Origin of the sequence: Streptacidiphilus anmyonensis, assembly GCF_000787855.1 — a bacterium.
GTDB lineage: Bacteria > Actinomycetota > Actinomycetes > Streptomycetales > Streptomycetaceae > Streptacidiphilus > Streptacidiphilus anmyonensis.
Genome location: NZ_BBPQ01000016.1, coordinates 56,973 through 113,616 on the forward strand (window position 1 = coordinate 56,973; position 56,644 = coordinate 113,616).

At 73.2% G+C, this 56,644-nt stretch carries 53 protein-coding genes and 1 riboswitch; of the genes, 13 read left to right on the forward strand and 40 right to left on the reverse strand.

What is annotated here, in order from left to right:
- Positions 1-86 precede the first annotated feature (86 nt).
- The 5 genes from TR50_RS17180 to TR50_RS17200 form a co-directional block, all read right to left on the reverse strand.
- Positions 87-425: a hypothetical protein gene (locus TR50_RS17180; RefSeq protein WP_042421711.1), complete on the reverse strand. Its 339-nt coding sequence runs from the start codon at positions 423-425 to the stop codon at positions 87-89.
- Positions 422-1,195, reverse strand: coding sequence for an SDR family NAD(P)-dependent oxidoreductase (locus TR50_RS17185; RefSeq protein ID WP_042421713.1), 774 nt, complete (start codon positions 1,193-1,195; stop codon positions 422-424). The genes TR50_RS17180 and TR50_RS17185 overlap by 4 nt, the downstream gene beginning before the upstream one ends.
- Positions 1,196-1,282: 87 nt before the next feature.
- Positions 1,283-1,711 (reverse strand): type II toxin-antitoxin system Rv0910 family toxin, encoded by a 429-nt coding sequence (locus tag TR50_RS17190; protein WP_042421715.1) that lies wholly within the window; start codon positions 1,709-1,711, stop codon positions 1,283-1,285.
- Between the two features lie 160 nt (positions 1,712-1,871).
- Complete coding sequence (locus TR50_RS17195; RefSeq protein WP_042421836.1) at positions 1,872-2,579, reverse strand: hypothetical protein; 708 nt, start codon at positions 2,577-2,579, stop codon at positions 1,872-1,874.
- Between the two features lie 81 nt (positions 2,580-2,660).
- Positions 2,661-2,975: a DMT family transporter gene (locus TR50_RS17200; RefSeq protein ID WP_042421717.1), complete on the reverse strand. Its 315-nt coding sequence runs from the start codon at positions 2,973-2,975 to the stop codon at positions 2,661-2,663.
- 52 nt (positions 2,976-3,027) lie between these two features.
- A riboswitch (guanidine-III (ykkC-III) riboswitch) is annotated at positions 3,028-3,094 on the reverse strand.
- 51 nt (positions 3,095-3,145) lie between these two features.
- On the opposite strand from TR50_RS17200, the gene TR50_RS17205 reads away from it, so the two are divergent.
- Positions 3,146-4,312, forward strand: coding sequence for a winged helix DNA-binding domain-containing protein (locus tag TR50_RS17205; protein ID WP_042421837.1), 1,167 nt, complete (start codon positions 3,146-3,148; stop codon positions 4,310-4,312).
- A gap of 319 nt (positions 4,313-4,631) precedes the next feature.
- On the opposite strand, the gene TR50_RS46735 is transcribed toward TR50_RS17205, so the two are convergent.
- A complete protein-coding gene (locus tag TR50_RS46735; RefSeq protein WP_052441053.1) occupies positions 4,632-5,174 on the reverse strand; it encodes an SRPBCC family protein in 543 nt (180 codons plus the stop codon).
- Positions 5,175-5,263: 89 nt separating this feature from the next.
- Positions 5,264-8,395 (reverse strand): AAA family ATPase, encoded by a 3,132-nt coding sequence (locus tag TR50_RS17215; protein WP_042421720.1) that lies wholly within the window; start codon positions 8,393-8,395, stop codon positions 5,264-5,266.
- 157 nt (positions 8,396-8,552) lie between these two features.
- Here TR50_RS17215 and TR50_RS17220 point away from each other — a divergent pair, with 157 nt between their 5' ends.
- Both TR50_RS17220 and TR50_RS17225 read left to right on the forward strand, forming a co-directional pair.
- Complete coding sequence (locus tag TR50_RS17220; protein ID WP_042421721.1) at positions 8,553-8,930, forward strand: nuclear transport factor 2 family protein; 378 nt, start codon at positions 8,553-8,555, stop codon at positions 8,928-8,930.
- Between the two features lie 141 nt (positions 8,931-9,071).
- The gene (locus TR50_RS17225; RefSeq protein WP_084700471.1) at positions 9,072-10,529 is read left to right on the forward strand and encodes an MFS transporter; all 1,458 of its coding nucleotides are present in this window, start codon (positions 9,072-9,074) and stop codon (positions 10,527-10,529) included.
- A gap of 76 nt (positions 10,530-10,605) precedes the next feature.
- Here the strand turns inward: TR50_RS17225 and TR50_RS17230 are convergent, their stop codons facing one another.
- The gene (locus TR50_RS17230; RefSeq protein WP_042421722.1) at positions 10,606-11,523 is read right to left on the reverse strand and encodes a LysR family transcriptional regulator ArgP; all 918 of its coding nucleotides are present in this window, start codon (positions 11,521-11,523) and stop codon (positions 10,606-10,608) included.
- 66 nt (positions 11,524-11,589) lie between these two features.
- Between TR50_RS17230 and TR50_RS17235 the strand changes: the two genes are divergently transcribed.
- Both TR50_RS17235 and TR50_RS17240 read left to right on the forward strand, forming a co-directional pair.
- Positions 11,590-12,201 (forward strand): LysE/ArgO family amino acid transporter, encoded by a 612-nt coding sequence (locus tag TR50_RS17235; RefSeq protein ID WP_042421725.1) that lies wholly within the window; start codon positions 11,590-11,592, stop codon positions 12,199-12,201.
- A 60-nt stretch (positions 12,202-12,261) separates the two neighbouring features.
- On the forward strand, positions 12,262-12,663 hold the full coding sequence (locus TR50_RS17240; RefSeq protein WP_042421728.1) for a hypothetical protein: 402 nt from the start codon (positions 12,262-12,264) through the stop codon (positions 12,661-12,663).
- On the opposite strand, the gene TR50_RS17245 is transcribed toward TR50_RS17240, so the two are convergent.
- Entirely contained in the window at positions 12,664-13,314 is a 651-nt protein-coding gene (locus TR50_RS17245) for a GntR family transcriptional regulator (RefSeq protein ID WP_042421844.1), read from the reverse strand.
- Positions 13,315-13,453: 139 nt separating this feature from the next.
- Here TR50_RS17245 and TR50_RS17250 point away from each other — a divergent pair, with 139 nt between their 5' ends.
- Both TR50_RS17250 and TR50_RS17255 read left to right on the forward strand, forming a co-directional pair.
- Positions 13,454-14,785: an alpha/beta fold hydrolase gene (locus tag TR50_RS17250; RefSeq protein ID WP_084700472.1), complete on the forward strand. Its 1,332-nt coding sequence runs from the start codon at positions 13,454-13,456 to the stop codon at positions 14,783-14,785.
- A 160-nt stretch (positions 14,786-14,945) separates the two neighbouring features.
- Positions 14,946-16,061: a sugar ABC transporter substrate-binding protein gene (locus TR50_RS17255; protein ID WP_042421731.1), complete on the forward strand. Its 1,116-nt coding sequence runs from the start codon at positions 14,946-14,948 to the stop codon at positions 16,059-16,061.
- A gap of 25 nt (positions 16,062-16,086) precedes the next feature.
- Here TR50_RS17255 and TR50_RS17260 read toward each other — a convergent pair whose 3' ends face one another.
- The 21 genes from TR50_RS17260 to TR50_RS17360 form a co-directional block, all read right to left on the reverse strand.
- Positions 16,087-17,094, reverse strand: a complete 1,008-nt coding sequence (locus tag TR50_RS17260) for a proline racemase family protein (RefSeq protein ID WP_042421734.1) — start codon at positions 17,092-17,094, stop codon at positions 16,087-16,089.
- Positions 17,095-17,320: 226 nt separating this feature from the next.
- Entirely contained in the window at positions 17,321-18,223 is a 903-nt protein-coding gene (locus TR50_RS17265) for a dihydrodipicolinate synthase family protein (RefSeq protein ID WP_042421736.1), read from the reverse strand.
- The gene (locus tag TR50_RS17270) at positions 18,220-19,695 is read right to left on the reverse strand and encodes an NAD(P)/FAD-dependent oxidoreductase (protein WP_042421738.1); all 1,476 of its coding nucleotides are present in this window, start codon (positions 19,693-19,695) and stop codon (positions 18,220-18,222) included. The genes TR50_RS17265 and TR50_RS17270 overlap by 4 nt, the downstream gene beginning before the upstream one ends.
- Complete coding sequence (locus TR50_RS17275; protein WP_042421740.1) at positions 19,679-19,990, reverse strand: (2Fe-2S)-binding protein; 312 nt, start codon at positions 19,988-19,990, stop codon at positions 19,679-19,681. Before TR50_RS17275 ends, TR50_RS17270 begins: the two co-directional genes overlap by 17 nt.
- On the reverse strand, positions 19,987-21,138 hold the full coding sequence (locus TR50_RS17280; protein ID WP_269084801.1) for an NAD(P)/FAD-dependent oxidoreductase: 1,152 nt from the start codon (positions 21,136-21,138) through the stop codon (positions 19,987-19,989). The genes TR50_RS17275 and TR50_RS17280 overlap by 4 nt, the downstream gene beginning before the upstream one ends.
- A gap of 74 nt (positions 21,139-21,212) precedes the next feature.
- Positions 21,213-22,253, reverse strand: coding sequence for a glutathione S-transferase family protein (locus TR50_RS17285; RefSeq protein ID WP_042421741.1), 1,041 nt, complete (start codon positions 22,251-22,253; stop codon positions 21,213-21,215).
- A gap of 92 nt (positions 22,254-22,345) precedes the next feature.
- Positions 22,346-23,206 (reverse strand): DUF8829 domain-containing protein, encoded by an 861-nt coding sequence (locus tag TR50_RS17290; RefSeq protein WP_042421743.1) that lies wholly within the window; start codon positions 23,204-23,206, stop codon positions 22,346-22,348.
- A 234-nt stretch (positions 23,207-23,440) separates the two neighbouring features.
- On the reverse strand, positions 23,441-23,881 hold the full coding sequence (nusB, locus tag TR50_RS17295; protein ID WP_042421745.1) for a transcription antitermination factor NusB: 441 nt from the start codon (positions 23,879-23,881) through the stop codon (positions 23,441-23,443).
- Between the two features lie 2 nt (positions 23,882-23,883).
- Complete coding sequence (efp, locus tag TR50_RS17300) at positions 23,884-24,450, reverse strand: elongation factor P (protein WP_042421747.1); 567 nt, start codon at positions 24,448-24,450, stop codon at positions 23,884-23,886.
- Positions 24,451-24,547: 97 nt separating this feature from the next.
- Positions 24,548-25,633 (reverse strand): M24 family metallopeptidase, encoded by a 1,086-nt coding sequence (locus TR50_RS17305; protein WP_042421750.1) that lies wholly within the window; start codon positions 25,631-25,633, stop codon positions 24,548-24,550.
- 202 nt (positions 25,634-25,835) lie between these two features.
- Complete coding sequence (locus tag TR50_RS17310; protein WP_042421752.1) at positions 25,836-26,534, reverse strand: AAA family ATPase; 699 nt, start codon at positions 26,532-26,534, stop codon at positions 25,836-25,838.
- A 47-nt stretch (positions 26,535-26,581) separates the two neighbouring features.
- Complete coding sequence (gene aroQ / locus TR50_RS17315) at positions 26,582-27,013, reverse strand: type II 3-dehydroquinate dehydratase (RefSeq protein WP_042421759.1); 432 nt, start codon at positions 27,011-27,013, stop codon at positions 26,582-26,584.
- Positions 27,013-28,104, reverse strand: coding sequence for a 3-dehydroquinate synthase (gene aroB / locus TR50_RS17320; RefSeq protein ID WP_042421761.1), 1,092 nt, complete (start codon positions 28,102-28,104; stop codon positions 27,013-27,015). The genes aroQ and aroB overlap by 1 nt, the downstream gene beginning before the upstream one ends.
- Complete coding sequence (locus TR50_RS17325) at positions 28,101-28,616, reverse strand: shikimate kinase (RefSeq protein ID WP_042421763.1); 516 nt, start codon at positions 28,614-28,616, stop codon at positions 28,101-28,103. The genes aroB and TR50_RS17325 overlap by 4 nt, the downstream gene beginning before the upstream one ends.
- On the reverse strand, positions 28,616-29,800 hold the full coding sequence (gene aroC / locus TR50_RS17330) for a chorismate synthase (protein WP_152648447.1): 1,185 nt from the start codon (positions 29,798-29,800) through the stop codon (positions 28,616-28,618). Before aroC ends, TR50_RS17325 begins: the two co-directional genes overlap by 1 nt.
- Positions 29,801-30,106: 306 nt before the next feature.
- A complete protein-coding gene (locus TR50_RS17335; protein WP_236654455.1) occupies positions 30,107-30,931 on the reverse strand; it encodes a shikimate dehydrogenase in 825 nt (274 codons plus the stop codon).
- Positions 30,928-32,610 (reverse strand): endolytic transglycosylase MltG, encoded by a 1,683-nt coding sequence (gene mltG, locus TR50_RS42595; protein ID WP_052441054.1) that lies wholly within the window; start codon positions 32,608-32,610, stop codon positions 30,928-30,930. Before mltG ends, TR50_RS17335 begins: the two co-directional genes overlap by 4 nt.
- 212 nt (positions 32,611-32,822) lie before the next feature.
- Positions 32,823-33,290, reverse strand: coding sequence for a Holliday junction resolvase RuvX (ruvX, locus tag TR50_RS17345; RefSeq protein WP_042421767.1), 468 nt, complete (start codon positions 33,288-33,290; stop codon positions 32,823-32,825).
- A gap of 20 nt (positions 33,291-33,310) precedes the next feature.
- Entirely contained in the window at positions 33,311-35,983 is a 2,673-nt protein-coding gene (gene alaS, locus TR50_RS17350) for an alanine--tRNA ligase (protein WP_042421769.1), read from the reverse strand.
- Positions 35,983-36,381 carry a DUF6167 family protein gene (locus TR50_RS42600; protein WP_052441055.1) on the reverse strand — a complete coding sequence of 133 codons (399 nt, stop codon included), beginning with the start codon at positions 36,379-36,381 and terminating at the stop codon, positions 35,983-35,985. The genes alaS and TR50_RS42600 overlap by 1 nt, the downstream gene beginning before the upstream one ends.
- A 4-nt stretch (positions 36,382-36,385) precedes the next feature.
- Positions 36,386-36,871 (reverse strand): DUF948 domain-containing protein, encoded by a 486-nt coding sequence (locus TR50_RS17360; RefSeq protein ID WP_042421770.1) that lies wholly within the window; start codon positions 36,869-36,871, stop codon positions 36,386-36,388.
- 261 nt (positions 36,872-37,132) lie between these two features.
- Here TR50_RS17360 and TR50_RS17365 point away from each other — a divergent pair, with 261 nt between their 5' ends.
- Positions 37,133-39,298, forward strand: coding sequence for an ATP-binding protein (locus TR50_RS17365; RefSeq protein WP_052441056.1), 2,166 nt, complete (start codon positions 37,133-37,135; stop codon positions 39,296-39,298).
- Here TR50_RS17365 and rpsD read toward each other — a convergent pair.
- A complete protein-coding gene (gene rpsD, locus TR50_RS17370) occupies positions 39,286-39,900 on the reverse strand; it encodes a 30S ribosomal protein S4 (protein ID WP_042421774.1) in 615 nt (204 codons plus the stop codon). The genes TR50_RS17365 and rpsD overlap by 13 nt on opposite strands.
- A 400-nt stretch (positions 39,901-40,300) precedes the next feature.
- Here rpsD and TR50_RS17375 point away from each other — a divergent pair, with 400 nt between their 5' ends.
- Positions 40,301-41,755, forward strand: a complete 1,455-nt coding sequence (locus TR50_RS17375; protein WP_042421776.1) for an amidase — start codon at positions 40,301-40,303, stop codon at positions 41,753-41,755.
- Here TR50_RS17375 and TR50_RS17380 read toward each other — a convergent pair.
- From TR50_RS17380 to TR50_RS17400, 5 genes are all read right to left on the reverse strand, one after another.
- Positions 41,720-43,105: a replication-associated recombination protein A gene (locus TR50_RS17380; protein ID WP_042421778.1), complete on the reverse strand. Its 1,386-nt coding sequence runs from the start codon at positions 43,103-43,105 to the stop codon at positions 41,720-41,722. The genes TR50_RS17375 and TR50_RS17380 overlap by 36 nt on opposite strands.
- A 43-nt stretch (positions 43,106-43,148) precedes the next feature.
- Positions 43,149-43,538 carry a type II toxin-antitoxin system death-on-curing family toxin gene (locus TR50_RS17385; protein WP_236654456.1) on the reverse strand — a complete coding sequence of 130 codons (390 nt, stop codon included), beginning with the start codon at positions 43,536-43,538 and terminating at the stop codon, positions 43,149-43,151.
- Positions 43,535-43,966, reverse strand: a complete 432-nt coding sequence (locus TR50_RS17390; protein WP_042421780.1) for a hypothetical protein — start codon at positions 43,964-43,966, stop codon at positions 43,535-43,537. The genes TR50_RS17385 and TR50_RS17390 overlap by 4 nt, the downstream gene beginning before the upstream one ends.
- A gap of 124 nt (positions 43,967-44,090) precedes the next feature.
- Positions 44,091-44,780, reverse strand: a complete 690-nt coding sequence (locus TR50_RS17395; RefSeq protein ID WP_042421781.1) for a response regulator — start codon at positions 44,778-44,780, stop codon at positions 44,091-44,093.
- Positions 44,777-46,441: an ATP-binding protein gene (locus TR50_RS17400; protein ID WP_042421783.1), complete on the reverse strand. Its 1,665-nt coding sequence runs from the start codon at positions 46,439-46,441 to the stop codon at positions 44,777-44,779. Before TR50_RS17400 ends, TR50_RS17395 begins: the two co-directional genes overlap by 4 nt.
- A gap of 161 nt (positions 46,442-46,602) precedes the next feature.
- Here TR50_RS17400 and TR50_RS17405 point away from each other — a divergent pair, with 161 nt between their 5' ends.
- On the forward strand, positions 46,603-47,937 hold the full coding sequence (locus tag TR50_RS17405) for a cation:dicarboxylate symporter family transporter (protein ID WP_042421785.1): 1,335 nt from the start codon (positions 46,603-46,605) through the stop codon (positions 47,935-47,937).
- Positions 47,938-47,940: 3 nt separating this feature from the next.
- On the opposite strand, the gene TR50_RS17410 is transcribed toward TR50_RS17405, so the two are convergent.
- The gene (locus TR50_RS17410; RefSeq protein ID WP_042421787.1) at positions 47,941-49,419 is read right to left on the reverse strand and encodes an MFS transporter; all 1,479 of its coding nucleotides are present in this window, start codon (positions 49,417-49,419) and stop codon (positions 47,941-47,943) included.
- A 154-nt stretch (positions 49,420-49,573) separates the two neighbouring features.
- Here TR50_RS17410 and TR50_RS17415 point away from each other — a divergent pair, with 154 nt between their 5' ends.
- On the forward strand, positions 49,574-50,221 hold the full coding sequence (locus tag TR50_RS17415; protein ID WP_042421789.1) for a TetR/AcrR family transcriptional regulator: 648 nt from the start codon (positions 49,574-49,576) through the stop codon (positions 50,219-50,221).
- 55 nt (positions 50,222-50,276) lie between these two features.
- Here the strand turns inward: TR50_RS17415 and aspS are convergent, their stop codons facing one another.
- Genes aspS through TR50_RS17430 form a run of 3 tightly spaced genes read right to left on the reverse strand, consistent with a single transcriptional unit; the run spans position 50,277 to position 54,068 of the window.
- On the reverse strand, positions 50,277-52,061 hold the full coding sequence (aspS, locus tag TR50_RS17420; protein WP_042421791.1) for an aspartate--tRNA ligase: 1,785 nt from the start codon (positions 52,059-52,061) through the stop codon (positions 50,277-50,279).
- Positions 52,058-53,338 carry a histidine--tRNA ligase gene (gene hisS, locus TR50_RS17425; RefSeq protein WP_042421794.1) on the reverse strand — a complete coding sequence of 427 codons (1,281 nt, stop codon included), beginning with the start codon at positions 53,336-53,338 and terminating at the stop codon, positions 52,058-52,060. The genes aspS and hisS overlap by 4 nt, the downstream gene beginning before the upstream one ends.
- Positions 53,339-53,360: 22 nt before the next feature.
- Complete coding sequence (locus TR50_RS17430) at positions 53,361-54,068, reverse strand: MBL fold metallo-hydrolase (RefSeq protein ID WP_042421796.1); 708 nt, start codon at positions 54,066-54,068, stop codon at positions 53,361-53,363.
- A gap of 347 nt (positions 54,069-54,415) precedes the next feature.
- On the opposite strand from TR50_RS17430, the gene TR50_RS17435 reads away from it, so the two are divergent.
- Both TR50_RS17435 and TR50_RS17440 read left to right on the forward strand, forming a co-directional pair.
- Positions 54,416-55,189, forward strand: a complete 774-nt coding sequence (locus TR50_RS17435) for a peptidylprolyl isomerase (RefSeq protein WP_042421865.1) — start codon at positions 54,416-54,418, stop codon at positions 55,187-55,189.
- A 207-nt stretch (positions 55,190-55,396) separates the two neighbouring features.
- Positions 55,397-56,626, forward strand: coding sequence for a DUF349 domain-containing protein (locus tag TR50_RS17440; RefSeq protein ID WP_042421798.1), 1,230 nt, complete (start codon positions 55,397-55,399; stop codon positions 56,624-56,626).
- Positions 56,627-56,644: the final 18 nt, after the last annotated feature.

A 56,644-nucleotide genomic window follows, 5' to 3' on the forward strand; every position in this document is an offset into this window, starting at 1 on the left:
GGCGGCCCCCCCCCGGGGGGGGCCCGCCGTTCCCATTCCTGCCTCTCCCCGCTTCCTTCCCCTGCTTCGCACGCGCCTTCGAGCGTTCACTCCACGGGATGCCCCGAGCCCTGCGCCGTCAGCTCCGCGTAGCCGCCACGCCGCCACGCGCGGGCCCGCAGGGCCGCCCCGGCCAGCAGTATCGCCCCGACCGCGAAGGCCGTCACCCCGAGCCACCCGAGCCAGCCGTAGCCGCCGTGCGGGACATAGTCCGGTCCGGGCACGAGGACCTGCGTGCAGTTGTCGCCGACGCCGACGGCCGCGCAGTCACGCGGGACGATCCGCGCCTCGGACCAGTGGCCGGCGTCCACGGCGAGGACGTACGCGACGGTCCCCGCCGCCGAGAGCGTCACACCTGCGGCGCCGGCGCGGGGGCGCTCGCTCACTTCTCCGTGGGCCTGCGGCCGAAGCCGCTGGACATGCCGCCGAGGAGCGCGAGCGGGGCCTTGCGGGAGAGCGCGACCAGCGCCTGGTAGCGGCGCGAGGGCACGCAGATGGACTTGCCGCGGACGAGGTCGCGCAGCGACTGGTCCACGACGTAGTCCGCGTCGAGCCACATCCACTCGCCGACGCCGGACATGTCCATCTCGGCGCGCTGGTGGAACTCGGTGTGGGTGAACCCCGGGCACAGCGCCTGAAGGGTGACGCCGCTGCCCACGAGATCGCGGTTCACGCCCGCGGTGAACTGCACCACCCAGGACTTGCTCGCGCCGTACGAACCACGCGGCACGAACGCGGCCACCGAGGCGACGTTGACGACGTACCCCTTGCCGCGCTCGCGCATGCCGGGGACCGCGGCGCGGGTGAGCCGCAGCACCGCCTCGATGTGGACCTTCACCATCGTCAGCTCGTCCTCGACCGGAACATCGAGGAATCCCTTGCGGAAGCCGAAGCCGGCGTTGTTGACCAGCAGGTCCACCGGGCGCTCGGCGTCCGTCAGCCGCGCCTCGACCGCCGCGATCCCCGCGTCGGTGGCGAGGTCGGCGGGGAGCACCTCGACCGGAACGCCGTGCTCCTTGGCGAGTTCGTCGGCGAAGGCGGCCAGTCGGCCCTCGTCGCGGGCGACGAGGACCAGCGCGTGGCCGTCCTTCCCGAGCCGGCGCGCGAACGCCGCGCCGATTCCGGCGCTGGCGCCGGTGATGAGTGCAGTCCGCATGACGCCACGCTATCGGCTGAAGGCACCGTCGCACCGTCAGGGGGCCGCGTCGGCCCGGGAGATCAGCGCGTCGAGGGCGGGCGCTTCTCAGGCCACCAACCCGGCGAGCTTCTCCAGGGACTCGTTCAGGGCCTTGGTCGTGGCCTCCTTGACGCGGGCGGCCAGCATGTTGACCGCGGCGCCCTTGAACTCGCTGTCCACGGTGACCTTGGTGCCGTCGCCGTCCGCGGTGAGGCGGTACTGCTGGCGCAGGGTGATCCCCATCGGGCCCTTGCCGTCCATGGCGAGGGTGGCGGGGGCGGCGACCTCGCTGACGGTCCAGCTGACCTCGGCGGGCATGCCCATCAGGGTCATCTTCTCGCCGTAGACCGCGCCGACGGCGAGCTCGGCCGGGCCGCCGTTGGGGAAGGCGGTGTGGATGGTGTTCCACTCGCCGAAGCGTTCGAAGTCGGTGATGAGCGCCCAGATCTTGTCCGCCGGGGCGGCGAGGGTGGTGCTGACGGATACCTCGGGCATGGCCGGTTCCTCCTCGGGCTGTCGATCCGAGCACGCCGGGTGGGGGCTCTCAGCGGAGGCTAGCCTCAATCTGACGGACCATCAATATTCGGGTCGGGAGAATCTGACGCTACGTCATCTATGCTGCGGAGACTGCCGGAGCAGGGCTGCGCCGCCCGGATCAGCCTGAGGCCAGCCACACCCGCAGCGCGCCCAGGCGCGCGAAGCCGACGCTCGCGGCCGCGTCGAGATCCGGCCCGTGCTCGTAGCCGACGACCGGCAGGCCGGGGCAGTAGACCGCGGCGGCGGTCAGGCAGTCCCGCCAGGCGCGGTCGGGATCGCGGTCGCCGCAGAACAGGTTCGACACCCCGACGACACCCGCGCCCAGGCTCAGCACCGCGCCCGCCGCGAACTGCGGTGCGGCGAGCACCAGCACCGACGGATCGTCCAGCAGCGACGGCACGAACAGCCCGCGCGCTCCCCCGTTCCACGCCTGTTCCCACTGCTCCAACCCGGCAGCGTCCCTGACCCGCCGCCAGTCGGCCGACGGGCCGGCGGGCCGGCCGACGGGCTGGGGATCGCGGGCGATCCACTCGGCGTCGAACAGCGGCTCGAAGCCGTGGGGCCGCAGGTCCAGCCGCGCGAAGCTGTCCTTGACCGAAGCGCCCGGACTGCGGCGGTCGACGCGGCCGAGGACCTCGGCCGCGTCGGCGTGCTCGGAGAGGGTGACCGCGTCCGGGTAGTAGGGCGGAGTGCGCACCGGACTGGTCCAGGCGTCGGAGCGGAACTCGCCGCGCAGTCCGTGGGCGCGGCACATCGCCTCGCACCAGTCCGCGTTGTTGCGCGTGGCCGCGCGCAGGAGCGCGGGCGTCAGTATGTGATCCACCATCGGCTTGATCTTCACTGACGGGGGACGGAGGATGCCATCGAATTTGCCGTGGCATCCTCGAGCCGCCCTCGGTCCGAGGGCTCAGTGCGCGAGCTTGAGCCCGACGACGCCGCCGACGATCATCGCGAGGAAGAGCGCGCGGGCGACCGTGACGGGCTCCCCCAGGGCGAACATCCCGTACAGGGCGGTGCCGAGCGTGCCGACGGCGACCCAGACCGCGTAGCCGGTGCCGAGCGGGACGCTGCGCAGCGCGTAGGAGAGACCGCCCATGCTGAGGACGACGGTGACGAAGAAGACGACCGTCGGCAACGGACGGGACAGGCCCTTGGAAGCCTGAAGGGCGACCGCCCAGACGGTCTCGAGCATGCCGGAGAGAAGGAGCACGACCCAGGCCATGACGGCGGACCTCTCGCAGTAGGGGACGGAAGCCGCTGGGGCCACCGCTCTTGCTGCGCCGTCTTGTCCGACCGGGTACGACGCGCTCGTCCGGGACACCGGGTACTCCACCCGGCCTCGTCTTCGACGTTAGCACGCAGGCGGGTGAAGGGGCGGTTAGGGTGCTGGTCATGGCGCTCCCAAGCATCGACACCGCCGAACGCCGGGCGCGGGTCACCGCGCGTCTGCTGGTGCGGCGGGCCGAGCCGCTGGCTGTCGCGGACGACCTGGTCGCCCTGCACGCCACCGACGCGGCGACCGTCTATCTCTCCCTCGCCGCCCGGCTGACCGACCCCGGCGTGGACGCGGTGGAGCGCGCGCTGTACGACGAGGTGTCGCTGGTGCGGCTGCTGGCCATGCGCCGGACGCTCTTCGTCGTCCCGGTCGATCTCGCCCCCGTCGTCGACACCGCCGCGGCGCGGACCATCGCTGCCAAGGAGCGCGAGAAGCTGCTCGCCTTCCTCGACGAGGGCGGTGGCTGGGACGCCGCGTGGCTCGCGGCGGCCGAGCGGCGGACGCTGGCCGCGCTCAAGCGGCTCGGCCCCTCCAGCGGACAGGAGTTGGGCGCGGCCGTGCCCGCCCTCCAGGAGCGCGTCACGGTCGCGGCCGGCAAGCCCTACGAGGCCGTGCAGACCGTCGCCTCCCGCGTGCTGCGCGTGCTGGCCGCGGAGAACCGGATCCGCCGGGACCGCCCGCGCGGCAGCTGGACCTCCAGCGCCTACCGGTGGGTCGAGAGCGCGCCCTGGCCGGACCTGCCGGTCGACGAGGCGCGCGCCGAGCTGGTCCGCCGCTGGCTCGCGAGCTACGGGCCCGGCACCGAGGACGACCTGAAGTGGTGGACGGGGTGGCCGCTCGGCGCGGTCCGCAAGGCGCTGGCCGCGGTCGGCGCGGAGCACGTCGGCCTGCCGCAGGGGGAGCCGGCCGGGCGCGAGGGGTACGTCCTGCCCGGCGACACGGCGCCGACCGGCTCTACCGAGCCCCGCGCCGCCCTGTTGCCCGCCCTCGACCCGACCGCCATGGGCTGGCGCGAACGTTCCTGGTACACCGACGCCGCCCATGCGGACCTGCTCTTCGACCGCACCGGCAACATCGGCCCCACCGTGTGGTGGGACGGCCGGGTCGTGGGCGGCTGGGCCCAGGCGGCCGACGGTTCCGTCGTCTGGCGGCTGCTGGAGGACGTCGGCGCGGACGCGCTCGCGGCCGTCGGCGAGGAAGCCGCGCGCCTCACGGCGTTCCTGGGCGACGCGCGCGTCACCCCGCGCTTCCGCACCCCGCTGGAGCGCGAGCTCAGCGCCTGACCGACGACGAAGACGGTCCGACGCGAGAGGTCGGGCGCGGGAGGCCCCGCGCGGCGGGTCCGGCGCGGGCGGCCCGGTGCGGAGGACGGGCGCGGGAGCCCGGGCACGCGGGCGGCCCCGCGCGGGGCCGGGCGAGAGGTCGGGCGCTCAAGGCCCAGCGCGACGGGTCGAGCCCGGGAGGACAGGCGCGAGCGGTCCAGCACGACGGGTCGAGCCCGGGAGGACGGGCGCGGGCGGCCCAGCGCGGGCGGCCCGGTGCGGGCGGCCCGGCGCGGGAGGGCGGGTTCCAGCCGCCAGACGGGCGGCAGTCGCGGGACCGTCAGGCGCGGGCGGCGTAGGCGTCGTGGAGAGGTTGCCAGTCTCGGGCCAGGTCCCAGCTCGGCCAGTCGACCTCGGCACCGTCCAACGCCTGTCCCAGGTAGTCCAGATGAAGGTGCCAGCCGGCCAGCAGCAGGGCTGGTCGGTCGATCGGCGCGGGCAGGGCGGCGCTGAAGGCGAGGGTGGAGCCGGGGCCGTCGTCGGCGAGCTCGAAGCGCACCCGGCCGTGCGGGTCGAGGTCCAACTGGAGCACCGTCGGCGGATCGTAGACGGTGACCGTGCCGGTGGCGACGACCGTGCGGCCCTCGGTGTCGGTGTTGAGCCACCGCAGCACCACTCCCCCGCCCTCGGCCGGGTCCAGGCGGTCCGCGGCGGCCAGCCAGCGGCGCAGCAGGGCCGGGCGGGAGAGGTACGGCCAGACGCGGGCGACGGGGTGAGGAAGCCGCCGGTAGAACACGACCGCCTGATGCGCGGCGTCCACGGAGACGACGCTCCCGTCCAGGATCGGCTGCGTTCGCTGGTCCGCCCTCTGCTGCTCGTCCACCCTCCGATCATCACCCGGCGGCGACGGGCTCGCCTCCGCGCCGGGGGCCGCACACCGCCGCACAGCCTGCGGCCTGCGACGCGAGCGGATCAGACCAGGGCCGCGAGCTCCCCCCGGGAGGCGACGCCCAGCTTCGGGTACGCCTTGTAGAGGTGGTAGCCGACCGTTCGCGCGCTCAGGAACAGCTGGGCGGCGATGTCCCGGTTGGAGAGCCCCTGCGCGGCCAGCCGCACGATCTGGTTCTCCTGCGGGGTCAGACCCGCGAGCGGGCCCGCCGTGCGCGGCTCGGACGGGGCCGCGCCGGAGGCGTCGAGCTCGGCGCGGGCGCGCGCCGCCCAGGGCGCGGCGTCGAGCAGGTCGAAGGCGCGCGCGGCCGCGCGCAGCGGGGCCCTGGCTTCGGACTTGCGGCGGGCCCGGCGCAGCCACTCGCCGTACAGGAGCGCCGTTCGGGCCTCCTCCCACGGACGGCCGGCACCGGCGTGCAGGGCGAGGGCCTCGCGGTAGAACTGCTCGGCCAGCTCCTCCGGAGCGAGCAGCGCGTGGCAGCGCAGCACCAGTGCGCGGGCCCAGCCGCGCTCGGAGCGCGCCGCCCAGCGCTCGAACCGGGCGAGCGGCTCGGCCAGCGCCTCGCCGCGGCGGATCCGCACGGCCGCCTCCAGGGCGTCCGGCACCGCCCGCAGCGCGGAGACCTGACCCAGGTCGGGTGCGCGCAGCAGCGCGTCGAGCGCGGTGACAGCCTCCTCGGCGCGGCCGTGGCCGAGGTCGAGCAACCCCGCGGCCCACGACCGCCACGGCGCGCCCGACAGCGCGGGCGTGCCGCCCTGCGCCTGCGTCCCGGCCGTCCGCAGGGCCTCCTGGCAGGCGTCCTCGTCGCCCCGCTGGGCGGCGAGGTAGGCGAGCAGGCTGTGCACCGGCGCGGACCACTGCACCTGCTGCACGTCCTCGGCCAGCGCGAGCGCCTCCTCGGCATGCGCCCGCGCCTGTCCCGCCCGCCCGTGGAACAGCTCGGCCTCCGCCAGCGTGACCAGCAGCGGCGGCAGCGCCGCGAGCACGCCCGAGGCCCGCGCCTCGCCCACGACCTCCGCCGTGACGACCAGCGCCTCCTCGTCCCGCCCGGCCCACAGCGCGGCCGCACACGCCTGCCCGAGATCCACCGGCACCACGGCCCCACCGGCCCGCGCGGCGGCAAGCACCTCAGCCAATCCCGTCCCGGCCCCGGCCCCCTCGGGACCGGCCCACCCGGCCTGCCCGGCCTGCCCGACGCGCTCGCCCGGCTCCGCCGGCCCGGCAGCCCCGGCCTGCCTGACGGGCTGGCGGAGCCGGGCGTGGCCGGCAGGACCAGCAGGCTTGCCCTGCTCGCTCAGCTCCGCCGCCCAGGACGGCTCGCCCTGCCCCACCGAAGGGGCCCGCCCGGTCGGCCCGCGCAGCTCAGCCCGACCCGCCTGCCCCGCCTCGCTGGCCTCAACCTGCCCTGCGGAGCGGATCGGTCGCCCTTGCCCGGCGCGCCCGACCTGCCCCGGCTGCCCGCCCGGCGCCGCACGCTCGATCTGCTCGGCCGTCCCGGCCGAGTCGGCGTCCTCGGTCGGACCGGCCGAGGCGGCCCGCCCGACGGGGTCGATCCGGCTCTCCGTCGCGGCCAGCAGGTAGGAGACGACCGGGGCCAGACCGTCCTGCGGGGGGAGCTTGAGGTCGGCGAGGCGGCGCAGGGTGCGGGTGACGGCGGGCTCGTCGAGGGTGCGGGCGACGTCGAGGGCGTGCAGGAGGACCCGGGCCGTCGGGACGGGGTGGGCGTCGGCGACGAGGTCCGCCGTCTCCAGCATCAGGCGGTGCGCGCCGTCCGGCGCGCCGCGCCAGAACTGGGCGACGCCGCGGATGAACATCACGTGGGCCAGCATCACCGGGTCGGCGGGGCGGCGGGCGTGCGCGCGCCCGGCGAGGGACTCCGCGCGGACGACCTCGCCCGCCTCGGCCGCGGCCTCGGCGGCCAGGACCAGGCGGCGGGTGACGTCCTCGGGGGCGGGGCTGAGGAGCGCGGCGCGCTCGTACGCGGCCGCCGCGCCGGAGGGCCCGCCACGGGCGGCCGCGGTCTCGGCGACGCCCTCCAGCGTGGCGGCGACGGACTCGTCCGGACCGGGGGCCGCCTGCACCAGGTGCCAGGCGCGGCGCACGGCCGCGTCGCCGCCGGGGACCTCGCGCCCGTCCAGGACCTCGGCGAGGGCGGCGTGGGCCGCGAGACGCTGGGCGAGCGGGGCCCGGCCGAGCACAGCGGAGCGCAGCAGCGGATGCCGGAAGGCGAGCCGCCCGCCGGACCCGGTGACGCCGACCAGCGCCGCCGCCTCGGCGGGCTGCAGATCCCGCGGGGACGCGCCGAGGCGCTCCGCCGCCTCGAGGACGACGGAGAGCTCGCCCGACTCCTCGGCGGCCGCGACGAGCAGCAGCGTCTGCGTCGCCGCGGGCAGCCGGCTGAGCTGCCCGTGGTAGGCGAGCTGGAGCCGGCCCGCGAGCGGCAGCGGCGCGTCGGCGCCCTCGGCGCTCGGCAGTTCGCGCAGGGCGAGCGGGTTTCCATGGGCCAGTTCCAGCAGTTGACGCCTGGTCACCTCGTCGGCGTCGGGCGCGTGCCGGGCCAGCAGCCGCGCGGCGGACGTCTCGTCCAGGCCGCCCAGACGCAGCTCGGGCAGCCCGGCGGCGGGCGCCGCGCCCTCGCCCTCCCGCGCGGCGTACAGCACCACGACACCCTCGGCTCGCAGCCGACGCGCGGCCAGCAGCAGCGCCTCCGTGGAGGCGGCGTCGCACCACTGGAGGTCGTCCACCAGGCAGAGCACCGGGCCGGACTCGGCCAGCTCCGCGAGCAGCCCGAGCACCCCGAGGCCGACCAGCAGGCGGTTGCCCTGAGCGGCCCTGGCGTCCGGTTCGGCGAGGCCGAACGCCCGCTCCAGCGCCTGCCGTTGCGGCTCGGGCAGTGCGGCCAGCCCGCCGAGCGCGGGGGCGAGGAGCAACTGCAGCGCGGCGAACGGCAGATCCGACTCGGCTTCCACGCCGGCCGCCCGCAGCACCGTCCACCCGCCCGACGGCTCCGCAGAGGCGGCGGCGTAGTCCAGCAACGCGGTCTTGCCGATCCCCGGCTCGCCGCGCAGCACCAGCACCCCGCTGCGGCGCTCCGTCGCGGCCGCGCGCAGCAGTTCGTCGATAGCGGCCTGTTCGGGCCCCCGTCCGTCCAGCATGCCAAGCACCCTACCGAGCGCCGCCGACATCCCCGTGCTGACATTCCCCGACCGAAGTACCTAAGTGCGACTGATTCGGTCCCCCGCCGCCGTCCGTAGCTTTTTGACCTGCAAGGAAACGGAACGAACAGACGAACGAACGGACGAGGAGCCCGAGATGGACACCACCGCCACCACCCTTCAGGACCTGGCCGACCGCTACATCGCCGCCTGGAACGAGACCGACCCCGCCGCGCGCCGCCACCTCGTCGACGCGAGCTGGGCCGAGGACGCCCGCTACACCGACCCGCTGGTCGCCGCCGAGGGCCGCGACGCCGTCGACGCCATGCTGGGCGCGGTGCAGGCGCAGTTCCCCGGCCTGGTCTTCCGGCTCGGCGGCCCGGTCGACGCCCACCACGACATCGCCCGGTTCACCTGGGAGCTCGGCCCGGCCGGCGGCGAGGCGCTGGTGGTCGGCTTCGACGTCCTGGTCGCCGACGCCGACGGCCGGATCGCGCAGGTCCACGGCTTCCTCGACAAGGTCCCCGCGGTCTGAACCGGTCGAGCCCGTCGACCCGGCGGATCCCCCGAGCCCCGCGCGGGGCTGCTCCCACAGCCCCGCGCGGCCCGCATCCCCGCACTCCCTCAGTCCAGTCCCCCAGTCCAGTCCAGACCTCGAAAGAAGCGGAAGCAGACCATGTCCAGCACCCGTGTCCCGGCCCCGGCCTCCCCGGCTGTCAAGGACCAGCGGTTCGCCCACGACGCCGACGCGAGCGCCGCGCCGCGCGGGCTGCTGCCGGTGGTCCTGACCGCCACGTTCATGTACGCGCTCGACTTCTTCATCGTCAACGTGGCCATCCCCTCGATGCAGCACGGACTCGCCGCGTCCTCCGGGGCGATCCAGTGGATCATGGTGGGCTACTCGCTGGCCCTGGCCGCCGGTCTGATCAGCGCGGGGCGGCTGGGCGACATCCACGGCCGCCGCCGGATGTTCGCGCTGGGGCTCGGACTGTTCACCGCCGCCTCCGCCGCCTGCGGACTCGCCCCGGACATCGACCTGCTCGTCGCCGCCCGCATCGCGCAGGGCCTCGCGGCCGCGCTGATGGCGCCGCAGGTGCTCGCCATCATCCGCACCGCGTACCAGGGGGCCGCCCAGGCGCGTGCGATCGCCCTCTACGCCGTCACCATGGGGCTGGGCGCGGTCTGCGGCCAGCTCATCGGCGGCGTGCTGATCAGGGCGGACCTCTTCGGCAGCGGCTGGCGCTCCTGCTTCCTGATCAACATCCCGGTCGGCCTCGCCGCGCTGGCGACGGTGCGCCGCAGCCTGCCCGAGTCGCGTGCGCCCAGGCGTCCGCGTCTGGACAACACCGGGACGGCGCTGATCACCACCGCGCTGGTGGCGCTGCTGCTGCCGCTGGTCCAGGGCCGCCAGGCCGGCTGGCCGCTGTGGACCTGGCTCACCCTGGCCGCCTCCGTCGTCCTGCTGGTCGTCTTCGCCCTGCACCAGCGCCGGCTGGCGGCTCGCGGCGGCTCCCCGCTGGTTCCGCCGGAGCTGTTCCGGGGCCGGGTCTTCGCCCTGGGTTCGGTCACCCAGGTGATCTTCGCCGCCGGGCAGGGCTCGTTCTTCCTGATCCTCGCGCTCTACCTGCAACTCGGCCGCGGCCTGGACCCGCTGGCCTCGGGCATCGTCTTCACGGTCCTGGCCCTGGGCTACTTCGCCAGCTCGCTGCGCTCGGACGTGGTCGCCGCCCGGCTCGGCCGCCAGGCGGTCACCCTGGGCGCGGTCGGCATGGCGCTCGGTCTGGCCCTGCTGTGGGGCGGGGCGCGCGTCGCCGGTGACGCCCCGGGCACGGCGCGGGTGCTGTGGCTGATCCCGGGCCTGGTCGTCGACGGCGTCGGCATGGGCCTGGTCCTCGGTCCGCTGACCGGCGCCTCCCTCAGCCGGGTCGGCAACCACCTGGTCGGCGCGGCCTCGGGCGTCATCACCACGCTCCAGCAGGTGGGCGGTGCGGTCGGGGTGGCGCTCGTGGGCCTGGTCTTCTACGGCTCCCTCAGCGGCGGCTACGCCCACGCCTTCGAGTCGGGCGTGCTGGTCCTGGCGGCGATGGAGCTGACGCTGGCGGGCCTGATGCAGTTGCTGCCGCGCGAGCAGTAGGGCACAGGGACCGACCGCACGGGCCAGGGGTCTTCCGCCGACCGGCGGAAGGCCCCTTCCGTGCGGTCGGGAGCCGTCAGGCCGACGGCGGGTTGCGCAGGCTGCGCCCGGCCGCGGCGGCGACGACGGTGGCGACCGTCGCCAGGGCGGGCGAGTCGAGACGCCACTGCTGCCAGAACAGCGGGACGTCGAACGTCCGGCCCGGCAGGAACTCCACGAGTGCGGCCGCGCGCAGCCCCGGCGCGGCCTGCTCCTCCGGGACGAGCCCCCACCCCAGACCGGCCGTGACGGCCTGGGCGAAGCCCTCGCTGGACGGCACGTAGTGCCGCAGTCCGCTCGCCGGGCAGCGTCCCCCGGTCAGCTCCCGGACGAACGCGTCCTGCAGTTCGTCGCGGCGGTCGAAGCAGACCACGGGCGCGGACGCGATCCTCTCCGTCGTCCCGCCGTCCAGCCATCGCGCGGCGAACCACGGTGCGGCGACGGGCAGGTAGCGCATCGCGCCGAGGCGGCGGACCGAGCAGCCGGCGACCGGGTCCGGCGAGGAGGTGACGGCCGCCAGCACCTCGCCCTCGCGCAGCAGTTGCGTCGTGTGGGCCTCGTCCTCGCGCCGCAGGTCCAGCTGGATCCGCGCGTCCTGCGCGAGCCCGGCGAGGGCGGGGACGAACCAGGTGGCGAGCGAGTCGGCGTTGACGGCGACGGCGAGCGAGGTCTGCGCGCTCTCCCTCACCTCGTCCATGCCGAGGGCCGTCCTGGCGTCCCCTTCGAGCCGCGCGAGCTGGCGGGCGTAGCGGACGACGACCTGCCCGGAGTCGGTGGCCCGCACCGGCCGGGTGCGGGTCAGCAGGACCCGGCCGGTGCGTTGTTCGAGCGCCTTGACGCGCTGGCTGACGGCGGAGGGCGTCACGTGGAGGACCGCCGCGGCGGCGTCGAAGGTGCCCTCGTCGACGACGGCCAGAAGGGTCCGGACCAGGTCGTGCGGCAGCTCGTTCTTCACGAACGCTCATGCTACGTAAAAATCTTTAGCTGGTCTTAGCGGCGACCCGTTCCTACGGTGGGCGCCATGGGGAACGCACTCACCGCCGCCGCGGCCGGCTTCGGAACCGGCCTCTCGCTCATCGTCGCCATCGGCGCGCAGAACGCCTTCGTCCTACGCCAGGGCATCCGCCGCGAGGCGGTGCTGCCGGTGGTCGCGATCTGCGCGGCCTCGGACGCGGTGCTGATCGCCTGCGGCGTGGGTGGTCTCGGCGTCCTGGTGACGGCCTGGCCGGCGGCGCTCACCGCGATCCGCGCGGTGGGCGCGGCGTTCCTGCTGGGCTACGCGCTCCTCGCGGCGCGGCGCGCGTTCCGGCCGTCCTCCCTGGAGGCGGGCGGCCCCACCGTCCACTCCGGCCGCCGCGCGGTCCTCACCTGCCTCGCGATGACGTGGCTCAACCCCCACGTCTACCTCGACACCGTCCTCCTCCTCGGCGCGGTGGCCGCCGGACACGGGCCGCTGCGCTGGCAGTTCGCCCTCGGCGCGGCCTCGGCCAGCCTCTGCTGGTTCGCCGCCCTCGGCTTCGGCGCCCGCCTCCTGGCCCCGTTCTTCCGCCGCGCCTCCTCCTGGCGCGCCCTCGACGCCCTGGTGGCCACCACCATGCTCGCCACCGGCCTGACTCTCGCCGCGGGGGCGTGAGCCACAACACGGTGGCCCCTACCCGGGCGACCGCCGACCCGTGGCGCGTTACGCTGCCCCGTGCCCAGACGCAGTCGCCAAGCGCGCCGGCTCCTCGTCGGCGATGCGACGTACCTGTGGACGGTCGGCCACGATCATCAGCACGTCGAGGACCCCGCCACGGGCCACCACCGGTTCGTCGACTGCCGCGAGATCCTGACGCTCCGTCGTCTCGGCTCGGCCGGACGCCTCAGCGTCGTGTTCCGTCAGGCGCCGGGGCGCCTCGTGCCGGACGGCTTCCTGCATTCCGGCACGGTGGGCACCACCGCCGGGCGGTGGCTGAACCTGCACGAGCCGGGCGCCGCCCGCGCGCTGCTCGACGAGGCGTCCGCACGCGGCTGGGCTCCGGGCAGCACCGCCGTGGTCGACGGCTGGAGGCTGTTCGACGTGGTCGTCGCCCAGCGGCGGGCGGGACGGGTGTGATCAGTCCTCCTGCGCCGCCCACAGTCTTCGGACGTGGCCGAGGTGTTCGGCGATCAGGTGCTCGACCGCCGGGAGGTCGCGGGAGAGCATCGCGTCGAGGAGGCGTTCGTGTTCCTCCGCGGAGTCGACCAGGCGGCCCGCGGAGACCAGGGCCTGGAGGCCGTACAGGCGGGAGCGGCTGCGCAGTTCGCGGACGGTGTCGACGAGGTGGCGGTTGCCGTGCAGGGCGAGCAGGCCGAGGTGGAAGAGGCGGTCCGACTCGATGTAGGCGACCAGGTCGCCCGCGCGGGCGGCCTCGACGATGGCGCGGGCGTGCGCGCGCAGCGGCTCCAACTGCTCGGGGGCTGCGGTCTCGGCGACGCGGACCGTGGCCGGGATCTCGATCAGCTCGCGGATCTCGGTGAAGTCGTCCAGGTCCTGCTCGGTCAGGCCGATGACGCGGAAGCCCTTGTTGCGGACGACTTCGACCAGGCCCTCCTTGGCCAGATCGAGCATCGCCTCGCGCACGGGCGTCGCCGAGACGCCGAACTCGCCCGCCAGCACCGGCGCGGAGTAGACGATGCCGGGACGCAGCTCGCCCGCGACGAGCGCGGCGCGCAGCGCGTGGGTGACCTGCTCGCGGAGACTGCGGCGGGCCTGGACCGAGGGCAGGTTGAGCACGCCGCCGTCGCTGTCGATGGACTCCGGGTTCACCTCGGACCTCTCGGCTCATGGATATGTGAAACATCATCCTGCACCATCACGGTGTACCGCCGAAGCCTCCTGACGCAGAACGGAACCCGCCGCACCCATGACCGCACCCAGGACCGCACCCGCGAGCGCATCCACGACCACGCCCCGCAGCATCGGCGTCCGCCTCCCCGGCCTCGCCGTCACCGACCACACCTTCGACGTCCCGCTCGACCACCACGCCCCGGACCGAGGCACGATCGAGGTCTTCGCCCGCGAGGTCGTGGATCCGGCGAACGCCGGGCAGGACCTGCCCTGGCTGCTGTTCCTCCAGGGCGGGCCGGGCGGCAAGTCGCCGCGGCCGACCGCCGGGAACCCGTCCTGGCTGCGTCGCGCGCTGCGCACGCACCGCGTGCTGCTCCTGGACCAGCGCGGCACCGGACGCAGCACGCCCGTCACCGGACGCACCGCCGCGCGGTTCCCCTCCGCCGCAGCGCTCGCCGAGTACCTCGGCTTCTTCCGCGCGGACTCGATCGTCGCGGACGCCGAGCTGATCCGGGGGCAGCTGACCGGCGGCCGGCCGTGGGAGACGCTCGGGCAGAGCTACGGCGGGTTCCTGACGCTGACGTACCTCTCCCAGGCCCCGGAGGGGCTGGCCGCCTGCTACGTGACCGGCGGCCTGGCCGGCCTGGAGGCCACCGCGGAGGACGTCTACCGGGCGACGGCTCCCCGCGTGCAGGCCAAGAACGCGGCCTTCGCCGCGCGTTACCCGGCCGACCAGGAGACCCTGCGGCGGCTCGCCCAGCGGCTCGCCAAGGAGCCGGCCCGGCTGCCGGACGGCGACCTGCTGACGGTCCGGCGGCTGCGCTTCCTCGGGATGGAGCTGGGCATGGGCGCGGGCTTCGAGCGGCTGCACTGGCTGCTGGACGAGGCGCTCGACGCCGACGGCGCGCCCACCGACGTGTTCCTGAACGAGGTGGGCCAGATGACGGGTTTCGTCGCCAACCCCCTGTTCGCCGTCCTCCACGAGTCGATCTACGGGCAGTCGGGGTCCGGACCGACGGCCTGGGCCGCTCAGCGCGTGCTGGACTCGCTGCCGGGGTTCGCCGAGGACGCCGACCCGCTGCTGCTGACCGGCGAGATGATCCTCCCCTGGATGTTCCGGGACGTCGCCGCGCTGCGCCCGTTCGCCGAGGCGGCCGAGCTCCTCGCCGGGCGCGCCGACTGGCCCGCGCTCTACGACCGGGCGCGGCTGGCGGCCAACGAGGTCCCGGTCGCGGCGGCGGTCTACTTCGACGACATGTACGTCGACGCCCAGTTGTCGCTGCGCACCGCGGCCGAGGTCGGCTCGGTCCGCGCCTGGGTGACCAACGAGTGGGAGCACGACGGCGTCCGGGTGGACGGCGAACGCGTCCTGGGCCGGCTGATGGACATGGCGGCCGGTCAGGTGTGAGGCGTCGGCCCCGGCTTGGGGCAGGCTTCGAACGTGAACGAAGATGTCCTTGTGGTAACGGCTGGGTGTTCACTTCTTGACGTGGCCCACCGGCGCCGGTTGACTCCCTGCCACTTCGGTCACCGCACCCGGTGACCTCGGCAAGGAGGCACCGCACCGCATGAGGCCCAGCATGAAGCGCACACCGGCCGTCACCGCTCTGGCCGTGGCCCTTGCCTTCGGACTCTGCGCATGCGGCTCCGACGCGGGCGGCGGCGCTTCCGTCGCCGCCGGGTCCGGCGGCGGCGCGAGCGCCGGGCCCCAGGTGATCGGTCTGCTGCTGCCGGAGGACACCGCGACCCGGTACGAGCAGTTCGACAAGCCGCTGTTCGAGGCCAAGGTCAAGGCCCTGGCCCCGAACGTCCAGGTGCGGTACGCCAACGCGGCCGGGAGCGCGCAGACCCAGGCGCAGCAGGTGCGCACGATGATCGACGCCGGCGTCGGCGTGCTGGTGATCGACGCCCAGGACTCCGCGCAGATCAAGTCCTCCATCGAGGCGGCGAAGGCCAAGGGCGTCAAGGTCGTCGCCTACGACCGCCTGGCCCAGGGGCCGGTCGACGCCTACGTGTCCTTCGACAACGAGAAGGTCGGCGAACTCCAGGGCCAGGGCCTGCTCGACGCGATGGGGTCTGCGGCCACCCCGTCGGCCAAGGTCGTGGAGATCGACGGCGACGCCGCCGACCCCAACTCGATCGACTTCGAACGCGGCTTCCTCGCCGCCGTGCAGGGCAAGGTGGACATCGCCTACGACGCGTCCGGCATGTGGAAGCCGGACGTCGCGGCGGAGAAGGCCACTGCCGCGATCAACCAGCTCGGCGCGAAGAACATCGCGGGCTTCTACTCCGCGAACGACGGCATGGCCGCCGGCATCATCAGCGCGATGAGGACCGCGGGCCTCAGCGGCGTCCCGATCGGCGGGCAGGACGCCCAACTGGACGCCGTCCAGCGGATCGTGGCCGGCACCCAGGCGTACAGCGTCTACAAGGCGTACCGGCCCGAGGCCGAGGCCGCCGCCGAACTCGCCGTGGACCTGCTCCAGGGCCGCGACATCGGCTCGCTCGCCGCCGCGATGAAGATCAGCGCCTCCGGCGACGACGTGCACGCCGACCTGCTCACCCCGGTGCTGCTCACCAAGGACGACATCAAGCAGACCGTCGTCGCGGACGGCCTCTACACCGTGGGGCAGATCTGCACGTCGACGTACGCGGCGGCGTGCCGCGCCGACGGTCTGCAGTAAGGGCCAGCCGAGGCGGCCCGGACGGTCAGAGCAGGAACCCCCTGGGGAACGGGTCGGTCGGGTCGAGGAAGTACTGCGCGGTCCCGGTGATCCAGGCCCGACCGGTGACGGTCGGCACGACGGCCGGTCGTCCCGCGATCGTGGTCTCCTCGACCAGCCGCCCGACGAACCGCGTGCCGATGTAGGACTCGTTGACGAACTCCGCGCCCAGCGCCAGCTCTCCGCGCGCGTGCAGCTGGGCCATCCGCGCGGAGGTGCCCGTCCCGCAGGGCGAGCGGTCGAACCAGCCCGGGTGGATCGCCATGGCGTGCCGCGAGCGCACGGCGGTCGACCCGGGCGCGGCGAAGTACACGTGGTGCACGCCGTGGATGCGCGGGTCCTCGGGATGGACGGGCTCGTCGGCCGCGTTGATCGCCGCCATGGTCGCCAGGCCGGCCTTCAGGAGCTGCTCCTTGGTGGCCGGCTCGCGGTCGAACGGCAGCCCGTAGTCGTCGAGTTGGACGATCGCGTAGAAGTTGCCGCCGAAGGCGAGGTCGTACCGGATCTCCCCGAACCCGGGCACGTGCGCCTTCGCGTCGAGCCGCGCGCAGAACGACGGCACGTTGGTGAAGGTGACGGCCGTCGCCGAACCGTCCTCGACGGCGACGTCCACGGTGACGAGCCCGGCCGGGGTGTCCAGCCGCACGGTCGTCACCGGTTCGACGACCGGCACCATCCCGGTCTCCACGAGCACGGTCGCGACCCCGATCGTCCCGTGCCCGCACATCGGCAGGAGCCCGGACACCTCGATGAACAGCACCCCGTAGTCCGCGTCGGGTCTGGTGGGCGGTTGCAGGATCGCCCCGCTCATCGCGGCGTGGCCGCGGGGTTCGTACATCAGCAGCGTGCGCAGGTCGTCCAGGTGCGCCTGGAAGTAGGTCCGCCGCTCGGCCATCGTCGCACCGGGGACGACGCCGACGCCGCCGGTGATGACGCGGGTCGGCATGCCCTCGGTGTGGGAGTCGACGGCGTGGTAGATGTGACGCGTTTTCATCAGCTGTGTCCTCTTCGGTCCGTTGCCACTCCCCAGGGGCGCGGGGCTCTGCCGCCAGGCGGCTCCTCCCCCAGCCTTCGGCCGGGAGGTGCCCCCAGCGTGGGCGCGACCAGCCACCCGTACCGGGAGAGCACCGAACGCGCCGGGCCGCCCCCCGCGCAGGGTGGTTGCTCGCGCCCACGCGGCCGGAGCCGCCTGTCGGCCGAGCCCCGCGCCCCTGATGTTCCTACCGGAGTCCCTCGGCCAGAGCGTTCTCGGTGGCCAGCGTCACGGCCTTCAGGGCTTCGCCCTGGAGCGGGCCGCGAGGCGCCCTGCAGGGGCCGCCCTTGCGGCCGGCCAGGTCCATGGAGAGCTTGATGGCCTGGACGAACTCCGTCCGTGAATCCCAGCGCAGCAGCGAGTGCAACTGGCGGTAGCGCGGGACCGCCACCTCCACCTCGCCCGCCACCGCAGCGTGGTACAGCTCGGCGCAGGCGGCGGGAAGGGCGTTGGGGTAGCCGGCGACCCAGCCGACCGCGCCGGCCAGGGCCAGCTCCAGCAGCACGTCGTCCGCGCCGATCAGCAGGTCCAGGCCCGGCGCGAGCTCGGCGATCTCGTAGGCCCGGCGGACGTCGCCGCTGAACTCCTTGACGGCGACGATGTGTCCGGCCGCGTACAGCTCCCCGAGCAGCGCGGGGAGCAGGTCGACGCGGGTGTCGTGCGGGTTGTTGTAGGCGACGACGGGCAGTCCGGCCTTCGCGACCTCCGCGTAGTGCGCGAGCACGGCGTCCCGGTCCGCGCGGTAGGCGTTCGGCGGGAGCTGGAGCACGGAGCCGCAGCCGGCCTCCGCCGCCTGCTCCGCCCATCTGCGGGACTCCGCGGAGCCGTACGCCGCCGTTCCGGCCATGACGCGGCTGCCGTCGCCGGCCGCCTCGACGGCCACCCGCGCGACCTCGGCGCGCTCGGCGTCGGTGAGGGTCTGGTACTCGCCGAGCGAGCCGTTGGGGACCACGCCGTCGCAGCCGTTGGCGAGGAGCCAGGCGACATGCTCGGCGTAGGCGTCGTAGTCGACGGAGCCGTCGTCGTGGAACGGCAGCGCGGTGGCGACCATGATGCCGCGCCAGGGGGCCTGGCGCTCGGGGGTGCTCATCGGGGGGCTCCTTCGGAGGATGGTGCGGTGGTGTCGCACTCGGCCAGCAGGCCGAGCGGCACAGGGGTGGACAGGGGGCGGGTCGGCGCGCCGTCGTCCTGCCCGGCGACAGCGACGTCGGGCCCAGGGACGTCGGGCCCGTCGGCGCTTGGCGCGCCGCAGAGCCGGGCGACGGCCGGGCCGCACATGCGGGCCTGGCACCAGCCCATGCCCGCGCGGGTGAGGAGTTTGACGGTCCGCTGGTCGGCCGCGCCCAGCTCGGCGACGGCGGACCGGACCTCTCGCACCGTCACCTCCTCGCAGCGGCAGACCTCGGTGGCGTCGTCGAGCCACCCCGTCCACCCGCTGCCGGGGGCGTGTCGCGCGGCCATGAGGTCGGCGAAGGCCCGCAGCCGCGCACGTCGCCGCAGCAGCGGGCGCGGCGCGGCGGTCTGCCCGGCGACGGCCCGGCCGGCCAGCTCGCCCTCCGCGACGGCGAGCTGGACGCCGCCGATGCCGGTGCTCTCGCCGGCCGCCCAGACGCCGGGCACGGTGGTGCGCTGCGCGGCGTCGACCACCAGCGCGGCGCTGCCGTCCGGCAGACGCCGTGTGCGGCAGCCGAGTTCGAGCGGCAGCTCCAGTTGCGGCACGAGCCCGTGTCCCACCGCGACGGCGTCGCAGGCGACGCGCCACTCGGTGCCGGGCACGGGACGCCACGCGGCGTCGAGCCTGGCCAGGGTGACCGCCTCGACGCGGTCCGAGCCGTGCGCGGCCACGACGGCGGTGCGCGGACGCAGGCGGACGCCGTGCCGCAGCAGGACCGCGCCGTGCTGGGCGCCCTCGACCAGCTTGCCGGGGTTGGCGGCGAGGACCCGGGCGCCGGCGGCGTACCCGAGGTAGTCGGCGGCCTCCGCCACCAGCGGGACTCTCGCCCCGGCCGCGGCCAGGGAGGACGCGACCGCCAGCAGCAGCGGTCCGCTGCCCGCGACCACGACCCGACGGCCGGGCAGCACGAGCCCCGCCTTGAGCATGGCCTGCGCGCCGCCCGCACCGACGACGCCGGGCAGGGTCCATCCGGGGAACGGCAGCTGCCGCTCGTGCGCGCCGGTGGCGAACAGCACCTGACGCGCCGTCACCGACCGGGCCTGTCGCTGGTCGGGCCCGGTCAGCGCACGCACGGTGAAGGCGCCCGACTCGCCCGTCACGGACCAGACATGGTGGTCGCCCAGCGACGTGACGCGCTCCGCGGCGGCGTCGACCCGCCCGAGCAGGCGCTGGAAGGCGGGCCAGTGGTGGTGCAGCGCCTGCGGGCGGGCGGCGCGCAGTTCGGCGGCGGGCTGCCGGTAGAACTGGCCGCCGGGCCGTGGCGCGCTGTCGAGCAGGACGACGCGCAGGCCGTGTTCGGCGGCGGTCGCGGCGGCCGCGAGCCCGGCCGGTCCGGCCCCGACCACGGCGAGGTCGTACCCTCCCGCCGGCTCAGCGGAGTTCGTCATGGCCGTCCCCTTGCTGCGTGCGGACCAGCGCGCCCGGCCGTGCGGGAGCCAGGCAGGCGCGGACGTTGGGGACGCCGTCGAGTTCGACCAGGCAGTCGTAGCAGGCGCCCATCCCGCAGAACGCGCCGCGCGGGCGGTCGCCGACGCGGGTGCGGCGCCAGGCGAGGCGTCCTGACTGCCAGAGCGCGGCGGCCACGCTCTGGCCGGGCAGCGCGGCGACCGGCTCGCCGTCGAAGCTGAACTCGATCGGGGGCTCGGGCCTGGCCCGGACCAGGTCGAGCGGACTCCTTCTCACGACTCCTCCTTCTCGAAGCGTCCGGGGCCGAAGGCGGCCGGGTCCATGAACGGCTTCTCGCCGTCGAGGAGTTGGGCGATGAGCCGGGCCGTCGCCGGGGCCAGGCCGATGCCCGCGCCCTCGTGGCCGCAGGCGTGGAGGAGCCAGGGCCGGTCCGGATCGGGCCCGATCGCGGGCAAGTGGTCGGGCAGATACGGGCGGAAGCCCCGGTAGGCGCGCAGCACCCGCACGTCGCGCAGCACCGGGAACAGCTCCGCGGCCTGCGCCGCGAGCCGCGCCAGCACCGGCGCGGACAGGCTGCGGTCGAACCCGACCCGCTCCCGGCTGGCCCCGATCAGCACCGGCCCGGCGGCCGTCCCCTCGACCACGGCGGAGCTCTGCAGGTCGGCGGAGCCGCTGGCGACGTCGGCGACGTAGTCGGCCGCGTAGACCTTGTGCCGCACCAGCGGCGGCAGCGGTTCGGTCACCAGCACGAAGCCGCGCCGGGGCAGGACGGGCAGGGTCGCTCCGGCGAGTGCGGCGACCTCGCCGCCCCATGTCCCGGCGGCGTTGACCACCGCCCCGCAGTGGAGCGTCCCGTGCGCGTCGGTCTCCACCCGGCCCTTCGCCAGCCCGGTCACGGCGGTCGCGGTGAGCAGGTCCACCCGGCCGGTGGCACGGGCCCGTCGCAGCAGCGCCGCCGCTGCGAGGGCGGGTTGGACCTGGGCGTCCTGCGGGTAGTGCACGCCCCCCGCCAGGCCGGGGGCCAGGTGCGGCTCCCACTCCCGCAGGCCGTCGGCGGGAACGTCCACCGCCGTGACCCCGGCCGCGCGCTGGAGCTCGGCCGACGCGCGCAGCTCGGCGAAGGCCCGCTGATCCCGGGCCACCACGAGCCCGCCCTTGGGCTCGTACTCCAGCGCCCGCGCGCCGAGTTCCCCGGCCAGCTCGCCCCAGAGCCGCAGGCTCTCGACCGCGAGCTCCAACTCGGGCCCCGGGGCCTTGTCCGAGACGAGCAGGTTCCCCTCACCCGCGCCGGTCGTCCCGCCGACGACCGGTCCGCGGTCGACGACCGCGACCCGCATGCCGCGCGTGGCCAGCGCGTCCGCGCAGGCCGCGCCGATCATTCCGGCGCCGATGACGACCACGTCGTAGTGAGGAACCCCTGTCACGAGTCAGTAATATGTCACACAGCATCGGGGCGGACAATCCCCCGCGCCGATCATTCCGGCGGTTGCTCCGGCGGTCACTCCGCGGGCACGGCCACGGGGACGCACGGGTGCATGCGCAGCGACCTGCGGACGGCGGGAGGGGTGCCCGCCGGCCCGAACGGGCTGCCGCCGAGGGCCTCGCGGCCGTGCGGGGTGAACAGCAGCGCCGGATCCGGGCCGTGGGCCACGATCCGGCTGGGGTTGATCATGTCGTGGACCTGGTAGTAGTGGCGGCGGATGTGGTCGAAGTCGACCGTGTCGCCGAAGCCGGGCGTCTGGAACAGGTCGCGGGTGTAGCCCCAGAGCGCCGGGTACTCCGAGATCTTGCGGATGTTGCACTTGAAGTGACCGTGGTAGACCGCGTCGAAGCGGACGAGCGTGGGCCACAGCCGGACGTCGGCCTCGGTCAGCTGGTCGCCGACCAGGTAGCGGCGCGTGCTCAGTCGCTCCTCCAACGCGTCCAGCCGGTGGAAGAGGGCCGTCACCGCCCGGTCGTAGAACTCCTGGGCCCGCGCGAACCCGGCGCGGTACACCGCGTTGTTGACGTCGCGGTAGATCTCATCGGCCAGCGCGTCGATCTCCTCGCGCAGGGGCTCGGGGTAGAGGTCGGGCGCGCCGGGCCGGTGCAGCGCCCGCCACTGGGAGCCGAGATCGAGGGTCAGGTTGGCGAAGTCGTTGCTGACCACCGCGCCGGTCGCGGTGTCCACCAGCGCGGGGACGCTGACGCCGCCGGTGTAGTCCGGCTCGGCCGCCAGATACGCCTCCCGCAGCGCGTGGATGCCGAGCACCGGGTCCAGCCCGTCCGGACAGCCCGTCTCCTCGGTGAACACCCACTGGTACTCCCCGTCGACCCGCTCCTGCACCGGGTCGGTCACCGCCAGCGTGATCGCCTCCTCCAGCCCCAGCAGCCGGCGGGTGATGAGCACCCGGTGCGCCCACGGACAGGCCAGGCTGACCACCAGTCGGTACCGGCCCGCCTCGACCGGCAGGCCGCCACGGCCGTCGGCGGTGATCCGGATCCGGAAGTGCTGCGGGGCGCGGACGAGGTCGCGGGGTTGGCTCTGGTCGACGTTCATGCGTCTCGCTCTCCTCTGCCAGGCGGGCCGCGCCCGGTGGCCGCGAGCGCAGTACGGACCTGACACGGTGCCGCCCACCGCTCGAGTCCCGGTCAGGACCGGCGGAAGGACTCGCCGTCGAAGGTCCACTCCCAGCCCACCTCGCCGCGTCCCGGGCAGGTGCCGGACAGGGTCAGCACCCCCGGCAGCTGCAGCGCGTGCCCGACGCACAGGACCTCGCACAGCAGGTCCAGGTCCTCGTCGTCGATCCGCATCACGCCGCCCTCCTCCAACAGCAGGTCGGCCCAGGCGAAGACGGGCATCTCGGGCTCGAAGATGCTGCAGACCGCGGTGAACGAGCCGACGCCGGCGCGGAGCAGGAAGCCGCGCAGCGCCTCCGCGCCGCGGGCGTAGGCGATCCGGAGCAGCGGCTCAGGGAATTGACCGGTGAGCGCCGCCTCGGCGGTCTCGGCGAGCATGCCGTCGAGGCGGCGGCGGACCAGGCCGCGCTCGTGGGCGCGGTCGAGGCGCAGCAGGAACTCCGCCAGCGGCTCGCCCTCCCAGCGGACCCACTCGTCCTCGGCCACCGGGTCGGCGGTGTAGACGAGATGGCTGTCGCCGTCGGTCGGGGAGAGACCCTCCTGCGTGCAGTAGTCGTCGAAGTCCACCGGCGAGAAGGCGCGCCCCCGGACCTCGACGCCGTCCCGGCCGAGACCCTCCAGCAGCGACTCGACGTCGCGCAGGTAGTCGGCGTAGGCGGAGTAGGTGGTGCAGCCTTCTGCGATCAGGCGCTCGAAGTCGGCCCGGTTGGTCACGACGCCGACCATGGTGGGCTTGCGCCCAGCGGAGGCGGCGGGCGCCGTGGCGGCCAGGGACGAGGCGGTGCAGCGGCGGCGGTCGCGCGGAGTGATGACGCGGGCGGCGGCATGGCAGACGGCGGGACGGGGGCTGCGCGGACGAACGTGCTTGGTCATGGAAGCCTCCGAGGTTGGACGGGCGGGGTGTGCGCCGAGTGGGGCGTCACGCTCCTCGTCCTCCCCCGTCATATGCCTCCCATGCGCACCATGTGTCACAGCCTCGTCACCATCAGTGACCCCGAATGGAGCAATGCCACCGCCCCCGCGGAGAGACCGGGGCAGCGGCGGAGACGACGAAGGCGCCCCGCGCTCCCGTTCGGGAGCGGCAGGGCGCCTTTCGACAGGCGGCTCTCAGTCGCGCGCGGCGCGCAGCGACGGCTTGAGCTCCATGAGCCGGGCCAGCAGCCCGTTGACGAAGGAGGGGGACTCGTCGGTGGAGAAGTCCTTGGCCATCTCCACGAACTCGTCCAGGACCACCGGGTCCGGGACCTCGTCCACCCAGATCAGCTCGTAGGCGCCGAGCCGCAGCACGTTGCGGTCCACGATCGGCATCCGGTCGAGCGTCCAGCCCACCGCGTAGGTGGAGATCAGGTCGTCGATCCGGGCGGCGTGGCGGCCGTAGCCCTCGACCAGGTCCTGGGTGTACTCCGGGACCTGCGGCACGCCCTCCTCCCCGCTGCGGGCGCGCGCCACCCACTCGGCAAGGACCAGCGTGGGCTTCACGCCCCGGTGATCGGCCTCGAAGATGATCTGGAAGGCCTTGGTACGGGCCTTGTTCCGCGCGGTCGCCACGGTTAGGAGTTCACCCGGCCGAGGTAGTCGCCGGTGCGGGTGTCGACCTTGATCTTCTCGCCCTGGTTGATGAAGAGCGGGACGCCGACCTCGGCGCCGGTCTCCAGGCGCGCGGGCTTGGTGCCGCCGGTGGAGCGGTCGCCCTGCAGGCCCGGCTCGGTGAACTCGACGACCAGCTCGACGGCGGCCGGGAGCTCGATGTAGAGCGGCGCGCCCTCGTAGACGGCCACGAGCGCGTCGAAGCCCTCGAGCAGGAACTTGGAGGCGTCGCCGACGACCTCCGGGGAGACGTGCGTCTGCTCGTAGGTGTCCATGTCCATGAACACGAACTGCTCGCCGTCCTTGTAGGAGAACTGCATCGTGCGCTTGTCGACGTTGGCCGTCTCGACCTTCACGCCGGCGTTGAAGGTCTTGTCGACGACCTTGCCGGACAGCACGTGCTTGAGCTTGGTGCGCACGAAGGCCGGGCCCTTGCCAGGCTTCACGTGCTGGAACTCGACGACGGACCACAGCTGGTCGTTGTCGAGCTTGAGCACCATGCCGTTCTTGAGGTCGTTGGTGGAAGCCACAGTCGCCCTAACTTCTGGATTCAACTAGCTGCTTGTGTCGCTAGTAACTTGTCAAGGAACCAAGTCGCGTGTCCTGCGGCCCCGGGCGGACCCGGAATCACAGGGCGAGGAGCTCCTTGGTCGTGATGGTGAGCAGCTCGGGCCCCCCGTCCTCGGAAGGACGGACGACGAGCGTGTCCTCGATCCGGACCCCGCCGCGCCCCGGGAGCGCTACCCCCAGACCGACAGTGACCGGCACACGGTTCTCAAGCTTACCGAATTCGCCAGGCCACGGTTCCAAGGCCCCAGGGCGCGGCTCCTCGTCGACATCCAGGCCGACGCCGTGCCCCACCCCCTCGTCCAGCTCGGGCGGGTACCCGCGCGCCTCCAGCTCCCGGCCCGCCGCCCGCGCGCAGTCGTCCAGCGAGGCGCCGACGCCCAGGGCCTCGCGGGCGGCGCGCTGCGCCGCGAAGACGATCGAGTGGAGCTCCACCTGCCACTCCTGCGGCGCGAGCCCGACCACGAACGTGCGCGTCGCGCAGGACCGGTAGCCCCGGTAGCAGGCGCCGAGGGAGACGGTGAGGAAGTCCCCCTCCTCCACCCTGCGGTCCCCCGGCAGGTGCCGGGCCCGCCCCGAGTGGTCCCCCGCGCCGACGCGGACCGGGAACGCCGGTCCGTCCGCGCCGTGGTCGACCATCCGCCGCTCCAGCTCCATCGCGAGGTGCCGCTCGCTGCGGCCCACCAGGATCGACTCCAGCAGCTCGCCCAGCGCTTGGTCCGCGATCTCCGCGGCGATCCGCAGGCAGCCGAGCTCCTGCTCGTCCTTGACGACCCTGAGCTGCTCCACCGAATGGTGCAGGTCCCGCAGTCGGCAGCGCGCAGCCTCCGAGACGGCCCGGTGCCGGGCGACGGTCAGGTCGTGCTCCTCCACCCCCAGCAGCTCCGCGGTCGCGGCGTGCGCCGCGGCGACGGCGGGATCCTGCCCGGGGACCAGGACCAGCTCCTCCAGTCCCTCCTCCCGCTCCCGCGCCGCGTGCGACACGCAGATCAGCGCGCGGTCGCGCTCCAGCAGGAGCGCTTCCGCGTCGGGCACGCCGGTCAGCCAGCGCACGTTCGCGGGCGCGCTCACCAGCGCGGCGTCGACGCCTGCACCACTGCAACGCTCACGCAGCCGCTCACGCCGCTCGGAGAACACCTCACCCATGCTCCGAGGCTAGGCGCGGCCGCGCGTTACCGCCTGTCGGGACCCATCCGGCACATCGGTCACTCGCACCATCCCCAGGGGCGTGAGGCTGAACTGATGCACAGCTCTTCTCGCGCCCACGCCGGGGGCGCCTCCCGGCCGTAGGCTGCGGGAGGAGCCGCACACCAGCAGAGCCCCGCGCCCCTGGGGTGGTGCGACTGACTCAACGTCGCTGCAATGCCTGCGCCAGGACGGAGTCGAGGGCGGCCGCCGTCGAGGGGATGTCCAGGCGGGAGTTGTCGATGATGGGGAGGCCGGAGCCGTACCAGCCGGACATGCGGCCGTGGATCGCGGCCACCTGTTCGTCCGGCAGCCTGCGGTTGCCGCTGCGCTGAGCGTTGCGGGCCAGGACCACGTCGAGGCCCGGCAGCAGGACGACGGGGGTCAACTGCGGGCCCACGTGCCGCTTCCAGCCGCCCAGCCCCACGGCCGGGAAATCCGGGAAGACGGCGTCGTCGATGATGCAGGAGATGCCGTTGACGAGGTAGTTGCGCGCCGCGAACCCACAGGTCCTGCGGGCCAGGCGGTACTGGCCCTCGGACTGGTCGTTCCAGCCGGCCTGGGGGCTGGCGAAGCCCGCGCGGACCCATTCGCGCACGTCGTCGAGACTGACGTGCGCGGTGGGGGTCGGCCGCCGGTCGGCCCAGTAGCGGGCGACGGAGGTCTTGCCCGCGCCCGCGGGGCCGATGAGGAGGACCGCGAGCGGACCCGGCGCCCCGGGCGGCCCCGCAGGCGAGGGCAGCACGAACTGACCCGTCGCCGCCGACTCCGGCAGCGCCCGCAGCGACAGCGTGGCGCGCGGCGGCCCCGCCGCCGGAGGCGGCAGGCTGCCGCCGTAGTAGCCGCTCTGGCCCTCTGACATCCGGTCACCTCCCGGAGGACGACGATACCGTCCCCCAGCAGGAACGATCACTGCTCGGCGAGGGCCCGCAGCGCCAACTCGTACGATCCGATGCCGAACCCGGCGATCGTGCCGCTCGCCACCGCCGAGATCACCGAGGTGTGGCGGAACTCCTCGCGCGCGTGCGGATTGGAGATGTGCACCTCGATCAGCGGCGCGGTCCGCTGCGACGCGGCGTCCCGCATGCCGTAGGAGTAGTGGGTGAACGCACCGGGGTTGATCACGACGGGGAGCCTGCCGTCGGCCGCCTCGTGCAGCCAGCGGATCATCTCGCCCTCGTCGTTGGTCTCCCGGACGTCGACCTCGAAGCCCAGCTCCGCGCCGAGCTTGGTGCAGCGCTCGACCAGGCCGGCGTACGACGTCGAGCCGTAGACGTCCGGCTCGCGGGAGCCGAGACGGCCCAGGTTCGGACCGTTCAGCACCAGGACCTTCCGCGGCATCAGCCCGCCACCTCGGCGTACGCGGCGACCAGCAGGGACGGGTCCGGGGCCTCCAGGATCGCGGGCTTGGCGAGGCCGTCCAGGACGATGAAGCGCAGCCGGTCCGCGCGGGACTTCTTGTCGAGCTTCATCGCCTCCAGCAGCTTCGGCCAGGCGTCCGCCTTGTAGGTGAGCGGCAGGCCCACCGAGGCCAGCACGGCCCGGTGCCGCTCGGCCGTCGCGTCGTCCAACCGGCCCGCCAGGCGCCCCAGTTCGGCGGCGAAGACCATGCCGACGCTGACGGCCGCGCCGTGCCGCCACTTGTAGCGCTCGTTGCGCTCGATGGCGTGGGCCAGCGTGTGGCCGTAGTTGAGGATCTCGCGCAGGCCGGACTCGCGCAGGTCGTTGGAGACGACCTCCGCCTTGACCTTGATGGAGCGCTCGATCAGCTCGGCGGTGTGCGGGCCGTCGGGGGTACGGGCGCCCTCCGGGTCGGCCTCGACGAGGTCGAGGATGACCGGGTCGGCGATGAAGCCGGTCTTGATGACCTCGGCCAGGCCGCTGACGTAGTCGTGGCGCGGCACGGTCTGCAGCGTGCCCAGGTCGGCGAGCACGCCGACCGGCGGGTGGAACGCGCCGACGAGGTTCTTGCCCTCGGCGATGTTGATGCCGGTCTTGCCGCCGACGGCCGCGTCGACCATGCCCAGCAGGGTCGTCGGGACGGAGACCCAGCGCACGCCGCGCAGCCAGGTCGCGGCGACGAAACCGGCCAGGTCGGTGGTCGCGCCGCCGCCGACGCCGACGATCACGTCGGTGCGGGTGAAGCCCGTCTGGCCCAGCACGGACCAGCAATAGGCGGCGACCTCGGCCGACTTGGCCTCCTCGGCGTTCGGCACCTGGAGCGCGATGGCCTCGTAGCCCTGCGCGGCCAGGTCGTCGCGGATCGCCTCGCCGGTCGCGGCCAGCGCCTCGGGGTGGATCACCGCGACGCGCTGCGCGGCGGTGCCGATCAACCCGGGCAGCTCGCCCAGCAGCTGATGCCCGATCAGCACGTCGTAGGGCTCGGCCCCGCCGCTCGCGCCGACCCGGATGCGCTTGACGTCTTCACTCACGACTTGCTCAGCTCCAGTGCGTCCAGGACCGCGTCGGCCACCTGATCCGGCGTCAACCCGGCCGTTTCGACCACGGCTTGGGCCACCCGCGCGTACACCGGGCGGCGCTGCTCCATCAGTTCGCGCCAGCGGGCGCGCGGATTGCCCACCAGCAGCGGGCGCGGCGCGTCCAGCCCGACGCGCTTGACCGCGTCGTGCAGGGCCACGTCGAGGAAGACCACCGGCAGCCCGTGCAGCAGTTCCTCGGTCTCCGCGCGCATCACCGCGCCGCCGCCGAGCGCCAGCACGCCCGGGTGCTCGGCGACCGCCGTGCGGACGGCCGCCGCCTCCAGCGCGCGGAAGTGCGGCTCGCCCTCGTCGACGAAGATGTCGGCGATGGGCTTTCCGGCCACCGCGACGATGTCGGCGTCGGTGTCGCGGAAGCCGACGCCCAGCCGCTCGGCCAGCAGCTCCCCGACCGAGCTCTTCCCGGCCCCGGGCGGGCCGACCAGGATGACGACGGGGTGGGCCACTACTTCACGACCAGGTGGTCGAGGTACCCCTGGACGTTGCGGCGGGTCTCGCTGACGTTGTCGCCGCCGAACTTCTCCGCGACCGCGTCCGCGAGGACCAGCGCGACCATCGCCTCCGCGACGATGCCGGCCGCCGGGACCGCGCAGACGTCGGAACGCTGGTGGTGCGCCTTGGCCGCCTCGCCCGTGCGGGTGTCGATCGTGGCCAGCGCGCGCGGCACCGTCGCGATCGGCTTCATCGCGGCGCGCACCCGCAGCAGCTCGCCGGTGGACAGACCGCCCTCGGTGCCGCCCGAGCGGCCGGAGAGGCGACGCACGCCCTCGGGGGTGTTCACGATCTCGTCGTGGGCCTTCGAGCCCGGGATCCGGGCCAGCTCGAAGCCGTCGCCGACCTCGACGCCCTTGATCGCCTGAATGCCCATCAGCGCGGCGGCGAGCCGCGCGTCCAGCCGGCGGTCCCAGTGCACGTGCGAGCCGAGGCCGACCGGGACGCCGTAGGCCAGCACCTCGACGACGCCGCCGAGCGTGTCGCCGTCCTTGTGGGCCTGGTCGATCTCGGCGACCATCGCCTTCGACGCGTCCGCGTCCAGGCAGCGCACCGGGTCCTCGTCCAACCGCGCCTCGTCGGCGGGGACCGGGATCACCCTGGCCGGGGCCTTGGCGGCACCGAGCTCGACGACGTGCGAGACGATCTCGATGCCCGTCGTCTCCTTCAGGTACGAGCGGGCCACCGTGCCGAGCGCGACGCGCGCTGCGGTCTCACGCGCGGAGGCGCGCTCCAGGATCGGCCGGGCCTCGTCGAGGGAGTACTTCTGCATGCCGGCCAGGTCGGCGTGCCCGGGGCGCGGCCGCGTCAGCGCCTCGTTGCGGGCGAGGCCCGCGAGGATCTCCGGGTCGACCGGGTCGGCCGACATGACCTGGTCCCACTTGGGCCACTCGGTGTTGCCCACCATGACCGCGACCGGCGAACCGAGGGTCAGCCCGTGCCGGACGCCGCCAAGGAACGTCACGACGTCCTGCTCGAACTTCATCCGCGCGCCACGACCGTAACCCAGCCGACGCCTCGCCAGGGCCTCGGACACCATCTCGGTGGTCACGGGCACCCCGGCCGGAAGCCCCTCCAGCGTCGCGACGAGTGCCGGGCCGTGCGACTCCCCGGCCGTCAGCCAGCGCAGCGTTCCCAAGGGTGTGCTCCTATCCCGAAAGTGCGGATCCCTTACCGGCGATCCTCCCACGTCGCAGGGGCAAGGGCAGAATCCGTCCAGCAAGTGAGCCCTTCAGGGGCGCGGGGGATTCTGCAGGCGAGGAGCCATGCACGATCCAGGGGCGCGGGGAACTGCGCGACAAGCCACCCCAGGAGCTGAGTCACCGAACGCGCAGGGTCATCCGCACGCCGGTGGTTGCTCACGCCCACGCTGGGGGCACCTCCCGGCCGAAGGCTGGGGGAGGAGTGGCATATCGGCAGAGCCTCGCGCCCCTGGATCGTGCAACTACAGGGCCGCCTGCCCCGCCGCGCGCATCGCGGCGACCACGTCCGCGTCGTCCAGACCGGTGAAGGCGCGGAACTGCAGCACCGCCTGGTGCACCAGGAGGTCGAGCCCGCCCAGGACGACGCCGTCACGCCGCTGCCACGCCGCCGCCAGCGGCGTCGGCCACGGGTGGTAGAGGACGTCGAACAGCGCGCCCGGTTCGTCCGGCACCGCGTCGGCGAGATGGTCCGTCGCGCCCACGGGCGTGGTCGAGATCACCAGCTCCGCGTCGAAGGCCATCGACGCGCGGTCCCACTCCTCCGGGACGACGTCCACACCGAGCCGCTCGCCGAGCGCCCGCATCTGCGCCGCGCGCTCGGGCCCGCGCACGAAGGCGAGCACGGGGCCGTCGCAGACCTGCCCGAGCGCGGCCAGCGCGGAGGAGGCCGTCGCCCCCGCTCCGAGGACCGCCGCGCTGCGGACCTTCTCCACACCGCGCTCGCGCAACGCCGCGACGAGGCCGGGCACGTCGGTGTTGTCGCCGGTGCGGCGGCCGTCCGGGTGGAAGACGACGGTGTTGACCGCGTCCACGGCCAGCGCGCCCGCCGAGACCTCGTCCAGCAGCGGGATCACCGCGCGCTTCAGCGGCATGGTGAGCGAGAGACCGGCCCAGCCCTCGCCCTCCACGTCGAGGCCGGAGAGGAACCCCGGCAGCCCGGCCTCGTCCACCTCGAAGCGGCCGTACTGCCACTCCCCTTCCAGGCCGAGCGCCGCGTACGCGGCGTTGTGCAGCGCCGGCGAGAGCGAGTGCGCGATCGGCGATCCGAGGACCGCAGCCCGCCTCACTGGCACTGTCCCGAGGTGCGGTTGACGTTCTGGCCGTGCTTGGCGCAGTAGGCCTGGACGTCGTTGAGGAACTCGCTCCAGGTGGCGTCGAAACGGGTGTCGTTGGCGTCGACCGCCACGAAGTAGGCCCAGTTGCCCGGCGTGGGGTTCAGCACCGCCTGGATCGCGGCCTGGCCCGGGTTGTCGATGGGCGTCGGAGGCAGACCCTTGACGACGTAGGTGTTGTAGCCGCCCGCGGAGCTGGCCTTCTGCGCGTTGGTGAAGGTCTTGCTGTTCAGGTAGTACTGGAGCGGGGTGTCCAGTTCCAGCCGTCCCCAGGTGACGTTGGTGTTGAGGCGGTTGTACAGGACGCGCGCGATCTTGCCGAAGTCGGCGACGTTGTTGCCCTCCGCCTGGAGGATGCTCGCCTCCTTCAGCACGTCGTAGGCGTTGTTGAGGTTGGCGCCCTTGCCGGCCGTGGCGAGGTTGAGCGACTGGATCTCGCTGTTGGCCTGGGTCACCATCTGCTTGAGCAGGTCGACCGGCTTCATGCCCTTGGAGATCGAGTAGCGCGCCGGCCACAGGAAGCCCTCGGGGTTGCCGTTCGCCTCGGACGGCAGCCCGAGCTGGGAGACGTCGTCCTTGGCGGCCTTGGCCGTGGTGCCCGGGGCCACCTTGAGCGCCTGGTCGACCTTGGTGTAGATCGACTTGGCCGTCATGCCCTCCGGGATGATGACCACCTCGCCGCCCGCCTGCGCCTCCAGCTCCTTCAGTGCGGAGGCCGCCGACATCTTCAGCTTCAGGGTGTAGAAGCCGGGCTGGATGGTGGAGGCGTTCTTGACGTCCCCGTTGTAGGCGTCGACGAACGCCTGCGCGGTCTCCACGACACCGGCGGTCTTCAGCGTGTTGGCGATGGTCCAGCCGGTCGCGCCGTCCGGGATCTGTACCTGTACTTCGGTGGTGCCATCGCCGGTGAAGTCCGCGGGCGCGCCGTAGTGGCTCTCGTAGTACGTGTAGCCGAAGTACCCGCCGCCGCCGATCAGGCCCAGCAGCAGCACCGTGACGCCGAGGCAGGCGACGCCGCTGCGCTTGCGCTCCTTGCGGCCCTTGGCGAAGTCCTTGCGCCGCCCGGTGCGGCTTTCGTCCTCGTCGGAGAGGAACGGGACGTACTCCTCCTCGCCGTCCTCGCGCTCCTCGACGTAGACGTCGTCGTCGGAGTAGCCGTCGGCGCCGTGCACGTCCCCGACGGGCGCCTCGCCGCGCGCCTCGGCCTCGAGCTTCGCGGCCTCCGCGACCCAGTCGATCCCGTCCGGCCCCGGGCCGGACGGAGGGGGGTTCTGCGGACGCGGGCGCTGCGGCGGCTGCGGCGGCTGCGGGACGGGCGGCTGCTGGCCGTACGGCGCCTGCTGCTGACCCGGGTACGGCTGCTGCGGCTGACCGTAGGGCGCCTGGGGCTGCCGGCCCGGCTGCCCGTACGGCGCCTGGGGCTGACCGGGGTACACCGGCTGCTGCCCGGTGCCGTAGGGGTCCTGCGGGTATCCGGGGTACTGCGGCTGGCCGTAGGGGTACGGCTGCTGGGGCTGCTGCGGTTGCTGCGGTCCGTAAGGGTGAGGACCCTGCGGCGGGTATCCGCCCTGCGCTCCGTACGAGCCGGCCTGGCCCCACGGTTCGGAGCCGTAGCCCCGGCCCTGGTCGGTCATGCGTCCCCTCGGATTCGGCGGATATCGGCAGGTGGGTTCGCTGCTGTGATTCGAACCGGCGTGCCCATGGGCCCGCGTGGACGGAACGTTACCCGACCGACGCCGAACCGGCTCCGATGGGCACGTCCGCAGCACGCGAGCTTCACGACACGTCGCTCACAGTGACGAAGGGGGCCCACCGGACGGTGGACCCCCTTGAATTCGGCGTCAGCCTACAGCCCCTCGGCGGCCGGTTGGACGGTTTCGCCCGGAGGACGTCCGCTCGTCTTCTCCGTCTCCAGCGCGCTCTGCAGGATGACCACGGCCGCGGCCTGGTCGATCCGGGAGCGACCCTGCTTGGACTTCACCCCGGCGGCGCGCATGCCGGCCGTCGCGGTGACCGTCGTCATCCGCTCGTCGACCAGCCGCACCGGCACCGGGTACACCCGGCCGGCCAGCTGGGCCGCGTAGTCGCGGACCTTGGCCGCCGCCGGGCCCTCGCGCCCGCTGAGCGAGCGCGGGAGCCCGACGACGACCTCGATCGCCTCGTACTCCTCGACGATGGCGGTGAGCCGTCCGAGCGACTTCTTACCCGCCGGGACCGTCTCCACCGGGGTGGCCAGCAGCCCGTCGGGGTCGCAGCTCGCGACCCCGATCCGGGCGTCGCCGACGTCCACGGCGATCCGGCGTCCTCGACGCATGGAACTCAACGCCTCGCGCCTCAGGCCTTCTCGACGACCAGCGCGCGCACGGCCTCGACGGCCTGCGGCACGGCGGTCGCGTCCTGGCCGCCGCCCTGGGCGACGTCGTCCTTGCCGCCACCGCCGCCGCCGAGCGTCTTGGCCGCGGTGCGGACCAGCTCGCCGGCCTTGATGCCGCGCTCGCGGGCGCCCTCGTTGGTGGCGATGACGGTCAGCGGACGGCCGTTCGCCACGGTGAACAGCGCGACGACGGCGGCACGGCCGCCCTGGCCGACGCGGTTGCGCACGTCCAGGACCAGCTTGCGCAGGTCGTCGGCGCCGGTGCCGTCCGGCACCTGGCCGGTGACCAGCGCGGTGCCCCGCACGTCCTCGGCGCCCTCGGCAAGCCCGGCGGCAGCCTGGAGCACCTTCTCGGCGCGGAAGCGCTCGATCTCCTTCTCGGCGTCCTTGAGCTTGGCGAGCATGCCGGAGATCTTCTCCGGCAGTTCCTCCGGGCGGCCCTTGACCAGCTCGGTCAGCTGGGCGACCACGGTGTGCTCGCGGGCGAGGAAGTTGTAGGCGTCGACGCCGACCAGCGCCTCGACGCGGCGCACGCCGGAGCCGATGGAGGACTCGCCGAGCAGCTTCACCAGACCCAGCTGGGCGGTGTTGGCGACGTGGGTGCCGCCGCAGAGCTCCTTGGAGAAGTCACCGATGGTGACGACGCGGACCTTCTCGCCGTACTTCTCGCCGAACTCGGCGATGGCGCCCTGCTTCTTGGCCTCGTCGATGCCCATGATCTCGGCGGTGACGTCCAGCTCGCGGGCCAGCACCTCGTTGATCTTCTGCTCGACGTCGGTCAGCACCGTGCCGGGGACGGCGGTCGGCGAGCCGAAGTCGAAGCGGAAGCGGCCCGGGGAGTTCTCCGAACCGGCCTGGGCGGCCGTCGGGCCGAGCGCGTCGCGCAGCGCCTGGTGGGTCAGGTGGGTGGCGCTGTGGGCGCGGGCGATGGCCCGGCGGCGGCGCACGTCGATCTCGGCGTGCACGGCGGCGCCCACGGTGACCTCGCCGACCTGCACGACGCCCTTGTGCACGACGACGCCGGGGACCGGCTTCTGCACGTCGTGGACGGTGATGACGGCGCCGGTGTCGGTCTTGATCCGGCCGTGGTCGGCGAGCTGGCCGCCGCCCTCGGCGTAGAAGGGGGTGCGGTCGAGGACGACCTCGACGTCGTCGCCCTCGGAGGCGGCCGGGGCCGGCACCCCGTCGACGAGCAGGCCGACGACGGACGCCTCGTTGGCGTTGAGCGTGTAGCCGGTGAACTCCGACTCGCCCGAGGTGTCGGCGATGGAGCGGTAGGCCTGGACGTCGGCGTGGCCGGTCTTCTTGGCCTTCGCGTCGGCCTTGGCGCGGTCCCGCTGCTCCTTCATCAGGCGGCGGAAGCCGTCCTCGTCGACGGAGACGCCCTGCTCGGCGGCGATCTCCAGGGTGAGGTCGATCGGGAAGCCGTAGGTGTCGTGCAGCTGGAAGGCGTTCTGGCCGGACAGCACCGTTCCGCCCCCGGAGCGGGTCTCGGTGATGGCGGTGTCGAGGATGTTGGTGCCCGCGCGCAGCGTCTTGAGGAAGGTGGCCTCCTCGGCGAGCGCGACGGTCTCGATGCGCTTGCGGTCGGTGATCAGCTCCGGGTACTGCTGGCCCATGGTGGTGATCACGACGTCGAGCAGCTGCTCGACGACCGGGCCGGTGGCGCCCAGGATGCGCATGTTGCGGATGGCGCGGCGCATGATGCGGCGCAGCACGTAGCCGCGGCCCTCGTTGCCGGGTGTGACGCCGTCGCCGATGAGCATGGCGGAGGTGCGCATGTGGTCGGCGACCACGCGCAGCGAGACGTCGGAGTTGTGGGCGGCCCCGTAGTGGACGCCGGTCAGCTCGGTGGCCTTGTCGATGACGACGCGCAGGGTGTCCGTCTCGTACATGTTGCGGACGTCCTGGAGGATCATCGCCAGGCGCTCCATGCCGAGGCCCGTGTCGATGTTCTTGGCCGGGAGGTCGCCCAGGATCGGGAAGTCCTCCTTGCCGTCGCCCGCGCCGCGCTCGTACTGCATGAAGACCAGGTTCCAGATCTCCACGTAGCGCTCGTCGTTGACGGCCGGGCCGCCCTCGACGCCGAACTCGGGGCCGCGGTCGTAGTTGATCTCCGAGCACGGGCCGCAGGGGCCGGGGACGCCCATGGACCAGAAGTTGTCCTTCTTGCCCAGGCGCTGGATGCGCTCGGCGGGGACGCCGATCACGTCACGCCAGATCTGCTCGGCCTCGTCGTCGTCGAGGTAGACGGTGACCCACAGGCGCTCCGGGTCCAGGCCGTAGCCGCCGTCGGCGACGGAGGAGGTCAGCAGCTCCCACGCGTACTTGATGGCCCCTTCCTTGAAGTAGTCGCCGAAGGAGAAGTTGCCGCACATCTGGAAGAAGGTGCCGTGCCGGGTGGTCTTGCCGACCTCCTCGATGTCCGGCGTGCGCACGCACTTCTGCACGCTGGTAGCGCGCGGGAAGGGCGGCTTGACCTCACCCAGGAAGTAGGGCTTGAAGGGCACCATGCCGGCCGGGACCAGCAGCAGCGTGGGGTCGTCGGCGATGAGCGACGCCGAGGGGACGACGGTGTGGCCGCGCTCCTCGAAGAAGCGCAGCCAGCGGCGGCGGATCTCAGCCGACTCCATTACAGGTCCTCATTCCGATCGGGCTTGACAGGGGTGTTCTGCAGAGCGAGTGGCGCCCGTTCGTCGTCGACGGGCACGGGGGTGGTGCGCGCGCCGCCTGGCGGCAGCGCGGAGCGGACGGCGGCGGCGCGCAGCACGCGGGCGTCCTCGGAGTAGCCGGGCGTCGCCAGCACGCTGCCGTCCAGGCCGAGTTGACGGTTCAGCTCGAGCTCGCGCTGGAGCATGCCGGCCCGTACCTCGTCCCTGAAGTTCCGCGCGGCGCGGCCGACTTCGAGCGACCCGAGGGCCGCGCCCTCGGCCAGGCTGCCCGGGGTGAGCGAACGCGCCACGCGGTTCGCCTTGTTGATGGTCCAGACGGTGGCGCCTGCGCCCACCGCCATCCAGAAGATCCTGCGCATCGGCTCAGCCCCTCCTTCCGAGGCCCACCAGGCGCAGCAGGCCGTTGCGACGCACCGTCGCCCGCTGCACCTCGGCCTTCACCATCCGCTCGATGATCTCCCGCTCCGACTGGTGCGGGACGTACTTCTCGGGATGCCCGGCCGCGCGCTGCTTGGCCACCGCGCTGCGCACGCCGTAGCTGAACGCGGACAGCTTGACCAGGGGCCCGCCGAGGGTCGCGGCCATCGTGGAGGAGAGCGCCTGCGCGTTCGCGGCCGCGTCCTGCACGTCCGCGGTGATCGCGTCGACGCGCACGAGCTGGTCGTTGGCGGCGCGCAGCGTCTCCGCGGCCTCGTCGAGCAGCGGGAGGGCCTGCTCGGTCACCGTCTCGACCAGCGCGGTCGCCGCCCGCAGGGCCCGCGCGAGGCGCACCAGCACCACGGCCAGGAGAGTGACCAGCACCGCCCAGAACACGGCGATGACGAGGCTCGCAACCTCTCCACCCGACACCTTGGCGCTCCCTCGCAGCAAAAGCTGGTCTATCTGCGAAACCCTATCGCGCCAGGAGGAGTAATCCCGACCTGACGACCGGCACGCCGACCTGGGGATCAGGCGGCCCGCGCGTCCGTACCACCGAACCCGCGGTCGCGCCCGGGGAACGGCGGTTCCCGCCGCCCCGCGCGCCCGCGCGACGTAACCTACCGCGCAGTCAGCTCGTTGGGCCGTCCAGGGGAGCGTTCACCTCCGACGTTCCCCTCCGAAGGGGGTCCAGTGCCAGGCATCGGGAATCTGCCCGCCGAGCTGACCGGCTTCGTGGGTCGCCGTGTCGAGCTGGCGATAGCGCAACGGATGCTGCGCCGCGTCCGGCTGGTGACGGTGGTGGGCCCCGGCGGCGTCGGCAAGAGTCGGCTCGCCCTGCGCGCCGCGGCGGCGGCCGTGCCGGACTTCGCCGACGGCGCGTGGCTGGTCCCCTGCGCGGAGCTCACCGACCCGGCGCTGCTGGGCCACGCGATCGCCGAGGCGCTGCGGCTCACCGACGGCACCGCGCGCCCGGCGCGCGAGGTGCTGCGGGACTTCCTCGCGCCACGCCGCCTGCTGCTCGTGCTGGACGGCTGCGAACACCTCGTCGAGGAGGCCGCGCCGCTGGTCGCGGCGCTGCTCGCGGCCGCGCCGGGGCTGAGGGTGCTGGCCAGCAGCCGCGAGCCGCTGCGCGTCGAGGGCGAGCAGCAGCTTCCGCTCCCGCCGCTGCCCACCGAGGGACCGGACGCCGACGCCGTCACCCTGTTCGCCCAGCGGGCGGCGGCCGTGCTCCCCGGCTTCTCCGTCACGGCGCGCAACGCCGCGCAGGTCACCGCGCTCTGCCGCCGCCTCGACGGGATCCCGCTGGCGATCGAACTGGCGGCGGGACGGCTGCCGGTGCTGTCCGTGCAGCAGATCACCGAGCGCCTCGACGACCGCTTCGCGGTGCTCACCGGCGGCGCGCGCGGCGCGCTCCCCCGCCACCAGACGCTGCGCACCGCGATCGGCTGGAGCCACGAGCTGTGCTCGGCGCAGGAGCGCCTGCTCTGGGCGCGGCTCTCGGTCTTCGTCGGCTGCTTCGACCTGGAGGCCGCGCAGTACGTCTGCGCCGGCGAGGGCGTCACCGCCGACGACGTGCTGGAGGGGCTCGGCGCGCTGGTCGCCAAGTCCGTGGTGCTGCGCCAGCCGGGGCTCGCCGACGGCCAGGCGCGCTACCGCCTGCTCGACACGCTGCGCGAGTACGGCGCCGGTTGGCTGCGCGCCTGCGGCGCGGAGAACCTGCTGCGCCGACGCCACCGCGACTGGTACCTGGGCCTGGCCACCTGGGGGGAAGTCGAGTGGTTCAGCCCGCGTCAGCTGGAGACCTCGGCCCGGACCCAGGCCGCGCACAGCAACCTGCGCGCCGCGCTCGAGTACTGCCTCACCGACCCGGGCGAGGAGCAGCTGGCGCTCTTCCTGGCGGGCACCCTGTGGTACTTCTGGGTCGGCTGCGGCCACCTCGGCGAGGGCCGGGTCTGGCTGGACCGGGCGCTGGAGCTCGCCCCTGAGCCGACGGAGGCGCGGGCCAAGGCCCTGTGGGTCACCGGCTACCTGTCGATCCTCCAGGGCGACCGCCTGCACGCGCTGCGGCTGCTGGAGGAGTGCCGCCGCCAGGCCCTCGACACGGGCGACGACCGGGCGCTCGCCTACGCCGTGCACCGGCAGGGCTGCGCCGCGCTGATCGCCGACGACCTCGACCGCGCGGCGGCGCTGTTCGACGAGGCCCTGTGGCACTACGACCAGCTGGGCGAGCTGAACAGCAACGTGCTGATGGCGATGTTCGAGCTGGGCCTCGCGCACACCTTCCGCGGCGACGCGGCCACCGGCGCGGCCTGGATCGGCAAGGTGCTCGTCGAGTGCGAGCGGTTCGGCGAGCGCTGGGCCTACGCCTACGGGCTGTTCGCGTCCGGCTACGCGGCCTGGGCCGTCGGCGACCTCGTGCAGGCCCGCGTCCGGGCCCGCGAGTGCGTCCGGCTCAACCACGCCTTCCGCGACCTGGTCGGCCTGGTCCTCGGCGTGGAGCTGCTGGCCCTGCTCGCCACCGAGCCGGAGGGGAACGGCGCGCCCGGGGACCTGCGGGAGGCGGCGACGCTCCAGGGAGCGGCGCACACCCTGTGGCGCTCGGTGGGCGAGCCGTTGTTCGGCTCGGACAACTTCAACGCCGCCCACGAGGCGTGCGCGCGGCGGGTCCGCGCGGGCCTGCCGGAGGCGGAGGCCGCCGAGGCGTTCCGCCGGGGCACCACGCTGGACCTGGACGAGCTCGTCGTCCGCGCCCTCGCCGGGCCGCGGACCGGCACGCCCCCCGGAGAAGCACAGCGCCCCCACGGCCGAAAGGCCGTGGGGGCGCTGCGGGAACCGCTCGCGGGTCAGCGCGAGTAGTACTCGACGACGAGCTGCTCGTCGCAGAGGACCGGGACCTCACGCCGCTGGGGCAGGCGGTCCAGGCGGAAGGCCAGGGCCTTCAGGTTGACCTCGAGGTACTTCGGGGTCTGACCCTCACCCGCGTTGCCACCCTCACGGGCGACGACGAACGGGGTCTTCTCCTTGGAACGGTCGCGGACGGTCACCACGTAGCCCGGCTTGAGCTGGAACGACGGACGGTTGACCTTCTGGCCGTTGACCTCGATGTGGCCGTGGACGACCATCTGACGGGCCTGGTAGATGGTGCGGGCGATGCCCGAACGCAGGACCAGGGCGTCGAGACGGGTCTCCAGCAGGGCGACGAGCGCCTCACCGGTCTTGCCCTCGACCTTGCGGGCCTTGTCGAAGGCGCGCGAGAGCTGGGTCTCGGACAGGTCGTACTGGGCGCGCAGACGCTGCTTCTCGACCAGACGGACCTTGTAGTCCGAGTTCTGCTTGCGGCCACGGCCGTGCTGCCCCGGCGGGTACGGGCGGGCCTCGAAGTACTTGACGGACTTCGGGGTCAGCGGAATGCCCAGCGCACGGGCAATCTTGACCTTGGGGCGCTTCTGGTTCGCCATGAACCATTACCTCTTTCGGTTGTCTACTGGCTCACCGCTGTTGAAGGAGGTCGCCTCTCGCGGTCCGGGAAACCGTTCCGCCATGTAGGCGGGCCGGCAGCCGCTCCCGGGACCGGGCACAACGTGCTGCACGCGAGTGGCCCACCGACCCGAGGGGTGGTGGGCTGCACGCGACACCCAATGGGTGCGCAACGCTCCTGCCGTCCGCGGTTGCCCACGGGCGGCCTGTATGACGCCCCGCCGGTGATGTCGCATCTGACGATGCGCACACGGGACGTCTCGCTCGGGAAAGTCTACGGGATCCGCGAAGGCCCGACCGACACCCGCCCTCCCTCCAGCGGGTCACTCCCATTGTCAACGCTATTGACATCGTCGTTGGCGCACGGCGAAGGTGTCCGCCATGGACGTAACAGAACTCGCCTACCTCCCCGCGACCGACGCCCTGCGCGCCTTCCGCGCCCGGCGGCTCTCGCCGGTCGAGCTGATGGAAGCCGTGATCGCGCGCGCCGAACGCACCGAGCCCGACGTCAACTGCCTCAGCGAGCGGCTCTTCGAGGAGGGCCTCGCCGCCGCGCGGGACGCGGAGCAGCGGTACCTCGGCCACGGTCCCGCGCCGCGCCCGCTGGAGGGGCTTCCCGTCGCGGCGAAGGACGAGCACCCCATCGCGGGGCGCATCTGCAGCGAGGGCTCGCTCCTGCTCGCGGACGAGGTCGCGACGGAGACGCACCCGGTGATCCAGCGGGTCCAGGGCGCCGGCGGCATCATCCACGCCCGCACCACCACCCCCGAGTTCTGCTGCGCCGCCTTCACGCAGTCCAAGCTGTGGGGCGTCACCCGCAACCCGTGGTCGCGTCAGCACTCGTGCGGCGGGTCCTCCGGCGGCTCGGGGGCCGCCCTCGCGGCCGGGAACGCACCGCTGGCCACGGGCTCGGACATCGGCGGGTCGATCCGGATCCCGGCCTCGTTCAACGGCGTCGTAGGTTTCAAGCCGCCCTACGGCCGCGTCCCGGCGATGCCGCCGTTCAACCTGGACACCTACTGCCACGACGGCCCGATGGCCCGGACCGTCGCCGACACCGCGCTGCTGCAGAACACCATCGCCGGGCCCTGGGCCGGCGACGTCGTCTCGCTGCGCCCCAAGGTCGAGGTGCCCTGGGAGTACCAGGGCGCGGCCGGGGTCGCCGGGATGCGCATCGCGCTGTGCCTGACGCTCGGCGACTACGTGCTCGACCCGGACGTCGAGGCGAACACCCGCGCCGTCGCCGAGGCGCTGCGCGCCGCGGGGGCGGTGGTCGAGGAGGTCTCCCTCGGCTGGACCCGCGAACTGCTCGACCGGGCCGCGTGGGCGCACTTCGGCGCGATCTTCGGTCCGTCCATCGGCGAGGCCGCCGCCGAGGCGCCGGACCTGCTCAACGGCTACACCCGCGCCTTCGCGGAGCGGGCGGCGCGCGCCGCGACGGAGACCGGCTTCCTGGAGGGGCTGGAGCTGGAGGGCCGCCTCTACGCCGAGCTCGGCGCGGTGCTGGAGCGCTACGACGCGCTGCTCTGCCCCACCACGGCGGTCCCCGCGCTGGCGGCGGACGAGGAGTACACCGAGACGCGGCTGTCCATCGCCGGCGTCGAGCAGGAGCACTACATGGCGATGGCGATGACCATCGGGTTCAACATCTGCTCCCGCTGCCCGGTCCTCTCCGTCCCTTCCGGCTTCGCGGCGAACGGCGTGCCGACGGGCGTGCAGATCGTCGGGCGCACCTACGACGACGCGACGGTGTTCCGCGTCGGCGCGGCGGTCGAGGAGGTGCGGCCGTGGGCCTACGTCTCAGGACGTCGACCGCTCGTCGGACCGTTCGTCTGAGCCGCTCTCCCCGCGCAGCCGGGCGCGGGTCCAGGTGACCGCGTCCGCGTAGCGGGCCTCGGCGCCGTGACGGGTCGGGCGGTAATACTGCTTGCCGTGCACGGCGTCGGGGGCGTACTGCTGGGCGGCGATCCCCTCGGGCAGGTCGTGCGGGTAGACGTAGCCCTGCGCGTGGCCGAGCTTCTTCGCCCCGGCGTAGTGCCCGTCCCGCAGGTGCGCGGGCACCGCGCCGGCCAGCCCGGCGCGGACGTCGGCGAGCGCCTCGCCGATCGCGATCGTCGCGGCGTTGGACTTCGGCGCGAGGGCGAGCGCGATCACCGCGTGCGACAGCGTCAGCGCCGCCTCCGGGAAGCCGATCATCGCCACGGCCTGCGCGGCGGCGACGGCCGTGGGCAGGGCGGTGGGGTCGGCGACGCCGATGTCCTCGCTGGCGGAGATCATCAACCGCCGGGCGATGAAGCGAGGGTCCTCGCCGGCCTCGATCATCCGGGCGAGGTAGTGCAGGGCCGCGTCGACGTCGCTGCCCCGGATGGACTTGATGAGCGCGCTGGCGACGTCGTAGTGCTGGTCGCCGTCCTTGTCGTAGTGGACGGCGGCGCGGTTGACGGCGGTCTCGGTCAGTTCGAGCGTGACCGTCTCCCGCCGCTCCTCGATGGCCGCCCCGGCGGCGGCCTCCAGCGAGGTCAGCGCCTTGCGGGCGTCGCCGCCCGCGATCCGCACGAGGTGCTCCCGGGCGTCCTCGGCGAGCTCGACCGTGCCGTTCAACCCGCGCTCGTCCGCGACCGCGCGGCCCAGCAGCTCACGGATGTCGTCGTCGGTCAGCGACTCCAGCGTCAGCAGCAGCGAGCGGGAGAGCAGCGGCGAGATGACCGAGAAGTACGGGTTCTCGGTGGTCGCGGCGATCAGCGTCACCCAGCGGTTCTCGACGGCCGGCAGCAGGCTGTCCTGCTGCGCCTTGGAGAAGCGGTGGATCTCGTCGAGGAAGAGGACCGTCTCCTTGCCGCTCGTCCCGACGGCCCGGCGCGCTCCGTCGATGACCGCGCGGACCTCCTTGACCCCGGCGGTGATCGCGGAGAGCTCGACGAAGCGGCGGTCGGTGGCCTGACTGATCACGTACGCGAGGGTGGTCTTCCCCGTCCCGGGCGGGCCCCAGAGGATCACCGACGACGTGGCCGCCGGCCCGTTCGTCGCCGCGACGAGCCGCCGCAACGGCGACCCGGGCTTCAGCAGGTGCTGCTGCCCCGCGACCTCGTCCAACGTACGCGGCCGCATCCGCACCGCGAGCGGCGCCCGCCCCGGCTCCCTGGCCTGGATCTCCTCGGCGGCGGCGGTGAACAGGTCTGGTTCCACTTACCCGACCCTACCGTTGCGCACCGACATGCCGGACCGCCGCTCACCGGCCGAGCATGTGGCGCAGATCCTTGGCCGCAGAGTCGATGTCGTCCGCGTAGCCACCCTGCGCGAGCCGCAACATGTACGCCACGGCATCGTCCGGGTGCGGCGCGACGTACGCCACCTCGTTGAGCTCCAGGAACAGGAGCATCGCCTCGAAGGCGGTCCGCTTGTTCCGGTCGATGAGGGCGTGGTTCCGAGCGATCGACTCTCCGAGCGCGGCGGCCTTGGTCCACAGGTCCGGGTAGGCGTCCACCCCGAACGTCGTGTACCTGGGGCGGCCGAGCGCGGACTGGAGGAGCCCGGGATCCCTGATCATGGACGAGCCGCCGAGAAGCTCCTTGATGTCGTCCAGCTCGATGTACTCGACCTCGTCCCCCGGTTCGGTCACAGCTCGGCCAGCCTCTCGAGCGTCTCCGCGTTCTCCTCACGGATCCGCTGGATCGCCCTGGCTCGACGCTCGGCGCGTCCCGAGCGGTCCTCCGAGGCCGGTTCGGCCGGCGCGGCGACAGGTTCGTCGAGCACGGGCCGAAGGATCTCGGACTCCCACCATGTCTTCGGCCGAGGGGCGACGACTGGCTCCAGTATGGGCCGGACAGCCAGCAGCCAGGTTCGGAGATCCGGGGCTGCCAGGGCTACGAGCTTCAGAGCCGGTTCGAGGCCCCGGACGCGAAGCCGGTCCTCCTGGGACAGGTGACGGAGCAGCCGGGAGACCACGGCATCCGCTTGTTCGCCGGCCCCTTCGGTCGCGACAACCCGCAGTTCCTCCGTCGGCTCTCCCTCATGGGGCAGTACGAGCCACTGCGTCTCGGTCGACATGGGTGCCTCCTCTCACGATCCACGCTATCCGCGTCAACGGCCCTCCCACCAGAAATGTGCCCCGGTCGGGGCGCAGAGGGCCACAGGCTGGGTGCTCAGACGCCGTGCCGAACCCCGAGCCGGATCAGGCTCGCCAGCGGTAGGCGAGTTCCGGGCGGCCCACCTGGCCGTACTGGGGTTCGCGGCGGGCGCGGCCGGTTTCGACCAGGTGTTCCAGGTAGCGGCGGGCGGTGATGCGGGAGACGCCCGCGGCCGTGCCCACCGCCGCCGCCGAGAGGCCGGTGTCGGCTTCGCGCAGCACCGCGGCCACCGCGTCGAGCGTGGGCGTGGTGAGGCCCTTGGGCAGCGTGGTCCCGCGCGGGGAGCGGAGCTCGGCGAAGGCCTGGTCGACCTCGTCCTGGCCGAGGGCCTCGCCCTCGCGGTCGAGGCTGGCGCGGTAGCGCGCGTAGCGGGCCAGGCGGTCCTGGAGGGTCGCCGCGGCGAAGGGCTTGAGGACGTACTGCACCACGCCGATGGAGACCGCGCGTCGCACGGTCGCCAGGTCCCGGGCTGAGGTGACGGCGACGGCGTCCGCTCCGTGCCCGGCCGCGCGGATCGCGCGGAGGAGGTCCAGGCCGTGGCCGTCCGGGAGGTAGAGGTCGAGGAGGAGCAGCGCGACCGGCGCGCCCTCGCGGCGCGCGCGGTCGAGGAAGCGCAGCGCCTCCGCCGCGCTGTGCGCGACGCCCGCGCAGCGGAAGCCGGGGGCGCGTTCGACGTAGCTGCCGTGGGCCTCGGCGGCGACCGGGTCGTCCTCGACCACCAGCACGTCGATCACCGGGCGCCCACCGCGTCGCGCGCCAGCGGGCTGCGCTGGAAGGGGATGTGCACGGTCAGCACCGCGCCGGGGGCACGGCCGACCTCCACGCGGCCGCCGTTGCGACGTGCGGCCTGGGCGACGAGCGCGAGGCCGACGCCGCGTGCGCCCGCCGGGCCGGGCTGCTTCGTGGACCAGCCGCGCTCGAAGATGCGCTCGACCGCGTCGGGCTCGATGCCGCGTCCTGTGTCGGCGACGCGCAGCAGCAGCTCCCGCGCGTCGGTGCGCGCCGTGACGGTGACCGTCGGCGGGCCGTCGTGCTCGCCCGCGCCCTCGATCGCGGCGTCGAGGGCGTTGTCGATCAGGTTGCCCAGCAGCGTCACCAGATCCCGGGCGCTCAGCTGCTCGGGCAGGGCGTCGTCGATCCGGCTCTCCTGCGTCAGCACCAGGTCCACGCCGCGCTCGGCGGCCTGCGCGGCCTTGCCGAGCAGCAGCGCGGCCAGGACCGGCTCGTTGACGGCGCCGACGACACGGTCGGTCAGCTGCTGGGCCAACTCCAGCTCCGCGGTGGCGAAGTCGACCGCCTGCCGGTGCCGTCCGGTCTCGATCAGCGACACGACGGCGTGCAGGCGGTTGGCCGCCTCGTGCGCCTGCGCGCCCAGCGCCTCGGCGAAGCCGCGGACCGAGTCCAACTCGCCGCTCAGGGCCTGGAGTTCGGTGTGGTCGCGAAGGGTGACCACGGTGCCGAGGTCGGGACCGTCGCCGATGGGCGAGGTGTTGACCACGACGACACGCTCGGCGGTCAGGTGCAGCTGGTCGCGGACGGGTTCAGGGCCGGCGACGGCGGCGCGCAGCGGCTCGGGCAGGTCCAGGTCCGCGAACGGCCGCCCCTCGGCCGGGTCGTCGTCCAGAGCCAGCAGGTCGCGCGCGGCGTCATTGCACAGCACGACGGTCCCGGCGCGGTCGAGCAGCACCAGGCCCTCGCGCACGGAGTGCAGCGTCGCCTGGTGGTACTCGTACAGGTGGCTGAGCTCGGCCGCGCCCATCCCGTGGGTGTGCCGCCGCAGGCGGCGGTTGGCCAGCCAGGTGCCGAGGCCGCCGAGCGCCAGGGCCGCGACGGCGACCGCGACGAGCGCGGTGATCGCCCCGCGCAGCTGTCCGCTCAACTGCCGCACGGTGATCCCGACGCTGACGAGTGCGACGACCTCGCCCCGCGCGTCCCGCACGGGCGTGACCGCGCGCACCGAGGGGCCGAGCGTGCCGGTGTAGGTCTCGGTGAAGGTCCGCCCGGCGAGGGCGGGGCCGATGTGGCCGAGGAAGTGCCTGCCGATCTCCGCCCGGTCGGGGTGCGTCCAGCGCAGGCCGTGGGTGTCCATGATCGTGACGAAGTCGACGTCCGCGTCGCGGGTGACCCGCAGCGCGTACGGCTGGAGCACGGCGGTCGGGTCCGGCTCCCCCACGGCCTGCACGACCGTCGGCGCGTCCGCGACCGTCGTGGCCGTCGCCACCACCTGACGCTCCGCCGCCTGCTCGGCACGGTCGCTGGTCAGCACGTACGCGAGCACCGCGCAACCGGCCACCACCAGCGTCACGATCAGCACCTGCACCGCGAAAAGCTGCCCGGCCAGGCTCCGCGCGACACGGTGGCGTCGGCGCGGACGTGGGGCGGTACGTGCGGGCATGCCGGCCAGTCTGCCCGGTCGTCCGAGGAGATGAGTAGGCCGCGGGCCGTGAACGATATGAACGCAAACGTGACGCCCGCCACGCCCGCCCGGATATTCGTCGGAACCGGCCCGCCACCTCGGTCCGGTGGGAACGACACTCCGGCAAGGGAGCCGCAGCCATGAGAGCCGCACGGGAACGCACGCAGTATCTGTACCTGGCCGTGATCGCCGCCGTCGTACTGGGCATCGTCGTCGGCCTGGCGGCGCCGCACTTCGCCGTGGACCTGAAGCCGGTCGGCAGCGGCTTCGTGAACCTGATCAAGATGATGATCAGCCCCGTCATCTTCACCACGATCGTGCTGGGCATCGGCTCGGTCACCAGGGCCGCGAAGGTCGGCAAGGTCGGCGGCCTCGCACTCGGCTACTTCCTGGTGATGTCGACGGTCGCGCTGGCCATCGGCCTGGTGGTGGGCAATCTCGTCAACCCCGGCCACGGCCTGCACCTCACCGCAGAGCTGGCCAAGGCGGGCCACGCCCAGGCCGCGACCGGCGGCGCGGAGGGCACCTCCGACTTCCTCCTCGGGATGATCCCGACCACCCTGGTCTCCGCCCTCACCGGCGGCCAGGTGCTCCAGACGCTGCTGGTCGCACTGCTGGTCGGCTTCGCCCTGCAGTCGCTGGGCGCGTCGGGCGCGCCGGTCCTCCGGGGCGTCGAGCACCTGCAGAAGCTGGTCTTCCGGGTGCTTTCGATGATCATGTGGGTGGCCCCGGTCGGCGCGTTCGGCGCGATCGCCGCCGTGGTCGGGGCGTCCGGATGGGCGGCGCTCCGGTCACTGGCGATGATCATGCTGGGCTTCTACGCGAGCTGCGTGATCTTCGTGGTGCTGGTGCTGGGGCTGATGCTGCGTCTGTTCGCGGGCGTCAACGTGTTCGCACTGCTGCGGTACCTCGGCCGCGAGTTCCTGCTGATCCTCTCCACCTCGTCCAGCGAGAGCGCGCTGCCGCGCCTGATCGCGAAGATGGAGCACCTGGGCGTCAGCCGCCCGGTCGCGGGCATCACCGTCCCGGCGGGCTACAGCTTCAACCTGGACGGCACCGCCATCTACCTGACGATGTCCTCGCTGTTCATCGCCCAGGCGATGGACCGGCCGATGTCGATCGGCCAGCAGGTCTCGCTGCTGCTGTTCATGGTGATCGCCAGCAAGGGCGCGGCGGGCGTGACGGGCGCGGGCCTCGCCACCCTCGCGGGCGGCCTCCAGTCCCACCAGCCGGCCCTGGTCGACGGCGTCGGCCTCATCGTCGGCATCGACCGCTTCATGAGCGAGGCCCGCGCCCTGACCAACTTCGCGGGGAACGCCGTCGCCACGGTCCTCATCGGCCACTGGACCGGCGAACTCGACCACGACCGCCTGCGCCTCGTCCTCGGCGGACGCCTCCCGTTCGACGAGTCGGCGGCGGAAGCGGCGACGGAGGCTCCGTCGCCCGTTCCGGCTCAGACCCCCGCCACGGCGTGACCCTCACGCGTCAACCTCGCCGCCGTGGCCCTCCTCCTCGACGCTGTGGGAGTCCGTGAGGCTCAGCGCGCCACCCGCCGCGATCACGCCGACGACGACGGCCAGCAGGGCGTAGGTGATCCGCTCGCCACGGAAGAACGACTCGACGAGGCCGCTGCTCCAGACACCCTTCGGGAGCCGGGTGGTGACCAGCGCGGCGATCATGGTGCCGACCACGGCGGTGCCGACGCTGGAGCCGACCTCCTGGGCGGTGTCGTTGAGGGCGGCGCCGACGGAGGTGCGGTTGCCGGGCATCGCGTCGACGAGGGCGACCGCGCAGATCGTCATCACGGTGCGGAGCCCGATCGTCATGACCACCATGCACAGGGCGATGAAGGCGTAGCCGTGCTCGACGCCGAAGGACAGGCCGGCCAGCGCGCCCGCCAGGCAGGCCGCGCCGATCAGGCAGGCGACGCGGTGACCGAAGCGGCGCGCGAGCCACTCGGACAGCGGGGTCGCCAGGAGCATCGTCACGATGATGGGCAGGTTGGCCAGGCCCGCCCGGACCGGGCTCCAGCCGTAGGCGTACTGGAAGTGCAGGATCAGCCCGAACATCACACTGGCCATGGCGATCGAGGTGCCGATCTGCGCGATGGCGGCGCCGCGGACGGTGCCGTTGGAGAACAACCGCAGGTCCAGCATGGGCGCCGCGCTGCGCCGCTCGTGCCGGACGAACGCGGTCGCGGCCACGACCGCGCCCGCGACCGACGCGAGGGTGGGTGCGGAGAGCCAGCCGTTCTCCACGCCGCTGGTCAACGCGTAGCAGGCGAGTCCGATGGCGGTGATGCTCAGGGCAGCGCCCGCCAGGTCGAGCGCGTCGTCGGTCAGGTCCTCCGGCCGGTCGGCCGGTACGCCGAGGCGGACGCCGAGGCACGCGAGCACCGCGATCGGGGCGTTGACGACCAGCAGCCACTGCCAGCTCACGTGGGCCAGCGCGGTGCCGCCGAGCAGCGGGCCCAGCACGAAGCCGGACATGCCGACGACGATCATCACGGTCATGGCCCGCATCTGCAGGGCCTTGTCGTCGAACAGCCGGAACACCAGCGAGTTCGTGATCGGCGCCATCGCCGCGGCGGCGACGCCGAGCGCGGCCCGCAGTGCGATGAGCTCGCCCGCGGTGCTGACCAATACGACACACAGGCTCAACGAGCCGAACACGGCCAGGCCGATCAGCAGCACCCGGCGGCGGCCGAACCGGTCGGCCGTCGACCCCGCCGTCAGCAGCAGCCCGCCGAAGGTGAGCGAGTACGCGCCGGTGACCCACTGCAAGGCGGTCGTGCCGCTGCCGAGGTCGCGGCCGATGGTGGGGAGCGCGATCGACAGCAGCGTGTTGTCGACCATCTCGACGAAGAAGGCGAGACAGAGGGCGGCCAGGGGTATCCAGGCCGCGCGGAGGGACGGATAGGTGCGTGACGTGGGGCGCTGAAGCGTGGCGGTGGTCATGGCAGTCCTCCAATCGAATCTCGTTCGGTTATCGAACGCCGTACGATAGGCTACGATAGAACAACGTTCGATGCGATGCAAGGTCGAGGGGAAGCGAGCCATGGCAAGCCTGCAGAACCGTCCGGGTCAGGGACGCCGACGGGCCTCACACTCGATGGAATCCGTGGTCACCGAGGCGGTGGCCCTGCTCGACGAGGCCGGCGAACCCGCGCTCACCTTCCGGGCCCTGGCCCAGCGCCTCGGCGGCGGGGTCGCCAGCATCTACTGGTACGTCGCCAACAAGGACGAACTGCTCGACCTCGCCACCGACCACGTGATCGGCTCGATCCTCGCCGACATCGAGCGGCTGCCGAGCAGCGACGACCCCGTCGACGACCTGCGCGCGATGGCCCTGACCCTGTTCGACGCGATCGTGGACCGGCCCTGGCTGGGCGCGTACTTCATGCGCAACACCGACGCCCAGAGCAACTCCCTGCGCCTGTACGAGAAGCTCGGCCGGGAGACCCTGCGGCTGGACCTCACCGCCCAGCAGCGGTTCCACGCCGTCTCCGCCGTCATCGGCGTCGTCGTCGGCTCCGCCGTCGACCTGGGCCAGGAACCACCCCAGGAGGTCCTCGACGGCCACGTCGACCGCGACCAGTTCCTCGGCCGCGCCGCCCAGGCCTGGCGCGAGCTCGACCCGCAGGACTTCCCCTTCGTCCACGAGATCGTCGACGAGTTCGACGGCCACGACGACGCCGACCAGTTCCGCTCCGCGCTGGAACTCACCCTGGCGGGCCTGCGCCTGCAGGCCGGGGCATGACGAAGAGCGGGGCCCCGCCGTCGGCAGGGCCCCGCTCCTTCGCGCGTACTGCGCCTTACTTCTGCTCGGCCTTCTCCGCCTGCTGCTCGGACTTCGGCTTCGCGTCCACGCCGGCCTCCTTGCGCTGCGCGGCCGTGATCGGCGTCGGCGCGCCGGTCAGCGGGTCGCCGCCGGTGGAGGTCTTCGGGAAGGCGATGACGTCGCGGATGGTGTCGTAGCCGCCCAGCAGCGTGACCAGACGGTCCAGGCCCAGCGCGATGCCGCCGTGCGGCGGCGGGCCGAAGTCGAAGGCGTTCAGCAGGAAGCCGAACTGCGACTGGGCCTCCTCCTGCGAGAGCCCGATCGCGTCGAAGGCCCGCTTCTGGACGTCCTTCTGGTGGATACGGATCGAGCCGCCGCCGATCTCCGAACCGTTGAGCACCAGGTCGTACGCGTTGGAGAGCGCGTTGCCCGGGTCGGTGTCGAAGGTCGCCATGGACTCGGCCGTCGGCGCGGTGAAGGGGTGGTGCACCGCGTGCCAGCCCTGGAACTCGCCCTTGTCGTCCTCGATCGGCTCGAACATCGGGAAGTCGACGACCCAGAGGAACGCCCACTTGGACTCGTCGATCAGGCCGCAGCGCTTGCCGATCTCCAGACGCGCCGCGCCCAGCAGCTCCTGCGACGCGGTCTTCTTGCCGGCGGCGAAGAAGATGCAGTCGCCCGGCTTGGCGCCGACCGCGTCGGCCAGACCCGCGAGGTGCTCCTCGCTGAGGTTCTTGGCGACCGGGCCGCGCAGCTCGCCGGTCTCCTCGTCGATGAGGACGTACGCGAGGCCGCGCGCGCCGCGCGCCTTCGCCCAGTCCTGCCAGGCGTCCAGCTGCTTGCGCGGCTGGGAGGCGCCGCCCGGCATCACCACGGCGCCGACGTACGGGGCCTGGAAGACGCGGAAGGAGGTGCCGGTGAAGTACTCGGTGAGCTCGGTCAGCTCGTTGTCGAAGCGGACGTCGGGCTTGTCGGAGCCGTAGCGGGACATCGCGTCCGCGTACGTCATGCGCGGCAGCGGCAGCGGCACCTCGTAGCCGAGGACCTCGCCCCAGACACGGGAGACGACCTCCTCGCCCAGCTTGAGGATGTCCTCCTGGTCCACGAACGACGCCTCGGCGTCGAGCTGGGTGAACTCCGGCTGCCGGTCGGCGCGGAAGTCCTCGTCACGGAAGCAGCGCGCGATCTGGTAGTAGCGCTCCATGCCCGCGACCATCAGCAGCTGCTTGAACAGCTGCGGCGACTGCGGCAGCGCGTACCAGCTGCCCGGCTGGAGGCGGACCGGCACGAGGAAGTCGCGGGCGCCCTCGGGGGTGGAGCGGGTCAGGTACGGCGTCTCGATGTCGAGGAAACCGTTCTCCTCCATGACCGTGCGGATGATGTGGGTGGCGCGCGAGCGCAGGCGCAGCGCACGCGCCGGGCCCTCACGACGCAGGTCCAGGTAGCGGTACTTGAGGCGGACCTCCTCGTTGACCGAACCGGGCTCGTACTCGGCGACCTGGAACGGCAGCGCGGCGGCCTCGGACAGCACGGTCAGCTCGGAGACGACGACCTCGACCTGGCCGGTCGGGATGTCGGGGTTCTCGTTGCCCTCGGGGCGGACCCGGACGTCACCGGTGATCTTGACGCACCACTCGGAGCGCAGCTCGCCGACCTCCTCCAGGTCGCGGAAGACGACCTGGACGGTGCCGGAGGCGTCCCGCACATCGACGAAGGCCACGCCGCCGTGGTCGCGACGGCGGGCGACCCAGCCGGCGAGGGTGACGGTGGTGCCGGCGTGCTCCGGGCGGAGCGTGCCGGCCTCGTGGGTGCGGATCACTGGAGCTTCTCCTTCAGGGTGGTGACGAGAGCGTCGAGGGCGACCGGGGTCTGGTCACCGGAGCCGAGGTCCTTCAACTGAACCACGCCGTCGGCGAGATCACGCTCGCCGGCGACGATCGCGTAGCGGGCGCCGGAGCGGTCGGCGGCCTTCATGGCGGCCTTGATGCCCTTGCCGCCGAAGACCAGGTCCGCCGAGACGCCGTCGCGGCGCAGCTGCGTGACGGCGCCGAACAGCACGCGCTTGGCCTGCTCGCCGAGCGGGACGGCGAAGACGTCGGTGACGGCGGGGACGTCGAGGGTGATCCCCTCGGCCTCCAGCGCCAGCACGGTGCGGTCGACGCCGAGCGCCCAGCCGACGGACGGCAGTTCGGGGCCGCCGATCATCTCGGACAGGCCGTCGTAGCGACCGCCGCCGCCCACCGCGGACTGCGAGCCGAGGCCGTCGTGGACGAACTCGAAGGTGGTGCGGGTGTAGTAGTCGAGGCCGCGGACCAGCTTCGGGTCGTCCTCGAAGGCGACGCCGGCGGCGGTCAGCAGCTCGCGGACCTGCTCGTGGTAGGCCTTGCACTCCTCGCACAGGAAGTCGACGAGCATCGGCGCGCCGCCCAGCTGGTCCTGGACGGAGGCGCGCTTGTCGTCCAGCACGCGCAGCGGGTTGATCTCGGCGCGGCGCCGCGTCTCCTCGTCCAGGTCCAGGCCGCGCAGGTAGTCCTGGAGCGCCTGACGGTAGACGGGACGGCACTGCTTGTCGCCGAGGCTGTTCAGCAGAATGCGGAAGTTGCGCAGGCCCAGCGAACGGTAGGCGTCGTCGGCCAGGATGATCAGCTCGGCGTCCAGCGCCGGGTCCTCCGCGCCGATCGCCTCGGCGCCGACCTGCCAGAACTGGCGGTAGCGGCCCTTCTGCGGACGCTCGTAGCGGTACTGCGAGCCGCTGTACCAGAGCTTGACCGGCAGGTTGCCCGCCCGGTGCAGGTTGGCCTCCAGCGTCGCGCGCAGCACCGAGGCCGTTGCCTCGGGGCGCAGCGCGAGCTGCTGGCTCTCCTCGCTGCGGGTGGTGAGGGTGAACATCTCCTTGGTGACGATGTCGGTGGACTCGCCGACGCCGCGGGAGAAGAGGTTGACGTCCTCGAAGACCGGCGTCTCGATGTAGCCGTAGCCGGCGCGGCGCAGCGGCGCGGCCAGCGCCTCGCGCACGGCGAGGACCGTGCCGGAGGTGGCCGGGAGGATGTCGTAGGTGCCCCGAGGGGCCTGGAAAGCCTGGGAAGAACTGCTCACGACTTGTACGTCTCGTCTCTGTCTACAGTCCGCGGCGCTGGGCGCCGGTCGGCGCGGCGCTGCCGGCGACCTGGAGCAGGTACGGATTGGCGGCGCGCTCGCGACCGATGGTGGTCTGGGGGCCGTGTCCGGAGAGGACCACGGTCTCGTCCGGCAGCGGCAGGCACACACGGGCCAGCGACCGCAGGAGGGCGTCGTGGTCGCCCCCGGGAAGATCGGTTCGTCCGACGGAGCCGGCGAAGAGCAGGTCGCCCGAGAACAGCACCGGAGGCAGCTCCGGCGCGGCGGGCGTCCTGAACGTCACCGACCCCCCGGTATGGCCCGGCGCGTGGTCGACCGTGATGCTCAGCCCCGCGAGCTCCAGCACGCTGCCGTCGGTGAGCACCCGCACGTCGTCCGGCTCGCCGACGGTGATCTCGCCCATCAGCTGCGCCCCGAACGAACGGCCGAGGGCCTTCTCCGGATCGGAGAGCATGTAGCGGTCCTCGGGGTGGATCCACGCCGGGATGCCGCGCGCGCCGCAGACCGGGACGACCGAGGCCACGTGGTCGATGTGCCCGTGGGTCAGCACCACCGCGACCGGCTTCAGCCCGTGCTCGCGCACCGCCTCCTCGACACCGGCGGCGGCCTCGTGCCCCGGGTCGACGATGACGCACTCCTCACCGGCGGCCGGGGCCACGAGGTAGCAGTTGGTGCCCCAGGCTCCAGCGGGAAAGCCGGCGATGAACACGTGGGTCCCTACTCACGTCGAGAAATGGCGGTGAATGCTGTCAGCAGGGTACCGGCGGCAGGGGACGGATCGCGAACCGTTACCCGGGCCCGCCGCTCGCGTCGCCTCATCGCCTCATCGGCTGCTTTCACCGCGCGTTTACAGAATTGCTCCCTACACTGGTCCGCCGTCGGGTGGGAAGATCCCCCGCGACGGGACCGAACGACGACGTACGAACGACTTCACGGCAAGGAGTGTGGGCGGTGGCCCCCAACGACACGCAGCGGCCGAAGGCTGGGCCTCTCCCCAAGGCTGGCCCGCTTCCCAAAGATCCGGAGAAGCGCCGCCGCGAGCTTCAGCGCAGGAAGCTGGAGCGCCAGGCCCAGCTGCGGGCCCAGAAGGTCTCCGAGGCGCGCAAGCGCACCGCGATCATCGGGGCCTGCGTCGTCGCCGTCGCGGCGATCGTGGTCGGCACGGTGGCCGCCTGGCCGTCGAGCAAGCACACGACGGCCTCGGCCGACACCGCGAGCAGCTCGGCCTCGGCCGCCGCCTCCCCGTCCGCGGCCAAGGCGAACTACACCATCACGCCCAAGAAGAACGAGGGCAGCTGGAAGACCGAGCCGGCGATGACGATCGACACCTCGGCGAACTACACCGCGAAGATCAACCTCGGCCAGGGCGCGGTCACCCTCAAGCTGGACGCCGCGGCCGCGCCGCACACGGTGAACTCCTTCGTGTTCCTGGCGAACCAGCACTTCTTCGACGGCGTCTACTGCCACCGGCTCACCACCTCCGGCATCTACGTGCTGCAGTGCGGCGACCCGACCGGCACCGGCTCCGGCGGCCCGGGCTACTCCTTCAAGGACGAGAACCTGACCGCCTCGTCGATCAAGGGCGGCACCTACCCGGCCGGCACCGTCGCGATGGCGAACTCGGGCGCGAACACCAACGGCTCGCAGTTCTTCCTCGTCTACAAGGACAGCCCGCTGCCGGCCAACTACACGCCCTTCGGCACCATCACCGGCGGCCTGGACGTGCTGAACGCGATCGCCGCCAAGGGGTCCGACAGCTCCAACGGCGCGGGCGACGGAAAGCCGGTCGATCCGGTCATCATGAACACGGTCACCGCGACCAAGAACTGAACGCATTAGGTCACGGGCGGGCGGCGCAGCCAAATCAACCTCGCGGGGATACGGACAGCGCCCCTGCCCGTCGCCTATGTTGGCGTCTTGTAGGGTGCGCTTCTGCGCTTCCCGGCGGCGCGGAGAGCAAACCGGCCGGGCAATCGAACGTGGACGGCGGCCGCCCCGCCAGGAGCAGGACCGCGGCCGCCATATGGAGGAGGCGCTGTGACCAGCGACCCGTGGGGCCGTGTCGACGACGAGGGGACCGTCTACGTGCGGACGGCCGACGGCGAACGCGTCGTCGGTTCGTGGCAGGCGGGCTCCCCCGAGGAGGCACTTGCCTACTTCACCCGCAAGTACGAGGGCATCGCCGTGGAGATCGGCCTGCTGGAGCGCCGCGTGCGCACCACGGACCTCGCCGCGAAGGACGCCCAGACGGCCATCGAGCACCTGCAGGCGCAGGTGGAAGAGGGCCACGCGGTCGGCGATCTGGACGCTCTGGCCAAGCGCCTGACGACGCTGGCCCAGGAGGTCGAGTCGCGCCGCGAGGAGAAGAAGGCGGCGCGCGCCAAGGCCCAGGAGGAGGCCCGCGCCTCCAAGGAGGCCCTGGTCGCCGAGGCCGAGCAGCTCGTGGAGTCCACGCAGTGGCGGGAGGCGGGCGACCGCCTGCGCGCCCTGGTCGACACCTGGAAGGGCCTGCCGCGGCTGGACCGCAAGTCCGACGACGAGCTGTGGCACCGCTTCTCGCACGCCCGCTCCGCGTTCTCCAAGCGCCGCAAGGCGCACTTCGCGCAGCTGGACCAGCAGCGGGAAGAGGCGCGCCTCAAGAAGGAGAAGCTGGTCGTCGAGGCCGAGTCGCTGGCCGACTCGACCGACTGGGGCGCGACGGCCGCCCGCTACCGCGAGCTGATGTCGGAGTGGAAGGCCGCGGGGCGCGCGCAGCGCGAGGCCGAGGACGAGCTGTGGACCCGCTTCCGCGGCGCGCAGGACGTCTTCTTCCAGGCCCGCTCGGCCGTGTTCGACGAGCGCGACGCGGACGAGCGCGAGAACCAGCACGCCAAGGAGGCCCTCCTGGTCGAGGCCGAGGCGCTGCTCCCGATCGGCGATCTGAAGACCGTGAAGGCCCACTACCGCGACATCGCGGAGCGCTGGGAGGCCATCGGCCACGTCCCGCGCGACGCCCGCCCCCGTCTGGAGTCGCGCCTGCGCCACGTCGAGCAGGCCATCCGCGAGGCGGAGGAGGCCGAGTGGCAGCGCAGCAACCCCGAGGCGCGGGCGCGTGCCGCGGGCATGACGGGCCTGCTGCAGGCGGCGGTGGACAAGCTGGAGAAGCAGATCGCCGCGGCTGAGGCGAAGGGTGACTCCCGTCAGGTCGCCAAGCTCCAGTCGGAGCTCGACGGCCGCCGCGAGCTGCTGGCGCAGGCCCAGAAGGGCCTTGAGGAGTTCAGCGGCTGAGCGTTCGCTCCCGCAGGA

Bases quoted from the DNA above. Each gene is read 5' to 3' on its own strand.
- TR50_RS17185 (WP_042421713.1), bottom strand. From the start codon at position 1,195: ATGCGGACTGCACTCATCACCGGCGCCAGCGCCGGAATCGGCGCGGCG.
- TR50_RS17190 (WP_042421715.1), bottom strand. From the start codon at position 1,711: ATGCCCGAGGTATCCGTCAGCACCACCCTCGCCGCCCCGGCGGACAAG.
- TR50_RS17195 (WP_042421836.1), bottom strand. From the start codon at position 2,579: ATGGTGGATCACATACTGACGCCCGCGCTCCTGCGCGCGGCCACGCGC.
- TR50_RS17200 (WP_042421717.1), bottom strand. From the start codon at position 2,975: ATGGCCTGGGTCGTGCTCCTTCTCTCCGGCATGCTCGAGACCGTCTGG.
- TR50_RS17205 (WP_042421837.1), top strand. From the start codon at position 3,146: ATGGCGCTCCCAAGCATCGACACCGCCGAACGCCGGGCGCGGGTCACC.
- TR50_RS17215 (WP_042421720.1), bottom strand. From the start codon at position 8,395: ATGCTGGACGGACGGGGGCCCGAACAGGCCGCTATCGACGAACTGCTG.
- TR50_RS17220 (WP_042421721.1), top strand. From the start codon at position 8,553: ATGGACACCACCGCCACCACCCTTCAGGACCTGGCCGACCGCTACATC.
- TR50_RS17225 (WP_084700471.1), top strand. From the start codon at position 9,072: ATGTCCAGCACCCGTGTCCCGGCCCCGGCCTCCCCGGCTGTCAAGGAC.
- TR50_RS17235 (WP_042421725.1), top strand. From the start codon at position 11,590: ATGGGGAACGCACTCACCGCCGCCGCGGCCGGCTTCGGAACCGGCCTC.
- TR50_RS17250 (WP_084700472.1), top strand. From the start codon at position 13,454: ATGACCGCACCCAGGACCGCACCCGCGAGCGCATCCACGACCACGCCC.
- TR50_RS17255 (WP_042421731.1), top strand. From the start codon at position 14,946: ATGAGGCCCAGCATGAAGCGCACACCGGCCGTCACCGCTCTGGCCGTG.
- TR50_RS17260 (WP_042421734.1), bottom strand. From the start codon at position 17,094: ATGAAAACGCGTCACATCTACCACGCCGTCGACTCCCACACCGAGGGC.
- TR50_RS17265 (WP_042421736.1), bottom strand. From the start codon at position 18,223: ATGAGCACCCCCGAGCGCCAGGCCCCCTGGCGCGGCATCATGGTCGCC.
- TR50_RS17270 (WP_042421738.1), bottom strand. From the start codon at position 19,695: ATGACGAACTCCGCTGAGCCGGCGGGAGGGTACGACCTCGCCGTGGTC.
- TR50_RS17285 (WP_042421741.1), bottom strand. From the start codon at position 22,253: ATGAACGTCGACCAGAGCCAACCCCGCGACCTCGTCCGCGCCCCGCAG.
- TR50_RS17290 (WP_042421743.1), bottom strand. From the start codon at position 23,206: ATGACCAAGCACGTTCGTCCGCGCAGCCCCCGTCCCGCCGTCTGCCAT.
- TR50_RS17305 (WP_042421750.1), bottom strand. From the start codon at position 25,633: ATGGGTGAGGTGTTCTCCGAGCGGCGTGAGCGGCTGCGTGAGCGTTGC.
- TR50_RS17310 (WP_042421752.1), bottom strand. From the start codon at position 26,534: ATGTCAGAGGGCCAGAGCGGCTACTACGGCGGCAGCCTGCCGCCTCCG.
- aroQ (WP_042421759.1), bottom strand. From the start codon at position 27,013: ATGCCGCGGAAGGTCCTGGTGCTGAACGGTCCGAACCTGGGCCGTCTC.
- mltG (WP_052441054.1), bottom strand. From the start codon at position 32,610: ATGACCGACCAGGGCCGGGGCTACGGCTCCGAACCGTGGGGCCAGGCC.
- ruvX (WP_042421767.1), bottom strand. From the start codon at position 33,290: ATGCGTCGAGGACGCCGGATCGCCGTGGACGTCGGCGACGCCCGGATC.
- alaS (WP_042421769.1), bottom strand. From the start codon at position 35,983: ATGGAGTCGGCTGAGATCCGCCGCCGCTGGCTGCGCTTCTTCGAGGAG.
- TR50_RS42600 (WP_052441055.1), bottom strand. From the start codon at position 36,381: ATGCGCAGGATCTTCTGGATGGCGGTGGGCGCAGGCGCCACCGTCTGG.
- rpsD (WP_042421774.1), bottom strand. From the start codon at position 39,900: ATGGCGAACCAGAAGCGCCCCAAGGTCAAGATTGCCCGTGCGCTGGGC.
- TR50_RS17375 (WP_042421776.1), top strand. From the start codon at position 40,301: ATGGACGTAACAGAACTCGCCTACCTCCCCGCGACCGACGCCCTGCGC.
- TR50_RS17390 (WP_042421780.1), bottom strand. From the start codon at position 43,966: ATGTCGACCGAGACGCAGTGGCTCGTACTGCCCCATGAGGGAGAGCCG.
- TR50_RS17400 (WP_042421783.1), bottom strand. From the start codon at position 46,441: ATGCCCGCACGTACCGCCCCACGTCCGCGCCGACGCCACCGTGTCGCG.
- TR50_RS17405 (WP_042421785.1), top strand. From the start codon at position 46,603: ATGAGAGCCGCACGGGAACGCACGCAGTATCTGTACCTGGCCGTGATC.
- TR50_RS17410 (WP_042421787.1), bottom strand. From the start codon at position 49,419: ATGACCACCGCCACGCTTCAGCGCCCCACGTCACGCACCTATCCGTCC.
- TR50_RS17415 (WP_042421789.1), top strand. From the start codon at position 49,574: ATGGAATCCGTGGTCACCGAGGCGGTGGCCCTGCTCGACGAGGCCGGC.